This window comes from Nocardia sp. NPDC004340, from assembly GCF_053602575.1.
This window is the reverse complement of record NZ_JBSGDW010000003.1, coordinates 1-54,621: the sequence shown is the minus strand read 5'-3', so window position 1 is coordinate 54,621 and position 54,621 is coordinate 1. Positions and strand designations below refer to the sequence as shown.

Genomic DNA, 54,621 nt, shown 5'->3' with positions numbered 1-54,621 from the left:
GTCCGCGCGGGCGCCGGCACCGGCTCCGCCGGGCCGCTCACGCCGCTGTTCCACGCGCGATACATCAGCACCGGTCAGTTGCCGGGCCGGCTTCCGGAGGCGAAAACGGATCTGGCGCTGGAGAATCTGGTGCACGATGACGACCGATTGCTGCGTGCCGCGGCGATTCTGGAGAACGCCGTGAACAACACCAGTGTCTTCTTCGTCCTCGATGTGTCCGGAACGCGGCTGCTGTTCCCCGGGGACGCGCAGCAAGGTGCGTGGGAGTACGTGTTCTCCGACGCCCGCAATGTCGACCTGCTGACCGACCTGGCGCTGTACAAGGTCGGTCATCACGGCTCGCACAACGCCACTCCTCGCCGATTCGTCGAAAAGGACTGGCAGACATCGGGGTACGCGATGGTCCCGTTCGGGCCGGTGCAGCGATGGGTGAAGACCATACCCAAGAAGTCGCTGGTCGAGTCGCTCGAACAGCACCATCACACGGTGGTCCGCGCGGACCAGCCGCCCGAAGCCGTACCCGGCCACCTGGCCGTGCACGGCGACCTCTGGACCGAGGTCACCCTCACCGCAACGAATCACCATCAGGAGTGAAAGACATGTCCACCGGAGACGTCATCATCGTGTGCACGCCGCGCAGTCTGCCCGGCGACACCCTGTTCGCGGCCGCCAAGACGGCCGTGGAGATCAATCCCGCGAACCGCCCCTACGTGCGTCCGGTCACCGGATTGGTCGCGCCGGGGACGGTGAACAAGGAATTCATCTCCGCCATGACCACCAAGTACTGGCGCAGTGGCGGCGTGCATCTCGCGGTGCGGTTCCTCGACACCGACGACGCCGACCTCAAGAAGCGCATCGTCAGCCACATGAACGCGTGGTCGCCGGGCGCGAACATCAAGTTCTCCGAAAGCCGCAGCAAGGATGCGGAAGTGCGGATCGCGCGCACCCCCGGCGACGGCTACTGGTCGTATCTGGGCACCGACATCCTGCACATCGCCGCCGACCAGCCGACCATGAACCTGGACTCCTTCTCCATGGACACCCCCGAGAGCGAGTACAAGCGGGTCGTGCGCCACGAGACCGGCCACACCTTGGGCTTCCCGCACGAGCATCTGCGCCGCGAGGTCGTCGATGACATCGACCCCAAGAAGGCGATCAAGTACTTCCAGGCGACCGACGGCTGGAGCCCGGACACCACCCGCGCCCAGGTGCTGACCCCGCTCGAGGACGTCAGCCTCATCGCCACACCGGCCGACACCCTGTCGATCATGTGCTACCAGCTGCCGGGCTCGATCATGCGCGACGGCAAGCCCGTTCCCGGCGGCCTCGACATCGACCCCCAGGACCGCAAGTTCGCCCAGACGCTCTACCCGGCGACCCTGGTGGGCACACCCCACCCGGCCGCGAAGGCCACCGCGCACGCACGGTGACCGCTTCGATAAGAGGGGACGGCCGAAGCCGTTGCATCGCAACGGCTTCGGCCGATCGAAGTGGGTGAGCGCTGGGAACGTCACACACTCGTGCGCTCGATCAGCGCCCGCAGTGCGGCGACGTCGCGATCGAGATTCCGCCGCAGCATGCGGGCCAGCAGCGCGCCGAACGGCCGCTGCATGCCGTGCGGAGTGACCCGCAGTTCCAAGCGAATCCGAGATCGATCCGTTGCGAGTGGGGTCACGGTGCGCGCGCCCTCGGCATCGGCTCCCGAGGTGGTGCGCCAGGTCATCCGGGTGCCGGGGTCGACCGCGAGGACTTCGCCATCATTGCGCCAGGTGCGTCCGGCGAATCGGAGTTCCTCGGCGGTGCGGGTGCCGGGTGAGACGAGGCCGGGCGGGTTCGCGGTCATGGCGACGACGCCGGAGCGCCAGGCGGTGTCGTTCGCGTAGTCGGCGAGGATCGCCCAGACCTTCGAGGCCGGGCAATCGACGGTGGTCTCGGCGGACAGGTCGAAGGTGGTCACCGGTTCACCGTCGCCGACGGGTGTTTCAAATCCGCTACAGCGGCTTCCCCGCGGCGTCGTGGACGAGATCGACCATATCCGTCCAGCTCATCCGCTTCCCGGCCTGTTCGGCGGCCGCCGCGTCCGCGGCGGGCAGCAGCCGGTTCATCCGCTCGATCAGCGCCGGATGCGCGAACTGCGCATAGCGGCGCGGGTCGGCTCCGACCCGCTCGGAGTGGTGCAGTGCGGCCGCCCGTAGCTGAAGTGCCGCTCGGGGTTCGGAGGTCAGCACGAGGGCGTGCGCGGCCGCGTAGATCGCGCCGAGAGCATCGGAGATATTCGACTGTTCGGCGAACACGCCCAAGGCCCGATCGAGCGCGGTCAGTGCCTCCGCGGCGGCGTCCCTGTCGTCACCCGGCGAGAGCACCGACCAGGCGACCACCACATCGGCCATGCCCTGGCACCAGAGGTGACCGCAGTCGGCGCTGAGCTGTCGCGCACTGCGCAGCCATCGGAGGGCCTCGGTCCTGTCGCCTTCCAGCAGCAGGGTGATGCCGTGGCCGAACTGGGCGCAGCCGCGGATCCACTCGGGCGTGGGCAGGCGGTCGACCTCCGCGTTCAGGCGGTCGACCGCCGCCCGGGTGGATGTCGGGTCGCCGAGCGCGGTCAGTGCCAATGCCCGGAACATCAACGCGTGCAACATCAGATCGCGCTCGGACTCCGGGGCGGTCAGGAGGTCCAGGGCGGCGTCCGCGTGCGCGAGTGCCTCGGCGGGATCCCCGGCATGGAAGGACACGATGGACAGGGCGGCCAGCCCGCGCGCCCGATCCGTGTGTTCCGCCGGTGCGGCGCGGTCCAGTGCGGTCCGCAGCAGACGGCGACCGTCCGCCAGCACTCCGAGGGTCGTCCACGCGAATTGCAGTGCGGCAGTGGTCCTCAGCGTGCGTACGGGATCGTGATCGAGGTCGTGGTCGATGCCGGTGCGAATGTTGGGCATCTCCCCCGCCAAGGCGCGGTAGGCGGGCCCGGCCCCATGCCCGGTCAGCAGTGCGGTCTGCGCTGCTGCGAAGTCGTGCACCCACGCGGCGTGTGCGGCGCGACTGGCCTGTGGATCGGGATCGACGTCCCGGCAGTAGCGGCGAATGGTCTCGAGCATCCGATACCGGGTCGGGCCGGTGGTGGTGTCCGCGCTGATGACCGACCGATCCAGCAGTGACGCCAAGGTGGCGAGCACCGCGGTTCCGGCCGCCGCGGGCCGGACCGCTTCGGCGGCCTGCCAGGTGAATCCGCCTTCGAACGGCCACAGCCGCAACAGCATCGCGCGATCGGCGTCGGTGAGGTGCTCGACGCTCCATCCGATGGCGGCTTCGAGTCCCGCATGTGGTGAGAGGGATCCCCGTGGTGTCGGTCCGAGCACGTCGAGCCGATCGCGAATGTGGGAGGCGATGTCGCGCAGCCCGAACGCACGCTCCCGGGCGGCGGCCAATTCGATCGCCAGTGGCAGCCCGTCCAGGGTCGCGCAGATCTCCCGCGCGCACGCCCGATCATCCTCGGCCGGTTGCCAATTCGATCGACCGGCCCGAACTCGGTCGATCAGCAGCTGCACCGCGCTGCCATCGTTACCGTCCGGGCCGGTCACGGGCAGGGGTTCGACCGTCAGCACCTGCTCACCGTCGATGCCCAGAGGCTGGCGGCTGGTCGCGAGAATCCGCAATCCAGGACAGCCGGCGAGCAGCAGCACGCTCAGCTCGGCGACGGGCTCGATCAGATGCTCGCAGTTGTCGAGCACCAGCAGCCCCGGCCGTACCGCGAGCGCGCGCCGCACCGAAGCGGCAGGCTCGCCCGTGTGATCGATGAGCCCGAGCGCGGATGCGACCGCCATGGCGACCGCATCGCTCCGGCGGGCATCACCCAGGCGCACGATCCAGCGGTCGACCGTATCCTCCCGCGCCGCACAGTATTCGACCGCCAGCCTGGTCTTGCCGACTCCGGCGGGCCCCACCAGGCTGACCATCCGCTGCTCCCCCATCAGCTCGGTCAGCAGCCGCAGTTCTCGGTCACGACCGACAAAGGAGGTGAGCAGCCTCGAAACAGGCTGCGGCACAGCGCGAACCACGCCGTCGACCGGTGGCCGAGGATGGGCCGTGGTCGCGGCCAGCAGTCCGGGATCGTGCGCGAGCATCCGCTGCTCGAGCAGGCGTAGCGTGGGCCCGGGTTCGACGCCGAGTTCCTCGACCAGTAGTTCCCGCACTCGCCGTAGCTCGGCCAGCGCCTGCGCCTGCCGCCCGCCGCGATACAGCCCCAGCGCCAGCAGCTCCCACCGCCGTTCCCGGAACGGGGCTCGCGCCACCGCCTCGCTCAATTCCGCGACTGCCGCCGCGGTCTGCCCGCAGGCCAGTCGCGCCGCCTGCAACTCTTCGACCGCGACATCGCGCAGCTCGGCGAGACGCGTCCGTTCGGCGGGCAACGCGGGCGCATGATCCAGCTCAGGCCACGGTTCTCCGCGCCACGACGCCAGCCCGTCCGCCAGGAGCCGCTCAGCGCGCGCCGGCTCACCGGCCGCCAGCGCCCGAACTCCTTCGGTGACCGATGCCGCGAAGCGCCCACTGTCGGTCCACTCTGGAGGTACGTCCAGTCGATACCCGGATACGCTGCGCTGCAAGAGATCCCGCGCGGGCGGACCGAACGCCGACCGCAGCCGTGAAGCCACCACCCGCAGTGTGCCGCCCACCTGCTGTGGCCGCTCGGCGCTCCAGATCAGCTCACCGAGCGCTTCGTCGGACATCGCGGAGCCGAGCGTGGTCGACAGGGCCGCGAGGAACCGCCGGGGAACGGGCCCGCCGATGTCGACGAGCCGACCGTCCACCTCGACCTCGATCGGGCCGAGCACCCGGAGGAACAGCACCCGGAAGAGCCTAGTCGCGCCCCGGGGGCCTGGTCACGGGGTCGGGAAGGGGGTGAACTGATCGGGCACGATGGCCATGGGGATGTTCCTTCTTGGCGACTCAGGTGAGCATGCGGGTCAGGACCGCGGTGACGGCCGCGCAGGCGGCGTCGACGGGGAGGGCTTGATGGCGGCGCAGGGTGTCCCAGGTCTCCCAGGAACACATCGCGAAGACGGCCTCGCGGGACGCCGGTTCGAGCGCGTCGATTTCGGGCAGATTGGTGCGCAGGTGGGCGCGTAGCGCCGCGCGGCTCTCGTTCAGACGTTCGGAGAGGACCGCGGATTCGTGTTCGCGCAGCAGCGCGGCCCGGCGGGTGTTGGTGACGTTCTCGAACAGGTCGGAGCGCAGGGTCACGAGGGTGTCCATGCGCTGGTTCAGGTCGCCGGTCACCGGTTCCAGGAGTGCGATCCAATGCCGGGCGATCTGGGTCTGCGCCGCGTCGAGATACAGCGTCTCCAGGTCCTGGAAGTGGTGGTACACCGACCGTGTGGCGACGCCCGCCCGCTCGGCGACCGCCTGCGCGGTCGGTTGCAGATTGCCCTCGTCGATGAGCGCCAGGGCGGCCTCGAGGACCGCCTGGCGGTTCTTCGCCGCTCGTGCTGTACGTCCGTCCATCACGGTCGACCCTACACAGGAAAATTGATTGTTGCACTCCACGTGCAAATAGTTTTAGGGTCGGCAGCATGCACGCACTGCGGACACCGGACGACCGGTTCGCCGATCTGCCGGACTTCGACTTCGAACCCCACTACACCGACGTGGCCGCCGGGGACGGGAGCGCGACCCGGCTACGGCTGCATTATCTCGACGAGGGTCCCCGCGACGGGGACGTCGTCCTGCTGCTGCACGGCGAACCGTCCTGGAGCTTCCTGTACCGGACCATGATCCCCGTGCTGGTGAAAGCCGGATCGCGCTGCATCGCACCGGATCTCATCGGCTTCGGCCGCAGCGACAAACCCGCCGATCGCGCCGACTACACCTACGCCCGCCATGTCGAGTGGATCCGCGAGGTCCTGTTCGACCGCCTGGACCTGACCGGCATCACGCTGGTCTGCCAGGACTGGGGCGGCCTCATCGGCCTGCGGCTGGTCGCCGAACACCCCGACCGGTTCGCCCGCGTGGTGGTCGCCAACACCGGATTGCCCACCGGCGACGCGAAACTCACCGACGCCTTCGCCGCCTGGCAGCGCTTCTCCCAGGAGACGCCGACCTTCCCCGTCGGCGGAATCATCGCGGGCGGCTGCCGCACCACCCTGTCCCCCGAGGTGGTGGCCGCCTACGACGCGCCCTTCCCGGACGAGACCTTCAAGGCGGGCGCGCGAGCGTTCCCGCTCCTGGTCCCCACCCGCCCCGACGATCCGGCCGCCCCGGCCAACCGGGCCGCCTGGGAACAGCTGGCGCGGTTCGAGAAGCCGGTGCTGACCGCCTTCTCCGACGGTGACCCGATCACCTCCGGCGGTCACCGGCCCTTCCAGGAGAAGGTGCCCGGCGCCGCCGGTCAGGCACACACCACCATCACCGACGCCGGTCACTTCCTCCAGGAGGACCGCGGACCCGAACTCGCCGCCGTGGTGAGCGCGTTCATCGCCGCCACCGGCACCACCACAGGAGTGACCGAATGATCAGCAGGAGAGGGTTTTTCGGCACCGGCGCGATGGCCGGCGCCACGGCGGCCGCAGTGGCGGCAGCGGGCCCGGCCACCGCGGAACCCGACCGCCGGGACAACGACCCGGGCAAGCCGAACATCCTGGTCGTCATCGTCGACGAGATGCGGGCCCCGATCTGGTTCCCCGAGCAGTCCGTCCTCGACACGATCCTGCCGAATATCGCCGCGCTGCGGAACAAGTCGGTCTCGTTCGAACAGCACTACACCGCCGCCAACGACTGCACCCCCTCCCGCGGCGCCCTGGTGACGGGCCTGTACGCCCACCAGACCGGCTGCCTGTCGACTTCGCAGTCGGAGCTGGCGGCGGGCTTCCCCACCTGGGGTTCGATGCTGCGCGAACAGGGCTACCGCACCGCCTGGTGGGGCAAATGGCATCTGGGCCACTACGCCGACACCACCCCGGGCGGCCTGGACCGCTACGGCTTCGACGGCGGCACCTACCCCTCCCCCAATGGCGCGCCCGAACAGGGACTGCAGATGGACGGCCGCATCGTCGACGAATTCGTCCAGTGGCTCGACACCGATGCGGCGCAAGGCCCGTGGTGCACGACGGTGTCGCTGGTCAATCCGCACGACATCCAATGGTGGCCGCGCTGGACGCGACGTACGTTGGCCAACAACAACATTCCGCGCTGGATCAACGACCTGCCCGGCAATTTCGAGACCCTCGACCAGCTTTCCCGTAAGCCGCGACTGCAGATGGCGCTGGTCGAGGTGTCGGCGGCGACCTTCGGTCTGGCCCCCTACGGCACGTCGGGCGCCGACCAGGAATGGATCGAGCTGCGCAACCTCTACCTGTGGTTCCAGCAGCAGGTGGACATCCAGATCGGCCGCGTGATCGCCGCGGTCGAGTCCCGGCCCGAGGTCGCCGCGAACACGGTGGTGGTCTTCACCTCCGACCACGGCGACTACGCGGGCTCCCACGGCCTGCACGGCAAGGGCGGCGGGGCGTACGACGAGGCCCTTCGGGTACCGCTCTACATCCACGACCCGCGCGGGCTGCTCACCCCGTCCCCCGGTGTACGCGACCAGCTCACCTCCAGCGTCGACCTGGCAGCCCTGCTGCTGACCATCGGCACCGGCGGCACCGGCTGGCGCTCCGACGACCGCTACGCGCACCTGGCCGGGCGGCACGATATCGCCGCGGTGGCCCGCGATCCCCGCGCGCCCGGACGGCCGTGGATCCTGCACACCACCGACGAGCACTCCATCGAGGAGGCCGCGGTCCGATTCAACGGTGACGCACCGGGACACGTGATCGCGCTGCGCACCGCCGACGCCAAATTCGTCCGCTACTCGCACTGGGCAGCGGGCACGTTACGCATCGACGCCGCGCAGCAGGAGGAGTACGAGCTCTACGACTACTCCACCCCGGATGGTCGGCTCGAACTCGACAACACAGCGGCCATCGGCGGAGCTCTGCGGGACACCATGAGCCGGCTTCACGACGAGGCCGTGCGTACCGAACTGCAGCAGCCGCTACCCTCCTACCTGCAGCAGGCCCAGCAGGACGGATGGAACGATTACTTCACCCAGACCGCGAAACCCTTCGGGGAGCAGCTCGCCGACTTCCTCCGGGACGGCATCGGTGCGAAATAGCTCCCGGGGCGGCGTCATCGGCGGCGCCGCCACCCTGCTCGCCGCGGTCGCCGGAACCGCGGCCGCCCTGCCCATCCCGGCCGTACCCGGCGCACCGCCGGTATTCCTCGGCAATCCGGCTGTCGCGCAACCGGTCACCGGTCTGCCGCCGGTTCCGCAGCACCCCTACCTGGCGCCCAACGGCAGTTCCGGCATCCACGACGACGGCTGGATGAGCAACACCACCACCCGCCCCGGACCGCTCGGCCACGATATTCGCATGGTGTCGGCGGTCATCGGCGGCGAGTGCGGATCGCTCACCTTCGATCACGCCGGTCGGATCATCACGACCTGCATCGGGCCGTCGCCCGCGCTGTACCTGCTCGACCCGGTCACCCTGATTGTGCTGGGCCGCAGCGCACTTCCCGGTGACCCCGGGGCCTTCCTGCGGCCGGGCGCGTTCGGCAACTTCACCGGCGGCGCGTACTTCTACCTCGACGATCAGGATCGCGCCGTCGTCGCCTCCCGCGACGGCCACATCCGCGTCTTCGCGGTGAACAGCGCCGGTGACGGTTTCACCGTCGTGCACGACCACGACCTGACCGGGCTGCTGCGGCCCGGCGAGACCTTCAACTCGGCGCTGCCCGACAGCAACGGGCTGCTGTGGTTCGTGGCCCGCACCAACGGCGTGGTCGGCACCCTGGACCTGAACACCGGTGCGGCACAAGTGCTCCGGCTCGGCGACGGCGCGAACGGCGAGATCGAGAACTCCTTCGCGGTGGGCAATGACGGCGACGTCTACATCGCCACCAACCGCGAACTGCTCCGCTTCGACTCGGGACCCGGCGGTGCGCCCGCCATCACCTGGCGCACCACCTACGCCAATAGCGGACAACGCAAACCGGGCCAGGTCGACGACGGCACCGGCACCACACCGACCATCCTGTCGGGCGGTTATGTCGCCATCACCGACAACGCCGATCCGATGAACGTCGTCGTCTACCGCACCGCGCCCGGGGCGGCACAGCGACAGGTGTGCGCCGTCCCCGTGTTCGGCGCGGGGGCCAGTGATACCGAGAATTCGTTGATCAGCGCGGGCAATTCGCTGATCGTCGAGAACAACTACGGGTACACCGGTCCCGAGGCCACCCTGCTCGGAAAGACCACCACGCCCGGTTTCGCCCGCATCGACATCGACGCTGACGGCGCGGGTTGCCACCAGGTCTGGGCCAACAACACCGAGGCCGCGCCCACCGTCGTCCCCAAGCTCTCACTGGCGACCGGCCTGATCTACAGCTACACCAAAGGCTCCGAACCCAGCGACCCCTGGTACCTCACCGCGCTGGACTTCCGGACCGGGGCCACGGTCTGGAAGCACCTCGCCGGCACCGGTCCCGGCTTCAACAACAACTACGCCGGAATCAGCATCGGCCCTGATGGCACCGCCTATCTGGGTGTCATCCCGGGATTGATCGCCCTGCGCGACAACTGAATCGCCACTACGGTGGTTCGGGCACACGCCAGCCCGAACCACCGTGGGAGTCCGCATGCCCGTTCCGACGAGGGGCGACGCGGCCTCCCTGAATCCAGTCGCACCGCCCGGGCGGTCGGTGCCGTTGCCGGTGGTGTGGCTGATCGGAGCGCTGGGCGTCCTGGCCGCCTACTGGTACCTGCGCCAGGCCCTGCTGCCGCCGCGCGCGATGTTCCCGCTGGACGATCTCGATGTCTACCGGGTCGCGGCCGACCGTGTGGTGCAAGGGGTTTCGGTCTACGACACTCCCTTGCGCGGGCACACGCGCGGCGAATGGGAATTCGTCTACACGCCCTTCGCGGCTCTGCTGTTCGTGCCACTGGTGATGCTGCACGGTGCGTCGCTCACTCTGGCCGGTGCGCTCGGCAACGTGGCACTGCTCGCCGGATCGGTGTGGGCGGCCTTGTCGCTGCTGGGTTTCCGTCGCGACCGGCGCCTGCTGATCGTCATCCCCGCCGCCACCGCGGTGCTGCTGTGGTGTGAGCCGACCCGCCAAACGATCGGCCTCGGCCAGGTCAACCTGCTGCTCCTGCTGCTGGTCCTGGCCGATATGACCCTGCCCGACTCCTCCCGCTGGAAAGGCGCGCTGACCGGTATCGCCGCCGGAATCAAACTCACGCCCGCCTTCTTCATCCTCTACCTGCTGGTGACCGGTCGCTTCCGCGCCGCCGCGGCCGCGGCGGGCGCCTGCGCCGCCACCCTGGCAATCGGTCTGGCCGTCATGCCGAAGGACTCCCTCACCTTCTGGAGTGGCGCCTTCGCCGACCCGGCCCGCGTCGGCGTCCCCGGCAACCCCGACAACGAATCGCTGCGTGGCCTGCTCGCCCGATCCCTCGGCTCCGGCGGCCTGGCCCAATTGCTCTGGCCCGCAGCCGCCCTCGCCACCGCCCTGGCCTGTCTCGTCGTGGCCCGCCGCCTCTCCGCGACCGGCCAGGAACTCGCCGCCCTGACCCTGTGCGGCATGACCGCCGCCGCCATCTCCCCCTACACCTGGATTCACCACTGGGTCTGGCTCGCACCCCTGCTGATCTGCGCGGCCGACCTCACCGTTCGCCACCGCTCGGCGCTGACCGCCGCAGCGCTGATCGCGATCTTCCTCCTCTGCTCGGGCGGTGTCTTCCCGTTCCTCGGCCTGCCCTCCGAAAGCGTTCTGCGCCTGGCGGACCCGGGCCATTTCGCTGTCATCGTTCACAACGCCTACATCTGGCTCACCGTGGCACTCCTGGTCGCCGCCGCGATCGCGACCCGTCGCCGTGCGCGGCCGACGACTCGAGGGCTTGTGAAGACCGGTCCGGTCGCGAGCAACAGCCGGGTGAGTTCGGCCTGACGGTGGGTGCCGGTCTTCTGGAAGATGTGCTGCAGATGCACCCGCACCGTGGGCAGCGTGACCGCCAGCGCATCGGCCACCGCCTGCAGCCCCTCGCCGCGCAGCACGCCTTCGGCGATGGCCGCCTCGCGCGGGGTGAATCCGTAGAGCATCCGCCAGATCTCCACCGGAGAACGCCGCAACGCGTCCTCCGGGTCCACGATGGTGATCAGCGCGAGCCGGGGGCACTGAAACGCACTGTCGCCCAGTCGAATCGGCACCGCGTGCAGGACGTAGTACTGCCCGGGCTCGGATCGGGGGACGCGCAGGCTCCCGGCGGCGGGTACCGCATCGTCCCCGCCGCAGGCCAACGCGATCAGGGCCCGTAAGGCCGTCCGAGTTCCCGGTACGGCCGCGCTGAGCTCGCCGCGTCCGTCCACCGACAGCCCGTCCCGACGCCCCCCCGACCTCCAGGATCGGATCCGCCGGGAGATCGACGAGCGGCTGCCGGCCGCACCGCCCACCAGCGCCGACCTCGCCGCGCTGGACGAGACGACCATGGTGCTGAAGGAGGCCGCCCGTCTCTATCCGCCCGCGCCCTACCTCTCCCGGGTGGCCATGCGTGACAGCGAGATCTGCGGGTACCACATCCCCGCGCACTCCGACGTCACGGTCGCCCCGTGGGTCATCCACCACCGCGCCGACCTGTGGCCGGACCCGTTCCGGTTCGACCCGCACCGCTTCGTCCCCGGCGCGGACGCCGGCCGCCACAAGTTCGCCTGGCTGCCCTTCGGCCACGGCCCGCGCGGCTGTATCGGGGAGCGCTTCGCCATGCTCGAGGCCGGCATCGCGGTCGCGACCCTCATCCGGGACTTCGAATTCACCACTCCCCCGGGCGAAATCCCGCTCACCACCGACCTCGTGCTGCACCCGGTCGGGCCCGTGCCCTGCCGGATCCGGTGCCGGGTGCGGGAACAGCGGTGATCGCCAGTCACTCCCGGTAGCGGGCGACGAAGCGGCGCAGGATCTCCTGGGGCACGGTGATGTGCTCGCGGTGGCCGAGTTCGGTGAGGTAGTCCGCCTCGTCCGGGTCGAAATAGCCGTCGTGGCGGTAGATTTCGATGCGCAGCGCCAGGCCGTGGCCGTCGAGTTCGGGGTGGAACTGGGTGGCGTAGACGTGCTCGCCGACCCGGACCGCCTGGACCGGGCAGCCGGCGGACCTGGCCAGCAGGGTCGCGCCGGGCGGGACGTCCTGGCAGGACTCCTTGTGGCCGACGAAGGCGCGGAAGGCGTCCGGCAGGCCACGCAGCAGTGGATCGTCGTCGGCGTCGCCGGTCAGTTCGATGGTGGTCGCTCCCGGTGATTCGGCGTAGCGGCCGGTCCCGACCTGCCCGCCCAGGGCATCGGCCAGCGCGCCCAACCCGTAGCAGGCGCCCAGGTAGGGGAAGTCCCGGCGCACCACCTCGATGAGCAGCTTCCGCAGTTCTGGTTCGAAGACCCGCTGGTAGTCGTACTTGCGGTCCTCGGGGTAACTGATATTGCTGGGCCCGCCGCCGACGATGACGGCCCAGTAGTCGTCGAGGTCGAGATCGGGCATGCCGCGATTCATCTCGACCCGGGTCACCTCCTGCGGCGCGAGACCGCCTGCGTCGAGGATCGCTTCATACTCCTGGTCGGAGGCCGCTTGCTCGGGTCGCAGCTGCAACAGCAGACAAGGCTTCGCCATCACCACATTGTCGATGGCTCTGATACAGTCGGCGTACCTCATCAGATATTTCTCAAAAAACAAAGTACGTGTAACCGCCGGTTACACGTACTTTGTTTTTCAGGCCCCGCCCGCACGGCCGTACTCCGGATCAGTGATCGCGATGGGCGACCAGCTGAGCCAATGCGGTCAGATCATCCGACACCAGATCACCGGGCAGCGCCGCGAAAGCCGCTTCCAATGCCGTCGATGCCCGCCGCAGCGTGCGCTGCTTGCCACCCGCCCGCTCGACCAGCTCCGCGGCCCGCGCCGCGCGTGCCGCGGTCAACGGATGCCGGGTGCGGTAGAGCCGAGCCAACTCGCGACCCGCGGCCGTGCCCGATTCCAGCGCGCACACCACCGGGAACGACTGCTTGCGATGGATGAGATCGCTGTGCGCGGGTTTCCCGGTGACCTTCGGATCGCCCCAGATGTCGATGTAGTCGTCGACCAGTTGGAAGACCAGGCCCAGTTCCGCGCCGAAGGTGTGCATCGCGGCCACCACGCGCTCGTCGGCGCCGGCGCACAGCGCGCCCAGCGCGCAGGCACAGCCGAGCAACGCGCCGGTCTTGCCCGCGGCCATGCCCAGGTACTCGTCGACGGTGACGGCGGCCCGGGTCTCGAAGTCGCAGTCCGCGTACTGCCCGTGGCACAGGTCGACCGTGGCCCGGGTCAATCGGATGACCGCCTCCGCGGTGACGGTCTCCGGCACGCCGTCGCACAGCGCGCCGAGCGCCACCGCCTGCAGCGCGTCGCCGAGCAGGGTCGCGGTGGTCTCACCCCAGACCCGCCACACCGTGGGACGGCCGTGGCGGAAGGCGTCGGAGTCCATCACGTCGTCGTGGACCAGCGAGAAGTTGTGCAGCAGTTCGACCGCGGCCGCCGCGTGCACCGACTTGCCCGGGTCCCCGCCGCACGCGGTCGCGGCCGCGAAGGTGAGCGCCGGGCGCAGTGCTTTGCCCTGCACGCCGCTGACGGCCGCTCCCTCGGGATCGCACCAGCCGAAGTGGTACCCGGCCATCAGGTCCAGCGGCTCGGTCAGGCCACTGACCGCGGTCCGCAACACCGGGTCTATGGCCGCTCTGGCTTCGCTCAATTGTCTACGGGCTCTTCGCTCCGCGGTCGTGTCGAGTGGGCGCGTTATGGATTCGGCTGCCCGGGCACGGGATTCGTCGTGCCCGGCGTGGGCGGCCACGGCCGGGCGGGACAGCCCCCACCGGCGCTTGCCCTCCCCGTGCGCTCCCACGGTGAAACGGATCGGTTTCGACGCTCGCATAATCGGCCCCGCTCTCTCGGACACGGTTACCGCAGCCACCCGGTGGCAGCTGGGTAGCAATGCTCAGAAGAACCCCATCGTCCCATCGGAAACTGAAACCCGGGGGTTGCCTGCGAATTTCAGTTCGGCAACGGTGCGCTGTTGGGCGTGGTCAGGTCAGCGGCAGCCCGTGTTCGAGCGCCTCGGCGGGTGCGCTGGTGTAGCGGGCGGCCTGGTAGTGGTAGTCGTGGTTGGCGCGCACGTAGACGGTGTAATTCGCGGCGGTGGCGAGGGCGTCGGCGCGTTCGCGGCCGGTGATGCCGGCGTCGTCGAGTTCGGTGGGCAGACGCTCGACCGCGTCGGTCATGCGCGCCACGCACTCGGACAGCATGCCGTTCACCAGTTGCCGGGCCTGAGCTCGATCGTGGCCGTGGTGATACTGCGCCAGCAGCACCGAGTTGTACAGATAGCCGGACGCCTCGTCGGAGGCGACCGACAGCACGTCGTTGAACAGGCCCATGTGCTCGACGGCCGCGGCGCGCAGACTGCGCATGGCGGGCAGGTGCCGGGTCGCGGGGCTCAGGTCGACGCCCTCGGCGCGCTCGCTGATATCGAGGAACACGAACAGCGCCACGCCATCTCGCCGATGCGCGCGGTAGTCCTCGAGGTCGGGGAGGTTGCCGGAGAGCCGGCCCACGCTCTCAGCGTAATAGGTCCACAGCCAGTCCCGGATCTCGCCGCGCACGCTCTCGCGCCACGCCGGGGACCGGCCCTGGCGCAGCCGTTTCCACAGTTCGGCGAACGCGATCGCGAGTACGCCGGACGGCTTGTCGATACCGTCCAGTACGGCTTCGATGGCGAGGATCGCCGCCAAACACCGCGGTGGCTCGGGGATTTCGATATCGAACTGGTCGTCCACGATGAAGGCCCACGCGGTGTACTGGCTCAGCAGCGTGAGCTCCTCGGCGCTCGCGCCCGGGCACCAGAGTGCGTACATACGGGCCGGTCGGGTCCGTTCCATGCGCCGCCGAGTGGGCTCGGTCGGCACCAGCGAGTAGGCTTCCAGCCAGGCCCACATTCCCGCTTCCGCCTGCGGCTCCGCGGGATTGAGCCCCGCCGGGTCGAACGGCATGAAGACTTCGAGAGCTTCCATACGAAACTGCCTACCCCCCAACTAATTACCCGAGGACACCGTAACCATAACGGCATTTCGGACGTTTGCACTCGCATCTGGAATCCCAGTCAGTAGGAATCTGCGGGCCGCCTGACCCCGCGCGGCCCTCCTGTGATCCGTTCGGCTACTCGGGCGCGGTGTCGCGGACCCCGGTGATCCGCCGCAGCCCCTCCGCGAGTTCGCTTCCGCTGGGGGCGGTCTCGCCGTCGATCAGCGATTGCGCGGCGATCCCGATGAGCAGCGCCTGGTACAGCGCGCCGACCGACCGTCCGGCATCGTCCCCCTCATCGCCCTCGAACAATCGGGCCAGTCCCGCCCGGGCGTCCTCCGTCCGCTGCGCCAGCTGGGCCCGGGTCTCCGGATGCGAGAGCGCGTCGAAGGTCGCGGCCCAGAGCCCGCGATCGGCCGTCACCGATTCGCGGATGGCATCCCAGTGGGAGGCGAAGCGCCGCAGGGGATCCGGACTCGGTTCCGTCGCCGTCACCGTCCGTGCCAACCGGTCTCCCCACTCCTCGGTGGCCTCCGTCAGCGCGGCCGTGAGCAGCGCCTCCTTGGATCCGAAGTGGTAGCCGATGGCCGCCATGCTCACCCCCGAGGCGGTGGCGATATCGCGCACGGTGGTGCGGGCATAGCCCTTGTCGAACAGGCACTGTCGTGCGCCGGCGAGCAGATCCTCACGGTTTCCCATGCCCACACTCTAGCGCGAACGCCTGAGACAAATGTCTTGCGCGTTTGCCCAAATCGGATCTATGGTCGAGACATGCGGCAGATGAGCACCAAGAACGTCCTGATCTCCGGCGCGAGCATCGCGGGGCCCGCCCTCGCGTTCTGGCTGCGGCGCTACGGATTCGAACCGACCGTGGTCGAGAAGGCCCCGGCCCTGCGTCCGGGCGGCCAGGCCATCGATGTCCTGGGCAGCGCCACCGAGGTGGTCCGGCGCATGGGTCTGCTCGAGCAGGTGCACGCTCGCAGCACGGGTAAGCGCGGAACCTCGTATGTCGACGCCGAGGGGAAGGCTCGCGCCTCCATCTCCAGCGAGGTGTTCAACGGGGTCGGGGCCAATGGCGACACCGAGATTCAGCGCGGCGATCTGGCCGAGGTTCTCTACGCGGCGACCCGCGAGAATGTGGAATACCTCTTCGGCGACTCGATTGCCGCTTTGCACGAGGATGAATCAGGCGTGCACGTGACGTTCGAGCACTCCCCCGCCCGCACCTTCGATCTGGTCATCGGCGCGGACGGCGTCCATTCCCACACCCGCAAACTGGCTTTCGGCCCGGAATCGGAATTCCTCCGCCACATGGGCTACTACATCGCGATCTTCACGACACCGAATCTGCTGAATCTGGATCACTGGGAACTGGACCACAACACGCCCGGCAAGATCGCGGGCTCCTACAGTGCCCGTGAGAACACCGAGGCCAAAGCGATTTTCGCCTGGGCTTCCGGCCCACTCGACTACGACTACCGCGACGCCGACGCCCAACGGCGCATCCTCACCGAGACCTTCGCCGACCAGGGCTGGGAAGTGCCGCGCCTGCTCGCGGAACTGCCGAACGCCCAGGACTTCTACTTCGACGCCATGGCGCAGATCCGCATGGACCGGTGGTCGAAGGGCCGGATCGCGCTGGTCGGCGACGCCGGATACTGCGCGTCCCCGCTGTCGGGCCAGGGCGCGGACCTGTCGCTGGTCGGGGCGTATGTGCTGGCCGGTGAATTGGCCGCGGCCGCAGTCGATCACCGGGTCGCCTTCGATCGCTACGAGACGGAGATGCGGCCGATGGTGGACGCCTGCCAGACGTTCGCCGAGGGCGTGGGCGGCTGGTACGCCCCGAACAGCAAGGCGATGATCGCCTTCCGCAATCTGAACGTGCGCCTGCTCCCCTACCTGCCCTGGCGCGGACTGATCGGCGGCGCCCCGCAGAAGGTGGCGCGGACCATTGCGGTCAAGGATTACCGGATCGGGGACCCCGTGGCCTGACCTCGGTACGGTGAGTTTCGTGTGGCCCGCGCTGCTCGGGTGGCTGGCGGCGGCCCTGCTGCCGCCGCCACGCACTCCGGCCCGCAATGACGGACCGGTGAACGAGATCAATCGCATCCCCTCGTCTTTCGGAAATGGCAAGATCAACGACGACCCTGGGCATACGGTGGCCCACCGTCACTGAAGAGTTATCGGCCATACCCGGAGGCAGCATGTTGTCCCTGCAGGAGATTTCGGATCGCATGGAAATAGAGGACCTCATGGTCCGCTATTCCCACGCCGTGGACACCCACCAGTGGGACATGCTGGACGAGATCTTCACCCCGGATGCCCACATCGATTACACCGCCATGGGCGGCCCGGCCGGTGACGTGGAATCCACCAAGAAATTCCTCGCCACGGTCATGCCCAACTTCTCGGCGTTCCAACACATGATCAGCAATTCCTCCATCCGCGTCGAAGGCGACAACGCCACCGCGCGGACCATGTGCCACAACCCGATGATGGTCGGCGCCGCCGACGGCGAACGCCGTCTCATGCTGTGTGGCCTCTGGTACCACGACACCTTCGTCCGGGTCGACGGCGAGTGGCGGATCAAGCAGCGCGTCGAGGAGAAGAGCTACATGTTCGTGGCGCCCGACGCACTCCCGGGTAGCTGATCGGACGGCCCGGGAGCCGGCGGCGAAGGCTGCGAAGGGGCCGGGCACGAATTAGCGCAGGTTACTGCGGCGAATGCGGCCCGCGCGGTGCGACCGCGCGCCATCATGGGATATCGCTCGGTCCGAAGGCACCGCGAGGAGTTTGCGCCATGACACAGCTGCCCGCCGCGTCGCATCAGCGTGCGGAGTTGGAGAAGGCCTGGGAGCGGTGGACCACGTCCACCCCCGGCCGTCCGCCCGGCGCCCAGGTGGCGTTGCGCGGCGAGGTGGCCGCGTCGTGGGAGCGGTCGCTGCGCACGGTGGATCCGACGCGGGCGGTGGCCCCGGGAACCGACCGCGACGAATTGGGTTCGCGCTGGGCCGAATCGCCGCTGCGCTCCCCGGTCACCGAGATGGCGGGCGAGCTGCGGGCGCTGACCGAGGACTCGGGCATGATCGCGGTCGTCACCGACGAGGTCGGGACCGTGCTCTTCAGTTGCGGCGACCGGTCGGTGCGGCGGCGGGCCGAATCGGTGAACCTCGCCCCCGGCGGCTGCTGGGACGAGCCCTATATGGGGACCAGCGGCATCGCCCTGTCCCTGCACAGCGGCCGCCCCTCCCAGGTGTGGGCCGCCGAGCATCTGGTCGAGGCATTGCACGGCTGGGTCTGCTACTGCGCGCCGATCCGCGCCGCCGACGGCCGCCAATTGGGCGTGCTCGATCTATCGACGTATTGGGACCGCTCGCATCCGCTGATCCTCACCACCGTCCGAGCCCTGGTGACCGCCATCGAATCCCGAGTGCGCTCCGAACAGCAGCGCCCCCCGGCCACGCCCCGCCTCGAAGCGCTGGGTGTCCCCCGGTTGTACCAGCAGGGCCGCCAGGTCTCGATGCGGCCGCGGCAGCTCGAGATCCTGACCCTGCTGGCGCTCGAGCCCGAGGGCTTCACCCCGGAACGCTTGCACGAGGCCGTCTATGGCGACCGGTCGGTGTCGTCGAGCACCCTCAAATCCGATGTCTCCCGCCTGCGCGCCGCCACCGACGGCCGCATCGCCGACCGCCGCTACATGCTCACCGAACCCCTCGCCTGCGACGCCGTCGAACTGCTGGCCGCACTGGAGGCGGGCGACCTGACCACGGCCGTGCGGCTGTATCGCGGTCCGCTGCTGCCGGATTCGGATGTCCCGGGCATCGTGCAGTGGCGCGAACACCTCGACGTCTGCCTGCGCACGGCCGTGCTGGCCGACCACAATCCCGAGCACGCCCTGCGTTTCGGCCAGCGCTGCCCCGACGACATCGAGATCCACGAGCACGCCCTGCGCCTGCTCCCGCACGGCGACAGCCGCCGCGCGCTCGCGACCGCGCGTCTGCACACCGCGCTACGCTAGCGATACTGCGGGGCGTGCAAGGTTGCACAGCGTGTCCCGCATCCGAAATGTCCGGTACCGCAGCTGATTCCGCAGGTACCGACGCGGCAACGTTCCGCCAACCCGGCGCCAACCTCCCGCCAACCTTCGCGGTTCATAGTGGCCCCCGTCACCGCAGATAATGCGATCAGGAGCCGCGTCATGATCTTCGCCAAACCAGGCACAGAAGGCAGCATCGTCAGCTTCAACCGCCGCTATGACAACTTCATCGGCGGCGAGTGGAAAGCGCCGATCGAGGGCCGATACTTCGAGAATCCCTCCCCGATCGACGGTGAGACCTTTTGTGAAGTAGCGCGTTCCAGCGCGGCGGACATCGACATGGCCCTGGAGGCCGCGCACCGGGCGGCCGAATCCTGGGGTGCCACCTCGGTGACGGATCGTGCCAACATCCTCAACAAGATCGCCGACCGGATCGAGGCGAACCTGGAGCGCCTCGCCGTCGCCGAAACGTGGGAGAACGGCAAGCCGGTCCGCGAAACCCTCGCCGCCGACCTGCCTTTGACGGTCGACCACTTCCGCTACTTCGCCGGCGCCGTCCGCGCGCAGGAGGGTCACCTCTCCCAGATCGACGCCGACACCGTCGCCTATCACTTCCAGGAACCCCTCGGCGTGGTCGGCCAGATCATCCCGTGGAACTTCCCGATCCTGATGGCCGCCTGGAAGCTGGCGCCCGCGCTGGCCGCCGGCAACTGCGTCGTCATCAAGCCCGCCGAGCAGACCCCCGCCTCGCTGCTGCTGGTGATCGAGCTCATCGCGGACCTGCTGCCGCCCGGAGTCGTCAACGTGGTCAACGGTTTCGGCGTGGAGGCGGGCAAGCCGCTGGCGTCGAGCCCGCGCGTGGCCAAGGTCGCCTTCACCGGCGAGACCACCACCGGGCGGCTGATCATGCAGTACGCCAGCGAGAACATCATCCCGGTGACCCTGGAGCTGGGCGGCAAGAGCCCCAATATCTTCTTCCCCGACGTGCTTTCGGCCGACGACGACTTCCTCGACAAGGCCGTCGAGGGTTTCGTGATGTTCGCGCTGAACCAGGGCGAAGTGTGTACCTGCCCGTCCCGGGCGCTCATCCATTCGTCGATCTACGACGAGTTCATGGCCCGCTGCATCGAGCGGACCAAGGCCATCAAGGGCGGCAATCCGCTCGACGACGCGACCATGATCGGCGCGCAGGCCAGCAACGACCAGTACGAGAAGATCCTCTCCTACATCGATATCGGCCGTCAGGAGGGCGCGAAAGTGCTCACCGGCGGTGAGATGCGCAAGGTGGAGGGTTTCCCCAATGGGTACTACATCGAGCCGACGATCTTCGAGGGCCGCAATGACATGCGGATCTTCCAGGAGGAGATCTTCGGGCCGGTGGTAGCGGTGGCCCGCTTCGACAACGAGGTCGAAGCGGTAACCATCGCCAACGACACGCTCTACGGCCTCGGCGCCGGCGTGTGGAGCCGCGACGGCGGCATCGCCTACCGGGTGGGACGGGCGCTGAAAGCCGGTCGGGTGTGGACGAACTGCTACCACGCCTATCCCGCGCACGCGGCCTTCGGCGGCTACAAGAAGTCCGGCATCGGCCGCGAGAACCATCGCATGATGCTCGACCACTACCAGCAGACGAAAAACCTGCTCGTGTCCTATTCCCCGAAGAAACTCGGATTCTTCTGAACCGGGGGGCGATATGACGGCGGGTCCGGTATCCCGGGTGACCATCACCGAGGCCGCGGCGGATGTGCTGCAACGGCTCATCGACCACAACGGCCCGGTGATGTTTCACCAGTCGGGCGGCTGCTGCGACGGCAGCTCCCCGATGTGCTATCCCCTGGGCGAATTCCGGGTGGGCGCGGCCGATGTCCTACTCGGCCGCGTCTTCCCGGACACGTCGTTCTGGATGAGCGCCGACCAGTTCGAATATTGGCGCCACACCCACCTCACCGTCGACGTGGTCCCCGGCCGCGGCGGCGGCTTCTCCCTCGAAGCGCCTGAGGGTGTCCGATTCGTCATCCGGTCACGGTTGTTCACCGATGCCGAGACAGCGGTGCTGGAAGCGGCTCCTGCCCCGCTCCGCGGCAACGAACTGGCCGGATGAAGGAGGGTGGCGCGGCCGGTTTCTCCGGGTCGGCCGCGCCACCGTACAACCTGTTGCAGCCCTACGGTTCCCGGGTCAGCGGCCCGGGAGGAAGCGGAGGCTGCGGGCGATGGTCATCAGGAAGGGCTGCCAGGTGTCCTGGGGGATGAAGGGCGGGGCGTCCAGGTTGAGGAAGCGGGTGACCACGATGGACTGGGGTTCGGTGAACTTCAGGAGGCCGTCGGGGCCGTGGCGGCGGCCGACGCCGGAGATGCCCATGCCGCCCATGGGGGCGCCGGTGGAGCCCCAGGCCGGGGCGTAGCCCTCGTCGACATTGACTGTGCCCGCGTGCAATTGCTCGGCGATGCGCTCGCCCTCGGCCTTGCTGCCCGCCCAGACGCTGGCATTGAGGCCGTACTCGGTGTCGTTGGCCCGGGTGATGGCCTCGTCGACCGAGTCCACCGGGTAGATGGAGACCAGCGGGCCGAAGGTTTCGTTGCGGCCGCACTCCATGGCGTCGGTGACCTCGGACAGCACGGTCGGCTCGAAGAACAGCGGGCCCAGGTCGGGGCGGGGGTTGCCGCCCGTGAGCACCTTCGCGCCCTTGGAGACCGCGTCGGCGACGTGCTTGGTGACCGTCTCCAGCTGCGATTCGGAGATCAGGCTGCCGATGTCCTTCGAGAAGTCGTATGCCGCACCGAGTTTCGCGGCCTTGACCGCGGCGGTGAACTTCTCGGTGAACTGCTCGGCGACCGCGCGCTCGACGTACATGCGCTCGATGGAGATGCACAGCTGGCCCGCGTTGGAGAAGCAGGCGCGCACCGCGGCCTTGGCGGCCTTGTCCAGGTCGGCGCCGCGCGTGATGATCATCGGGTTCTTGCCGCCCAGTTCGGCGGAGAAGCCGATGAGGCGGCGGCCGCACTGCTCGGCCAGGGTGCGGCCGGTGGCGGAGGAGCCGGTGAACATCAGATAGTCGCAGTCGTCGACGATGGCCGTGCCGACCACCGTGCCGGGACCGGTGACCACGGCGAACAGATCCGCGGGCAGCCCGGCCCGGGCGAACAGTTCGGCATTGGCCAGCGCCGAGTACGGGGTCTGGCTGTCGGGCTTGATCACCACCGCGTTCCCGGCCATCAGCGCCGGAATCGAGTCGCCGACCGCGAGCAGCATCGGGTAGTTCCAGGGCGCGATCACCCCGACCACGCCCTTGGGCACCGCGCGCACCGAGGCCCGGTTCAGGACCGGGAACGCGCCCGGCACGCTCTGGGCCGCCAGCAGTTTCGGCGCGACCCGGGAGAAGTAGCGGGCCGCGAGGAACAGGCCCATCACCTCCTCCTGCGCCGCCCAGCGCGCCTTGCCGGTCTCGGCCTGGATGACGTCCATCAGGTATTCGCGGTTCTCGATCACCAGCGCGCGGTAGCGGTCCAGCACCTCGGCCCGCTGCTTGGGGGTGCGCGCGGCCCAGTCCGCCTGGGCGGCGCGGGCTTTGGCGATGGCGGCGGCGACATCGGCGGCGGTGCCGACCGGCACCTCGCCCAGCGTGTCACCGGTGAACACCTCGGTGATCGCTCTGGTCGCGTGGTCCTGCGTGGTATCCACGGCCGCGAACGAGCGCAGCCGTTCGAACACCGCGGCAGCCGGCACCGGCATCATCGCCTCCTACTTGTGAGTAACTTCTGGATACACACAATCTACCCCCTGACCTCGGCGCGGGGCCCGGACTGGGAAATCTGGTGATTGCTACAAAATTGCCAAATCGCCCAGCGATCCGAGAGTAATGTTCTCGGCGGGGTGCCCTTTTCGAAGGAGTGCTCACAATGACCAAGTTCGTTCAGACGATCGAGTTCACGACCACTCACATCGATGAGTTCAACGAGAAACTCGACGCGTGGCTCACCGCGACGGCGGGCAAGCGCACAGCCGTCCGCGGTCTCGAGGCCAAGGATCGCGATCACCCGAACACCTATATGCAGATGGTCGAGTTCCCCTCCTACGAAGAGGCGATGAAGAACTCCGACCTGCCCGAGACCACCCGCTTCGCCCAGGAGCTCGCCGCACTGTGCGATGGCCCGGCGGTCTTCCACAACCTGGATCTGCTGCGCGAGGACAATATGGCCGACGGCCAGGGCCGCAATATGGTCGTGCGCAGCCTCGACGCTCCGGACGAAACCCGCCCCTTCGAGGCGGGAATGGGCCGGATGGACCTGATCGAGACGCCGTTCGGCGCGTTCGGCCGCGCGGTCTTCGAACCGGGCTGGCGCTGGTCCACCCACGTCAAGCCGATCGCGGGCACCGACACCTGTCAGGCCATGCACGTCGGCTACTGCATCTCCGGCCGGCTGCGGATCCGGATGGACGACGGCGTGGAATCCGAGCTCGGCCCCGGTGACTACCTGTTCTGCCCGGCCGGTCACGACGCCTGGGTCCTGGGCGACGAGCCGTGCGTGATGCTCGATTGGGCCGGCGCGGCCCAGTACGCGAAACGCACCTGACGACAAGCGCATCGGCGACCGCCCGGCCGTGGGCGAATGCGGCACTCCGTCTCGGACGGAGTGCCGCATTTATTGTGTCCGTATTGCCGGAATTCCAGGATTTTGCTGCGAATTCTGTAACCGATCGTGATCGGCGAGCGAAGAAACAGCCAGTACTACCCCGGGCAGGGAATCTCCCGCCGGTGAAGGCAGCGCCGGCGGGTCGGGCCCCGATCCCGCGCACGTGCGAGGGGTGCGTGCGCGGGATCACCGAAAGACGTGCGGCCCAGCCCTATTCGTTCACCAGCACCGGAATCGACAGCACCGCCGCCGACACCGGGGCATCGGCCGGAGCCGACACGATGGTGAAGGGAATGCCGTTCACACTGGGCACGTGCGACCCGCCGCCGGTGGGTTCCTCGTCGGCGTGCTGGAACATCCCCGTACCGACCAGTCGGCCATTGGCGTCGTAGAACGCCGCGCTCACCTCCAGCGCCAGCACATCGCTGACATCGGAGGTGATCGCCAGAGTGCCACGCACGGAAGACCCTTCGAGACGGGTGCCGCTGAGCCGGACCCGATCGGTGAACGGCCCGGCCGCCAGGCGCACCTCCCCCGCCGGGATCGCGAGCGTCGCGGCCGGAGGCTCGGTCGTGCGCGGGGCGGCCACCGGAGCGGCCGCGGGCGCCGGACTCGCGGGCTGCGGCGCGGAGGAACATCCCGTGCTCAGGCCCGCCACCGCCAGCAGACCCGCGATCACCGCTCCGGTTCGCCGCGTCACGGCAGCAGCGCCTTGTGCATCTTGGTGTACAGCGAGGTGTTGTCCTGGCTGGTCGCGAAGACCTGCGCACCCGGGCCGTAGGCGTAGATCTGCACGTCGGCGCCGGTGTGGTTGCCCGACAGGTAGGTCAGCCACAGGCTCGCCTCGGGCGTGCCGTCCTTCACCTCGGCCGGATCGTCGGGCGTGCGGAAGGTGGCGGGGGCGAAGTTGCGCGGATCCTGTTGTCCCGCACCGTTGACCAGGCCGGGCGAGCGGACCGGGTCCTTCACGTTGTCCTTGCCGTCACGGCCGGGCTTGCTGTTGTTGGCCGGGTTGGTGGCGTCGACGTTCGTCGGCGGCGCGACGGCCTCGGCGTTGGTGAAGGTGTTCTTCTCGATGATGTTGAAGCCCGCGCACTCGTGGTCGGCGGTCACGATCACCATGGTGTGCCCGTCCTTCTTGGCGAAGTCCATGGCGGCGGCGACGGCGTCGTCGAACGCCTTGACCTCGTCGAGGGTCTGGGCGGCGTCGTTGGCGTGCGAGCGCTTGTCGATGAGCGCGCCCTCGATCTGGAGCAGGAAGCCCTTGCCGTTGCGCGCCGACAGCAGGTCGATCGCCTTGGTGGTCATGTCCTTCAGGGTCGGCTCCTGCTTCTGCGGAGCCGAATCCGGTAGCGCGTTACGCGCATTGGTGACGGTCATGTTCCCGCGGTTGAACAGGCCGATCACCTTCTGTGCGGTCACCGACTGCAGGTCGGCGGCGGTGGCCACCTTCTGGCTCTCGGCGGTCTGCGCCTTCAGCGCGGGATCACCCATGGAGCCCAGCACCTGATAGCCGTTGTCCAGCATGGCCTTCTGGTCGTCGGGCTCGAAGCGGGCCAGGCCGCCACCGAAGATGACGTCGGCGGTGTTGTTGCGCGCGATCTGCTCGGCGATCGGGGTGACCAGCGTCTTGTCCGCCGGCTGCGCCTCGTAGCTGCCGTCGGCCTTCTTGGGCAGGCAGGTCGAGTCGCTGAAGGTGGGGCCCTGGCAGCCGCGCAGCAACGCGTGGCTGAACATGCCCGCCGGGGTGGCGTCGGTGATCTCGGCGGTGCTGACATTGCCGGTCGCGAAGCCCGCGGCCTTGGCCTGCTCCATGAGCGTCGGCACCGACTTGCCGTAGGCGTCCACGCCGATGGCGGCGTTGTAGGTCTTCACACCCGACGACCACGCGGTGGCCGCGGACGCGGAGTCGGTCACCAGCGAAGGCTTGGCGCTGTTCGGCTCCACCGCGTAGGTCGCGACCGCGCCCACATACGGCAGCTTCTCGAGCTGCAACTGCCCGCCCGCGCCCTCGAACCGCTGGCGCGCGGCGGAGACGTGGGTGCGCCCCATGCCGTCACCGAGCAGGTAGATGATGTTGTGGACCTCGTTGTCGGCCTTGCTGTCCGACCCGCATCCGGCGACCAGCGTCGCGGCCGCCATCGCGGCGGTCGCCGTCGCGATCGCGACCGACCACGCGCGTTTCCTGTGCTGCACTTCGTCTCCTCCGTCGTCGCGTCCCCCGAGGTCCGGCGGCGCGGCCCGCGATTCCGGGCGCGGCTGAAGCTAGTGCTGCCGGTTTGCTCGTTTCCGACTCGCAGAAATCTCACAGTTGGCTCGCAGGTTAACGGATGCCCCGCGGCCAGGGCCTACGGGACGCGCCGGAGCGCTGTCAAACACCATCCCGCACAAAAGGACTCGCGCCGACGGCGGATCCGGCGCCCGGCTACGTTGCGGCGATGCATTTCCCGAAGCTCGGCGTCCGGACTCGGATCCTGGCCATCGCCCTGGTCCCGAGCCTGGCGCTGGCGGTCAGTGGCAACAGTGCGGCGGGTGTTCTGGTGGACCGCGCTTCCCGTGCCCGAGCATGGGCGGGTGAGATGCAGGCCGGGATCGCGCCCACTCGCGAGTTGATCGAGGCGGTGCAGGCCGAGCGGCAGCTGACGTTGTGGCGGCTGGCCGGGGTGGATGTCGAGGTGCGGCAGTTGACGACCGCGCGGCAGCGGCTGGATACGGCGGTGCGGCTGCTCGCGCCCGCGCAGTCGGAGTTGTCGCGGCTCGGGCCCGATTCCATGGGGCAGGCCACGACGGCGATGGGGGAAACCAGTAAGCGGCTGGCGGGGATTCGGACCGGGATCGACGCGGGCACCGTGCCCGCGGCCGAGGCCTACGCCTTCTACAACCGCATTCCGCAGTCGGTGATGGCGGGTGTGGAGGTCGCCCAGCGCACCGCGCCGGACTCGGCCACGGCCGTGGAGCTCATGCAGGCGGCGGAGGTGCTGCATTGCCTGGAGGCGATGAGCCGCGCCAACGCGCTCGCGGTGTCGCTGCTCGACGGGAACCATCTTTCCCCCGAGCTCGGGGCCGAATACCTCAGCCTGGTCGGCTATTACCGCACCGGGGTCGCCGCCATCGTGGCCGCGCCCGACGAGCAGCAGGCCGCCGCGGCGCGCGCCCTGGTGTGGAGCGCCGCCTGGCTGCACCTGGGCCAGGTGGAACCGGTGCTGGCCCAGCGCACCCTGGCCGCGCCGGAGGGGACGGCCAAACGGTCCGCGCCGCAACCGCTTCCGGTCCCGGTCGACCAGTGGCAGCGCAGCGCCGCGGAGGTGGCCCACGGGCTGGCCGAACTCTGGCAGGCCGAGAACGACGAGGCCCAGCGGCTGGCGGTGGCCGCCGCCGCCGACACCACCCGCAAATCCGTGTGGGCCGGGGCGGGCATGGTGGGGCTCGGAGCGATCTCGATCCTGGTCGCGCTGGCGCTGGCCAACCAGATCATCCGTCGGCTGCGGCGACTGCGGGACCGCACCCTCGCGCTCGCCGACGACGAACTGCCCGAGACCATGCGACGCCTCGCCGCGAGCGAGCACCTCGAGATCGAGGCCGCCGCACCGGTCCTCGACTTCGGGCACGACGAGATCGGGCAGGTGGCGCGGGCGTTCGGGCACGCGCACACCGCGGCCGTCGGCGCGGCGCTCACCGAGGCCCGCACCCGCGAGGGCGTGAAGTCGGTATTCCTCAATATCGCGCACCGCAGCCAGGTCGTGGTGCACCGCCAGCTGGAGATCCTCGACGCCGCGCAGGCGCGACAGGAGAATCCGGCGCTGCTGGACATCTACTTCCGCCTCGACCACCTGGCCACCCGGGAACGCCGCAATGCCGAGAACCTGATCATCCTGGCGGGCGGCCGCCCCGGCCGCCAGTGGCGCAACCCGGTCCTCCTACTCGAACTGGCGCGTTCCGCCGCCGGGGAGACCGCCGACTACCAGCGGGTTCGAATCGGCCGTCTGCCAGCGGTTTTCCTGGTCGGCGCGGCGGTGGCCGATGTGGTGCACCTGCTGGCCGAACTGGTCGACAACGCCGCCTCCTTCTCCCCGCCGCAGTCCTGGGTGGAGATCACCGGCACGGCGGTGGCCCGCGGCGTGGTCGTGGAGATCAGCGATCAGGGCATGGGCATGCCCGCTGCGGACCTGGAGCGCCGCAACGAGCTGCTGAGCGCCGCACCGGACTTCGCGGTCAACCGGCTGTCCGAGGACTCCCGGCTGGGCCTGTTCGTGGTCTCCAGGCTGGCCGCCCGCCACGGCATCTCGGTGCGTTTGTCCGATTCCGATCATGGCGGCGTGCGCGCGATCGTGTTGCTGCCCACGGTCCTGATCGAGCGCGAACCGCCGGGCGCCACGCCGGATTCGTCCCATGCCGTCGATTCGCGGCGACACGCCTGAGCGGCTCGAATCGTCCTGTGCCGCCGTCTATTAGGGTAGCTATCTAATTGCTGTCCGACGGCTTCGAATGCGATGCACCGGCATGCATGACCCGAACTGTCAAACGCACTCCCGCCCAACGGGATCGATGCGGCATATGTGACCTACGTCCCGTTACCTTTGCCCGATGTTCAGAGCAAGGCTCGGGGTCCGCACCCGCGTGCTTGCCATCGCACTCGTCCCGAGCCTGGCGCTGCTCGCGATCGGCGTGGGTGGCGCGGGATACCTGGTGGTCGAGAGCAAGCAGGCGCGGGAATGGGCGGACGCGTTGTCCGCCGCCGGAGCGCCCACCGGAGAATTGATCGCGGCGGTCGAGCAGGAGCGCCAGCTCTCGCTGGCGCAGATGGCCGGTGGCGACGACGCCAACCCGAAGGCCCTCGCGCAGGCGCGAACCCGGCTCGACAACGCCCTGCTGGGGATGGCGCCGGTATCGGCCTCCATGCGCGAATCCGGTCCGGAAGGGGTCACCGGCGACGTCGGCGGGTTCCTGACCCTCACCCGCCAGCTGGCCGGACTGCGCACCGGGATCGACACCAACGGCGCGTCGGTGTCGGACACCTACTACTTCTACGGCAAGGTGCTCGAGTTCATCTGGATCGGCACCCGCATCGTCGCCGACCGCGCGCCCAACGCCGCGGTCGCCATGGAGATGATCAACGGCCTGCAGATCGTGCAGTCCGCCGAAATGCTGTCCCGCGAGGCCGCGGTGGCCGAGGTGCTGCTCGCGGGCGGTGCGCTGCCGCCCGAGCTGGCCATCGAATTCTCCCGTGTGGCAGGCACCTACCGCGTCAACCTCGGCGTGCTCGCCGGTGGTGACGGCGGCGCCGGCAATGCCGACATGCAGGCCCTCATGAACGATCCCGACTGGACGAAGGTCGTCATGATGGAGAACGTCCTGCTCTCGCGGGCGCTCGATCCCATGACGCTGCCTCCGGTCAAGCCCGGCACTCCCCCGGTGGTCGCGCCGCTGACCTTCACCCCGCAGGAATGGCGGGACACGGTGTCGCGCCTCAACGCCCAGGTCCTGAAGCTGTGGGACAAGAACAGCAAGCACAACGAGCGCGCCGCGGCCGACGTGGCCGACACCGACGCCCGTAACTCCGCGCTCGTCGGTGGCGCCATGGTGGCGGTGTCGGCGCTGGCCTTCCTGGTCTCGCTCATCCTCGCCAACCGGATCATCCGCCGCCTCAAGGGCTTGCGCGACGAGACGCTGGTACTCGCCGACGAGCGGCTGCCCGAGATCATGGCCAAGCTGCGCGAGGGCCGCCCGCTGGACCCGGCCGACGAGAAGGCGATCCTGGACTTCGGCCACGACGAGATCGGCCAGGTGGCCAAGGCGTTCACCCACGCCCACGCCTCCGCCGTGTCGGCCGCCATCACCGAGGCCCGCACCCGTGAGGGCGTCAAGGCGATGTTCCTCAATATCGCCCACCGCAGCCAGGTCATCGTGCACCGCCAGCTGGAGATCCTCGACGCCGCGGAGTCGCAGCAGGAGGATCCGGCGCTGCTGGACATCTACTTCCGTCTCGACCACCTCGCCACCCGCGAACGCCGCAACGCCGAGAACCTGATCATTCTCGCGGGCGGTCAGCCCGGCCGGCAGTGGCGAAACCCGGTGCAGCTGCTCGAGATCGTGCGCTCCAGCGTCGGCGAGACCGCCGACTACACCCGCGTCAAGATCGCCCGACTGCCCGAGGTGTCGATCGTCGGCAGCGCGGTGGCCGACCTCGTGCACCTGCTCGCCGAGCTGGTCGACAACGCCGCCCACTTCTCGCCGCCGCAGTCGCAGGTCGAGGTGCGCGGCAACGTGGTCGGCAAGGGCGTCGCCATCGAGATCATCGACCAGGGCATGGGTATGCCCGAGGAAGAGCTCGCGCGGATCAACGTGGTGCTGCGCGAGGCCCCGGATTTCGGTGTCGCCATGCTGCCCGACGACTTCCGCCTCGGCCGCTTCGTGGTCGCCCAGCTGGCCTCGCGCCACGGAATCACGGTGCGGCTCACCGAATCCGACTACGGCGGCGTGCGCGCCATCGTGCTCGTGCCCACCGTCCTGACCGTGCAGGCCTCCGGCCGCACCGGTGAGATCCCGGTGGCGCCGCGTCAGCTCGAGACGGGCGGGCTGTCCGCCGCCTCGGCCGCGGTGGCCGCGCTGCCGCAGCTGCCCGCCGCCCCGGCGGTCCCGCCGTCGATGACCTCGAGCTACGACCTGCCGCTGCTGAACTACGATGCGCCGCTGACGACTCCGCCCGAGGCGCCGGTCATCCCGGCCGAGCCGGAGCCGGAGCCCTTCGGTCCGTCGACGGGTTCGTTCGCCCCGTCGACCGGCTCCTTCGGCCCGACAACGGGTTCCTTCACCCCACCGACGAGTTCCTTCGCGCCGCCCGCCGGCACCTTCGGCCCCACGACCGACTCGGCCGTGCCGCCGGTCATGTCCTTCGGCGCGGCAACCCCGTTCGACCCGCCCACCTCGCCGCCGCGGCCCGAACCGCCGCAGCAGCCGCGACTGGACCTGCAGAACGGTGCGGTCCCGCCGTCCGAAAACGGCTTCCGTGCTCGCGAACACGATCGGTCCCATTACACTGGCTCCGACGCCCGGCCCGCGCTTCCGCGACGGCACCGGCAGGCAAGTCTCGCACCGGAATTGGCGAAGGAGCAGTCGACCCCCGAGTCGGCGGTCCAGGCCACCCGCACGGCCGAGCAGGCCCGAGACCTTTTCTCCGCCATCGAAAACGGAACCAGGCAGGGCCGGCAGGCCGATCCCGGTTCGTTCGGGCCTGAGTCCCAGGCCTTCTTCGAAGGCACCCAGCAGGAACGACAGGAAGGCGACGGTGACCACCTCAAACGCTGGTGATCTCAACTGGCTACTCGATGATCTGGTCGACCGGCTAGCGGGCGTCCGTCACGCGGTGGTGCACTCCACCGACGGACTGCTGCTGGGCCGCTCATCCGCCATGAGCCGTGAGGACGCGGAGCACTTCGGTGCCATGTCCTCCACCCTCTACGGGCTGGCGCGCAGCGCCGGCGGCCGCTTCGACGGCGGCGGCGTCCGCCAGGCGGTCATCGAACTCGAGCGCGCGGTGCTGTTCGTGACCGCCGCCGGTAGCCACGCCTGCCTCGCGCTGCAGGCCACCGAACAGGCCAACCTCGGCATGGTCGCCTACGAGATGAACCTGACCGTGCAGCGGGTCGGCAACTACCTGTCCACCACACCGCGCCACAACCTGGCCGGACAAGGCAATCCGCGGCTGTCATGAGCGCGGGGCCGGGGGAACAGTGGTTCGATGACGCGGCCGGTCCGCTCGTGCGTCCCTACGCACGGACCGGTGGCCGAACCATGGGCGCGGGGCACGATCTGGACATGCTGACAGTGGTGGTGGTGCCGAACGCGGCCCCACCACTGCGGCGCAGCGAGCCGGAATACACGGAAATCGTGCGGTTGTGCCGGCTTCCGCTGACGGTGGCCGAGGTCTCGGCTGCTCTGCGGTTGCCATTGGCGGTGACGAAAATTCTGGTGGGGGACCTGATTTCCGACAACATCCTCAAGTTCCGGGCCCCGGCCTCCCCCGAAGCCGCGCCCGGTGACCTCAACATTCTGCGAGCGGTACTCGATGGCATCCGAAAACTTTGATTCCGCCGCGCCCATGGCCGCCTCGGTGAAGATTCTCATCGCGGGCGGTTTCGGCGTGGGCAAGACCACGATGGTCGGGGCGATCAGTGAGATCACTCCGCTGCGCACCGAGGAACTCATCACCGAGTTGTCCGCGGGCGTAGACGATCTGCGCGGGGTGGAGGGCAAGACCACCACCACGGTCGCGCTCGACTTCGGCCGTATCACGATCGACCAGAACCTGGTCCTCTACCTGTTCGGCACCCCCGGACAGGATCGCTTCTGGTTCCTGTGGGACGAGCTGGCCCGCGGCGCCCTGGGCGCGGTCGTGCTGGCCGACACCCGCCGGCTCGAGGGCTCGTTCGCGGCGATCGACTTCTTCGAGCGTCGCGGCGTCGCCTTCACGGTGGCCGTGAACTGCTTCGAGGGCGCACCGCTCTACACCCCGGCCGAGGTGCGCGACGCCCTCGACCTGGACGAGCGAATCCCAGTGCTGCTCTGCGACGCTCGTGATCGCGGCTCGGCCAAGAACGTGCTGATGACGCTGGTCGAGTACCTCATCGACCGGGCCGCCACCGCCGGGGTGCGCTGAGCGGTTCTTCGGCGAAGACGAATCGAGCCCGTCCGGCATACGCCGGGCGGGCTCGATCTCTGTCATGGCTTGCGCCAATGCCGTTGCGGCGCCTGTCAGTTGGGGACGACGTCCGCGAAATCGCTGATCCAACGGTGCGGACCGCGCGGGCTGTTCGGCTCGCCCGGGCGGGTCACGCCGACGGCCTGCCAGCCCGCGGCGGCCGCCGCGTCCACCTCGTCCGGGTGATCGGACAGGAACAGGATCTGTTCGGCCGGAACGCCGATGGCGCTCGCGATCTTCTCGTAGGACGCGGCCTCGCGCTTCGGGCCCGCGGTCGACAGGTCGAAATGCCCGCTGATGAGCGGGGACAGATCGCCGCCGCGCGCGAATTCGAACCAATCCTTCTGATTGCGCACCGAACCCGACGAATAGATGTAGAGCTCCAGCCCCGCGGCACGCCAGGCCCGCAGGGCCGGGGCGACGTCGGGGAAGAACTCGCCGTGCAGCGCGCCGTTGCGGAAACCCTCGGCGCAGATGATGCCCTGGGCGGCCTTGAGCGGCTCGGACTTCACATCGGTGTTCAGCCACTCGATGAGAATCCGGGCCACCTCGGCGGCGTCCGCGTCCGGGCGGTCCGCCTGGGCGCGGGTGGCCTCGATGATGGGATCGGCGTCGCCGCCGAAGCGCTGGGAGGTGGAGCGGTTGTCGGCCAGCCAGCCCGGGAGCCGTTCCCGGGTGTAGCCGTAGAGCTCCTCCCGCACCGAACTGGTCGGGCTGGTAGTCCCCTCGATATCGAGCACGACCACCTTGATCATGCCGGGGCCAGCAATTCGTCCAGGGTCGGGAAGCCCGCGGAGATCTTGTCGCCGCTGAAATCGCCGATCCAGCCGTCCTCTTCCTCGAAGAAGCGCACGGCCACGAACTCCGGGCGGGTGCCCATGTCGAACCAGTGCAGCGTGCCCGCGGGCACCGACACCAGATCGCCCGCGGTGCACACCGTCGCCAGCACCTCGTTGCCCAGGTGCAGGTAGAAGCAGCCCGCGCCGGCGGCGAAGAACCGGACCTCGTCCTCGGCGTGGCGGTGCTCGTCGAGGAACTTGGTGCGTGCGGCGACCGCCTTGGCGGGCCACTCCGGGTCGGCGTCATCGGGGTGGATGCGGGCCACGTCGATGAACTTGTAGCGGCCGTCGGCGTTCAATTCGTCGATGCGGCCCTGGTATTCGGCCAGCAGCCGCTCGGTCGTGGTGGCAGCGCTGAAGCCCTCCAGCAGCGGCCAGCGCTCGAAGGTGATGCCGCGCTTGCCCAGTTCGGCGGCGATCACCGCGTCGTCATCGGTGCGCAGGACGACCTCACCGGCGTCGGTGTCGGACATGATCTGCAACAGGGTCATCGGAAGTTCCCTTCTCGGAACGCGGTATTCGTTTCACACATGGTCGCGCACCGGGAGCTCCTGGTGCCCGGTCAGAGTGGTCAGTTCGCACATCGCCTCGAGGCATTCGGCGCGGTCGCGGGCCTGCGCCAGCGACGCGCCCCAGGTGGTGATGCCGTGCCCGGCGATGAACAGCACCGGCGGGGCCTCCGGGTGCTCGGTCAGATACTTCTCGATGTCCGCGCCGATCCGAGGCACATCCGCGTGATTCGGGAACACCGGGATGTCGACGAGATCCGGGCGGGCCGAGCCCAGGCCCTTGATCAGCTCGTATCCGGCGAAACGTGCGGTGGTGACACCGTTTCCGCCGGTCCGGATCGACACGGCCGTGGCGTGCGGCGGGTGCACGTGCACCACGGCGTCCGCGCCGCGGGTGCGGTAGACGGCGGTGTGGATGGTGGTCTCCGCCGACGGCTTCCGGCCGGAGTCGCCCACGGGCTTCGAGTCGACCACGGCGACGGTGACCATGTCCGAGGCGGTGAGCTCGCCCTTGGACAGCCCGCTCGCGGTGATGACGGCCGTATCGCCCCGGCGCACAGAGATATTGCCCGCGGTGCCCGGCATCCAGCCGCTCGCGTACAGGCCGCGCGCGATGTCCGCGATCTCGGTGCCGGCGGTGTCGGCCGATCCCGGCGTGGTCGCCGCACCGGCGGCGGTGCGGGCGGCGGACGGGTCCTCGAGCACCCCGAACTCGGTGACCACGGCGGTGACCAGCTCGGCCGGGGTGACATCGAAGGCCGGGTTGAAGGTGGCCGTGCCCTCGGGAGCCGTTGCGACGCTGCCGAATCCGGTCACCTCGGCGGCCGCGCGCTGCTCCACCACGATGTCGGAGCCGCGGGCCGTGGAGATGTCGCGCGTCGACTCCGGCGCGACCACGATGAACGGAATGCCGTGGTGCGCGGCCGCGATGGCCAGCATGTAGGTGCCGATCTTGTTTGCCACGGCCCCGTCGGCGGTGATCCGGTCCGCGCCCACGACGACCGCGTCCACGCCCTCGGTGGCCATGGCCCAGGCCGCCGCCGAATCGATGGTGAGCCGGTGCGGGATCCCGGCCTCGGCCATCTCCCACGCGGTCAGGCGCGCGCCCTGCAACAGCGGGCGGGTCTCGTCGACGATCACCTCGGCCAGCGCGCCGCGCTGATGCAGTACCCGCAGCGCGCCGATGGCGGTTCCCCACGCGGTGGTGGCCAGGCGGCCGGTATTGCAGTGGGTGAGCAGCCGCAGCGGGCGGTCCCCGCACAGTCGCTGGATCAGATCGGCGGCCTCGGTGGCGGCGGCCAGGTTCACCCGGCCATCCTCGGCCAGCAGCTCCAGCGCCTCCGCCTCGAGCGCCTCGACACCCCCGGCCAGCTCGGACAGCGTCCGCTGCACACCCCACGCCAGGTTCACCGCGGTCGGACGGGCGGCCGCGATGCGGGCGGCCTCGGACTCGACCAGCGCTTCGTCGAGGACGCCGTCGGTGGTGGCGGCCCGGGCCGCGATCACCACACCGAACGCGCCGCACACGCCGATGGCGGGCGCGCCGCGCACGGCCAGCGTCTTGATGGCGTCGATGACCTCGTCGACCGTCGTGAGCCGCAGCTCCCGCACCTGGTGCGGCAGGGCTCGCTGGTCGATGGTGACCACGGCACCGTCGGCCCACACGATCGAACTCTGATCCATCGAGTTATGTCCTCTTGACTGGAGATTTGCGGCGATGCCCACGGCGGTGGGCACACTCCACCGTATCGAACCCGCCCCCGCGCCTGACCGGCAGGTTTCCGATCAGGCCGATCCGAATAGCCCGATTTCGTGCGGGATTGCGCCCCTGCGGTTCCGGCGCACGGCGCGGGTGTCAGCTTTTGCCCGCCGCGCATACCGCTTTACTATCGCGGTATGGCGAGACCGCGTCGCACCCGCAAGATAACCGTGACGATGCCCGAGGAGATCGCCGCCACTCTCGACGACTGGCGCAGCTCCGGACGCATCGCCTCGATCTCCGCGTTCGTCGCCGAGTCCGTGAAGGCGCGCGTCGACCGCGCCGACTCACTGGCCCGCCTGGAGAACGCGCTCGGCGGCCGCCCGCCGCTGGATCTGATCAATCGCGCCCGGGCGGTGCAGGGGTTGCCACCATTATCCGATGACGAGGAGGCCCCCGGCGATCACGCCGGCGCGGCATGAGCCCCGCCGCCCCGACCCTGGGCGGCGTCGTCTTCGACACCGCCGCGCTGACCGCCTGGGCCCACCGCGTGGCCTACGTGCAATCGGTGGTGTGGGCCACCGCGGACGCCGGGCACACCATCATCGTCCCGGCCACCGCGCTGGCCGCCGCCCGCGCCCTGATCCCGCCCGGCCGCTGGGACATCCTCACGGTGCTGCTGGACCTGCCCAACACCGTCATCCAGCCGCTGGACCGCCCCGCCAGCGATCAGCTGGGCGACACCCTGGCCGATCGGCCCGACGCCGACGCCCTAATCCCGGCCGGGCACGCCACTCTCGAAGCGGTAAGCCGGGATTGGCCGTGCCTGACCGACCGGCCCGACACCCTGCGCAAACTGGACCCGCGCGTCCAGACCGACAAACTGCCCTGACCTGACTGAATCGCATTGTGCCGAGCGAATTTCCGCTCAGGCGGGCGCGAGGGCCAGCGTGACGTTGTGGCCGCCGAAGCCGAACGAATTGCTCAGGGCGTACCGCAGTCGCTGCTCGCGCGGCTTGTCGGCGACCATGTCGAGCTCGATCCCCGGGTCCGGATTCTCGAAATTCAGTGTGGGCGGCACGGTCTGCTCGGCCAGGGTGCGCAGCGTGAGGATCGCCTCCAGCGCCCCGACCGCGCCGATCGAATGTCCCAGCGCCGATTTGGGCGCGTACACCGACGCGTGCGGCGTCACCGCCATGACGGCCTTCGCCTCCGAGGCGTCACCGACCGGAGTGCCGGTGGCGTGCGCGTTGACGTGATCGACCTCCGCGCCTGTCAGCCCCGCCGTCGCGAGCGCCTTGCGCATGGCGCGGGCCGCACCGTCGCCGTCGGGCGAGGTGCCGGTGATGTGATAGCCGTCCGAGGTGATGCCCGCGCCCAGTACCCGGCCGAGCACCCGCGCACCCCGCGCCCGCGCGTGCTCGGCCGACTCCAGCACCAGCAGGGCCCCCGCCTCGCCGAAGACGAAGCCGTCCCGGTCCCGGTCGAAAGGCCGTGAGGCGCGCTCGGGTTCGTCATTGCGGGTGCTCATGGCCCGCATCATGGCGAAACTGGCGATCGGCACCGCGTCGATATGACCCTCGACGCCGCCCGCGACCGCCACGTCCGCCTCACCGGTGGCGATCAGCCGCCATGCATGCGCGATGGCCTCCGCGCCCGACGCGCAGGCCGAAACCGGCGCGTACACACCGCCTTTCGCGCCGATCTCCAGGCCGACCGTGGCGGCCGGTCCGTTCGGCATGACCATCGGCACCGTCATGGGCGGCACCTTCCGGTAGCCGCCGGTCTTCATCAGGTCCACGGCATTGATGAGCGCCTCCCCGCCGCCGAGTCCGGTGCCCACGGCGACCGCAAGTCGTTCCGCCTCGACCTCCGGCGTCCCCGCGTCCTGCCACACCTGCCGTCCCAGCACCAGCGCCAGCTGCTGCACGAACGACATCCGCCGCTGTTCGATCCGGGTCAGCCGCTCCCCCGGCTGTGTCACCAGCCGTCCGCCGATCCGCACCGGCAGCTGATTCTCGGTGACGAAATCGTCGGTGAGCGTGCCGATCCCACTGTCCCCCGCCAGCAGCCGTGACCAGGTGGCGTCGAGGTCGGCCCCCAGGCAGGTGGTCGCCGCCATCGCCGTGACCACCACGTCCCGTCGAGTTTCTGTACCAATCGCTACACTCATGGAGACATGAATACCTGTAGCACCCGCTACAGTCAACCGGTGCCCCGCCCACTCGACCACGCCCGCCGCGCCCAGCTCCTCGAAGGCGTCATCGCCTACATCGCCGACCACGGCCTCACCGAACTCTCGCTGCGCCCGCTGGCCGAATACCTGGGCACCAGCTCCCGCATGCTCATCCACTACTTCGGCACCAAGGAGGCGATGCTGGTCGCCGCCTTGGAATCTCACCGCCCCGACATCGGCGCGATGTTCTCCGGCATCGACGACACGGCCACCCTCGCCACCCGCCTGACCAGCTCCTTCGACCTGAACACCGCCGGCGACAGCGCGGTCAGCCTGCGCGCCCTGCTCCAAGTCCTCGGCGCCGCAACGGTTCCCGGCAGCCCCTTCCGGCCCTACGCGACCGACGCGATCACCGCGCTGGTCACCCCGATGGCCGAGTCCCTGCACCGCATCGACCCGAGCTTGCCCGACCCCGAAGCCTCGGCGACGCTGCTCGTTTCGGGTGTCCGCGGCCTGATCATGGATTGGTGGATCACCGGCGACACCGACCGCGTCGAACGCGCTGTCGCCCTCCTCGTAGCCGGGGTGGTGGCGCAGCCGACTGATGCCGGACGCTGAGAAGTTGTCGGTCAGTCGTTGCGGGAGTGGCCCGTTCGACCGAGTCGGTCACGCCGAGCGAGCAAAAAGGTGCGCTCCGACTGGTTCTCGGTGAGCTGCGCCGCGGTCCCGAAGGCCTGACCGGCTTCCGTTGTGCGCCCGAGGCGGGCGAGCAGGTCACCGCGGATCGCGTGAAACAGGTAGTATTTCCCGAGATTCAGATCATCCACCACGGGCAAAGCCGCTGCCGGGCCCTGGACCTCGGCGACCGCGACAGCACGGTGGAGTGCGGCCACCGGGCCGGTGTCGAAGTGCACGAGTTGGTCGTAGAGCGCGAGGATCTGCGTCCAGTCGGTGACGGGGTCGGTGTGCACGGCGTTGATCGCGGCCAGAATCTGGTAGCGGCCCGGCTGATCACGGCGCAAGCAGGCGCGGGTGATCGCGCGACCCTCGGTGACCAGATCGGCGTTCCAGCGGGAGCGGTCCTGCTCGGCCAGCGGGACCAGAGTGCCCGCGGGGTCGGTGCGAGCGTCGCGGCGGGCCTCGATCAACAGCATCAGCGCGAGCAGTCCCGCGGCCTCGGGCTCGTCGGGCATGAGCTCGACCAGCAGCCGCGCCAGGCGGATCGCCTCGGCGCAGAGTTCGGCGCGAGCGAGTTCGGCGCCGGAGGTGGCGACGTAGCCTTCGTTGAAGATCAGGTAGAGCACCGCGAGCACCGCGCCGAGGCGGTCGGGAAGATCGGCGTCGCGGGGTACCCGGTAGGGGATCTTGGCGTCACGGATCTTGGCCTTGGCTCGGACGAGGCGCTGCGCCATCGTCGGTTCGGGCACCAGGAAGGCGTGCGCGATCTCGGTCGTGGTGAGCCCGCCGAGAAGCCGCAAGGTGAGGGCCACCCGCGCGGGGAGAGCCAGGGCCGGGTGACAGCAGGTGAAGATCAGCCGCAGACGGTCGTCGCGCACCGGGCCCTCCTCGGCGGGTTCGTCCGGGCCGTGGAGGCGCTGAGCCTCGGCGTGTTTGTGCGCGCGCACCGATTCGCGGCGCAGCTCGTCGACTGCCCGGTTGCGGGCGGTGGTGATGATCCAGCCGGCCGGGCTGGGCGGCATGCCCTCGACCGGCCAGAGTCGCAGGGCGGTGGTGAACGCGTGGGCGACGGCGTCCTCGGCCGTGCTGAGATCGCCGAGTCCGCGCACGAGTACGGCGACGGCTCTGCCGTATTCGGCGCGGAACACGGCCGCGATCTCCTCCGGTGTCGGACTCAATACGGTTCGACGTCCTGGAACGGGCGGACTTCGATCGGCAGTGTGGTCGCGGCGGCAGCCTTGCGGCCCCACTCCAGTGCGACGTCCAGATCGGGTGCGGTGATCACCCAGATCCCGCCGACGTGTTCCTTGCCCTCGGCGTAGGGACCGTCGGTGAGCATGCCGTCGGGACGCACGACGGTTGCCGTGCCGGGCGCGTGCAGGCCGCCGGTGAACACCCATGAGCCGCTCTCACGCAGTTCCTCGTTGAACCGGTGCAGATCGGCCACGATTCGGACCATGGCCGCGGGATCCGCCTCGCCCTCGGGCTGGTAGATCGACAGCAGGTACTTCTGCATGGTTTCCGACCTCACAGACGGGTGTAGTGGGCGATGATCACGCCCTTGGTGGTGGTGACGCTGCTGGTGAGCTCGAATTCGGTCAGCGGGGCGCTGCCCTCGAACAGTCGCATGCCGGTGCCGAGGGTGAGCGGATGGATCAGCAGCGTGTAGCTGTCGACCAGGCCGGCGGCGTGCAGGTCGCGAACCAGCGAGGCGCTGCCGATGATCGTCAGGTCCCTGCCGTCCTCGGTCACGAGCTTGGCCACCGTCTCGGCGGCATCGCCCGACAACAGGATCGAGTTCTGCCAGGCGTCCGCGTTCACCAGAGTCCTGGAACAGACGTACTTGGTGGCCGCGTTCATGTGCGTGGTGAACGGGTTGTCGTCGGTGCGGGTTGCCCAGGCGGTGATGAAGTCCGTCCAGGTCCGGTGCCCGAACAGCATGTCCGTGGGCTCGGCCATACCCTTGCCCATCTCCGCCGCCATGACCTCGTCGTTGTACTTGCCGCCCCAGCCCCCGTGGGTGAAGCCGCCGCGGGTGTCCTCGTCCGGACGTCCCAGGCCTTGGACGACTCCGTCGAGAGTGACGGACAAAGTGGCGTTGACCTTGCGCATGAGATGCTCCTTCGCTCGAGTTGACCGCTCTTCCGCGACCGTTCACCTCCTACACGAAAAGCCACAGGCGAAATCGACACCGGCGCCGAACTTTTTCCCAGCAAGGTTATTCGGCCGCGGTTCCGTTCAGGCGTTCGGACGCGTGAGCTCCACCGCCAGCTTCAGAAGTTCGGGGAGATAGTGGCCGTCCGTGCGGACTCGGCGCAGGGCTTCCGGGAGAGTGAACAGTCCGACCTCCTGGATCTGTTCGGCGTCCTCGGGATTGGTCGGTGCGCCCGTCAGTCGCACCTCGGCGATGCACCACAGCCAGGCCTTGTGCGGATGGGGCTGCCAGGGGCGATACGGCTCGGGACGGTCCGTCGTCGCGTAGTGCGCACCGATTTGCCGGATGGGCCCGTCCAGTTCGGCGCCCGCCTCTTCCGCGAGTTCCCGGATGACGCAGGACTCGATGGATTCTCCGGCCTCGCGGGTGCCGCCGGGCAGGATCCAGACATCGCGCTCGTCGCGGCACAGGACGATGCGGTCGCCGACGAAACAGACGAGGTGGATATTGGTGACGAGGTCGTCGGGTGGCAGCTCGGTCGAGAACTGGACGTCGAGCCCGCCCCACTCCCAGCGAGCGGGGGCGTGCAGGAGTGGGTAGCGCTCGGCGAGGGTCATGAGTCGACGGTACGGGGGCTGGGGCGTAAGTGGCCGGGGCCGTAGGTGATTGCGCGGAGCAGGTACTCGATCGGGCCGTAGCGGTGCCGCCGGGTCCAATAGGATGCGAGGGCTGATCCGCAGCAGCGTGGCCCCGTACGCCGCGGCCACCAGCGGACCGGCGATCATGGCGGGCCCCGCGAGGGGCGGCCACTGCGTCAGCGCATTCGATGCCGAAATCGGCAGTCCGGCACCGAAACCTACCCACTGCACGCGAGGCAGCCACGGCAGATAGCGCTCGGGCGATTCGAGCAGCCGCGCTGTCCCCGAGCCCGCTCACCCCGGCTCGTTCGGCGGATCGGAACTGCATGGTCAGCGAGTAACCGAAGAGGAACGAGAACAGCACATAGAACTTGTTGTGGAACAGCGCCTCTGACAGGGTCCGCGCGGCGCCGGGCGCGAATCCGCTCGGGTCCGACATGATCTCGATATTGACCAGAAGGATTCCGCCGAGGGCGGATCCGCGCAGCGCGTCGAGTTCCCGCAGTCTGGGCACCACCGGAGGGGCCTGCTCAACCGTCATGCCCGGACCGTAGGGTCACCTGCCGGTCACCGGGATCCCCCGCCGGAGCGAGATGCGGGTGGCTCCGCGGAGTGAGACCCACCCCACCGTCTAGAACTGGTGTCAGTATTGTTCCCCCATGGCCTTCGTCATCGACAAAAGCGTGGAGATCGACGCACCCGCCGAGCTGGTCTGGCAGGTGCTCACCGATGTGGACGCGTACGGGGAATGGAATCCCTTCGTCCTGGAGTGCAAGACCACCCTGGAACCCGGCTCCCCCATCGACATGCGGGTGCAGCTGGTCGGCCCGCCCAAGCAGCAGCGCGAGTTCATCCGCTCCTGCACCCCGGGACGCGAGTTCAGCTACAACATGAAGCCCGCGCCGCTCGGTGTGCTCAGCAGCGAACGCTCGCACCTGATCACCGATCTGGGTGACGGCCGCACCCGCTACGACTCGCACTTCCAGCTCAACGGCCCGCTGTCGGTGGTGGTCGGCGGCCTGCTCGGCGGCGCGCTGCGCAGGGGCTTCACCGGCATGACCGATGCGGTCAAGACGCGGGCCGAGGCCCTGAAAGCCGTGCGCGACTAGCGTTCACGCCTCGAACGGCGTCACATTGCCGGCGGCGTCGCGGCCACCGCTCTCGTGCTCGATAGCGGTGGCCAGGTCCTGCACGCTGGTCCAGCTGCGCGGCTCCTCGTCCTCCAGATTTCCGATGGTGTACCAGGTGGCGGTACCGCGATAGCGGACGAGCCCGTGGCCCGAGTAGTCCAGCGTCACATCGAGATCCCCGGAGACCGTTCCCTCTTCCCGGGTCATGACGGCTGCCTCGCTCTGGATTTCGACGATGGCGACTATGTGAACTCTCCCTTGCTGATGCAGTCCTTCACCGCTGTCTGCAATGCGGACTGTTCCTTGGTGTCGACGTTCAATCCGTACTTTAGTTTCACCTGGATGTAGTGCCCGATATAGGCGCACCGGAAGTTTCCGGGCGGCAGGTAACTGGACGGATCCTGATCGCCCTTGGAACGATTGGCGGTGGGATCGGAAATCACCAGATTCAGCGCGTCATTGGCGATATGGCGGCGGGTGTCGTCATCGAGTTTCGCCGCGCCCGACCGCCATGCCTCGGCCAGCGCCACGATGTGGTCGATGTCCAGGCCCGACGAATCGGTGGTCCACTTGTAGGGCTTGAGGGCATTGGTCTTCTTGTCCATGACCCCGTACTGATCGCGCCAGCCCGCATCGGTGCCGAGACTCAGTTTGCAGCTGCTCGGATCCAGCTTCACCGGTCCGGTCCCGTCGCGCAGTAGCACCACCTCACGGGTGGTGCAGCGGCTGTATTGCGCGAAGCTGTCACCGAATCCGTGCTCGGGCTTCTCACTGTCCCAGTGCGGGAACCGATCGCGCGAATAGCCGGTCATCGGCAGCTCATCGGCCACCTTGAGTTTGCCCAGCAGCGCGTTGATCTCCTTGGCCGATCCGGCCGGTTGCGCGCCGCGATCCGGAATCGGCGGGCCACTCGATTCTGGTTTGTCTGTGCCGCCGCGTTTTTCGAGGACGGTGATCGCGACGGCCAGTGCGACCACGATCAAGAGCGATACGACCGCTTGCAGCAGGCGGCGCTGGGCCGGGGACAGGCGATCCGACAGGCGTAATGGATTTGTGCGCAACATATCCCGCAAACCTTCGCAATCGGCGACCCGAAACGGCAAGTCGCGCGCGAGGTTCGGAGACCTGTGTCACACCCGCCGTGACTCCATGGTGGGTCCCGCGAAGATCGAAAACAATGGCGCCGCAGCCTCTCCCGTGCCGCCACCTGCGGAAATACGACGGCGCGCCGGGTAGTGGCTACCCGGCGCGCCGAATCGTCCTGAGAATCAGGCGGTGTGGATCAGGCGTTGTTCAGCTTGTTCAGTCGCTCGCACGCCTCGAGGTACTCGCTGATGAGGCGCTGCACCACGTCCGCGGAACGCTCCATCTTGTTCATCATGCCGACAACCTGGCCGACCGGGTTGAAGTTCACGTCCTTGGCCTGCTCGGGGTAGCGGTGGCCGCGCTTGACGCCGTCGAGGGCGACCATCATCTGCAGCGGCATGCCGAGCGGGTTCGGGGTGTCCTCGGCCTCCCAGGCCTCGGTCCAGTCGTTCTTGAGCATGCGGCACGGCTTGCCGGTCCACGAGCGCGAACGCACGGTGTCGGAGCTGGTGGCGTCGATGTAGGTCTGCATCTGCGCGGGCGGCACATTGGCCTCCTCGACGGTCAGCCACAGCGAGCCGGTCCACGCGCCCGCGGCGCCCATGGCCAGGGCCGCCGCGACCTGACGGCCGTCGCCGATGCCGCCGGCCGCGAGCGCCGGCATGTCGCCGATCGCGTCGATGACCTGCGGCCACAGCACCACCGAGGAGATCTCGCCGCAGTGGCCGCCGCCCTCGGTGCCCTGCATGACCACGAAGTCCAGTCCGGCGTTCTTGTGGTTCATGGCGTGCTTGACCGAACCGCACAGCGCGCCGATCAGGCGGCCGGAGTCCTGGATCTGCTTGATCACGTCGTCGGGCGGGGTGCCGAGCGCGTTGGCGACCAGCTTGGCCTTGGGGTGGTTGAGGATGACCTCGATCTGCGGGGCGACCGTGGTGGCGGTCCAGCCCAGCAGCTGGTTGTGCTTCTCCTCCGGCGGCAGGTGCGGCACGCCGTGGTCGTTGAGGATCTTCTCCGCGAAGTCGCGGTGGCCCTGCGGAACCAGCTTGGCCAGCTGGGCTTCCAGCTCCTCGGGGCTCAGGCCCTCGACGCCCTTGCCCTCGTACTTGGACGGGATGACCAGGTCGACGCCGTAGACGCCCTGCACGTGCTCGTCCAGCCACTGCAGCTCGACCTCGAGCTGCTCGGCGGTGAACCCGACCGCGCCGAGCACACCGAGACCGCCCGCGTTGCTGACCGCGGCGGCCACGTCCCGGCAGTGGGTGAAGGCGAAGATGGGCACGTCGATGCCGAGGCGATCACAGATCTCGGTACGCATGGTGTGGTGGGCTCCTCTGAACTTTCCGACACTGGAAATGTTGTGCCCACCACACTAGAACATGTTCTACATTCGGACCAGTCTCTCGATGCCCACGCCTAGGCAACTGTCAACAACATGTTCTAGTTGCCGGGAATGTCAGCCGTGCGCGAGCAGCCCGTCGGCATGCAGATCATCGAAAAGGAGCTGGTCCACGGGCGGCACGTGCGGCCGGTCCGCGTAGCTGAACCAGGCGATCTCCTCGATCTCGCTGCTGACCGCGATGTCGCCGGAGTATTCGGCCGTATAGCAGGCCATGCGTACGACGGCGTCGGGAATCAAAGCCTCGTAGGTGCCCACGTGAGCCACTGTCTCCGTGGTGATCTCGACGGTCAGCTCCTCGCGGATCTCGCGCACGAGCGTCTGCAGATCGGTCTCGTCCCCTTCGCGTTTGCCGCCCGGGATATAGAAGACGTCCTTGCCGCTCGGCCGCGCGCACAGAATCCTCCCGCCCTCGATCCGCACCCACGCCACCGTGTCGATCAGCCGCTGCTCCCGCTCCGTCCGCATTCGCGCACCATAGCGCGCGTGGTGCCGACGCCCGAGTGCGCGGCGTCAGCGGAGGTAGGCTGTCGCCATGTCAAAGCCGGGCCAGGAGCCGCCTCGACTCGTGACGGTCGAGGAGTTTCTCGCCGGCCCCGCCGATGCTTTCGGTGAGATCCATGACGGCGTGCTGCTCGAGTGCATGGCGCTGAGCCCGGGGCACGATCGGGTCGTGCATCGGCTCAGGTCCGCACTCGAGTACGCCATCGACCCGGACGGGCCCTGTCGGGAGGTGCACAGCGATACGCCGATGCGACTGGCCGACAACGATCAGGGCGAACCGCGACGTCGGTTGCGGGCACGCTATCCGGATTTGATCCTGCGGGATTGCTCCGACGGACCATACGATGTCGGGCACGTCGCTGACCAGACGCTACTGGTCGTCGAGGTGACATCCGACAGCACTATCGATGACGACATCGGCATCAAGCGTGAATTGTATGCTCGCGCAGGTATTCCGGTGTACCTGATCGTCCATTTCGACAAGGACTGGCAGCAGATCAGCGTGATCGAGGAGCTGCGACTGGACTGGTCGGGCCGACGGTACGTTGGCTGGAACAAGCACACCGAGGCGCTGGTTCTGACCGATCCGGTCAAGCTCGCCGTGATGTTCGAGGACCTGCAGAGCCAACTTCCGCGCCGCTGGTAGCGGGATGTGTTATGCCCATGTCGGGAGCCAGATCTCGTGGTCGGGCGTAACCGTCCGGCGGGAGTCGAGATGGTCGCGGAGTTTGCCGAGGGCGGGATGCGGATTGTCACTACGCCAGATGATGGAGAGCGGGTAGATCAGCGAGGGACGGCTCACGGGTATGCGTCGGAGGTCGAAACGGTCGGGCCACAGGTACCGGGTGCCTTCGCCGACCAGGGTCGCAAGGTTCGACGAGTCGGCGATCTCCTCCAGTAGGGCCTCTTTCGAGAAGACGAGGCCGAGCCGGTCGATCGTGAACCCGAACGTTTCGGTGAGCTCGGCGAAATAGTCGGCGACCTCGCCGTGGGTGGGCAGTCCCGGCATCCAGATGCGATGTCCCGCCAGTTGCATGGGCGTCACCGCGCGAGCATCGGCGAACCGATGGCGGGGGCCGACGAGCAGTTCGTGCGGCTCGTCGACCACGCGTGCCCTGCTGATCGCCGCGGGCAGCTGCTGTCGCGCCGGGACGGCATGGAAGGTGGCGTCGATCATGCCCGCTTCGACTGCCGCGATCGCGGCTTCGGCATCGCCCTCGAGGGTAACGATGTCGAGCGCGATATCGGGGTGTGCGAGGTGGAAGTCCTGCAACAGTGTCGCCATGACGACGCGTCGATTCACCACATCAACGCGCAGCGCGCGCCGACCAGGCCGCACCGAGGCATCGGCGCGGTCGGTGACCCGCAGCAGTTCCCGGGCGTGCGGCAGGAAAGTCCGCCCGTCAATGGTCAGTTCGGCGCCGCGCGCGGTCCGGTGGAACAAGCGCACATCCAGGTATTTCTCCAGCGCCGCAATGCGTTTGGAGACCGCCTGCTGGGTGATCGACAACTCGTAGGCGGCTTCCTGGAATTGGCCCGCGTCCGCGGCCACGACGAAAGTTCGCACACTCGTCAGATCCACCGGCACACCGTACCCCCCACAACGCCTGGTTGTGGCTCGCCGACTGATCGGTTGTTTGATCTCGAATTCCCGGTCTTGCTTGGATCACCGGTGTCAACAGCAGGTTGTTCAGGAGGTGCGGAAGCGTGATGGCCAGACGAGAACTGGGCCGCGAGTTCGGATGGCTGTGGGCGTCCTACGCGGTGAGCGCCTACGGCTCCGGGCTCGGATTCGGCGCACTTCCACTGATCGCCGTCACGGTGTTGCACGCCAGTCCGATTCAGGTGTCCGTGCTCGCGGCGGTCGGGCCCGCGGTGGGCGCGCTGATCGCCCTGCCGCTCGGCCCCTGGGTCGAGTTCCAGCCCAAACGCCCGGTGATGATCGCGATGGACCTGATGCGATTCGCGGTCATGGCGACCATTCCGATCGCCTACGCCTTGGGCCATCTCGGCTTCATCCAGTTGATCATCGTCTCGGCGGTTGTCGCCTCGGCCAAGATCGCCTTCGGCGCGGCGAGTGGCGCGTATCTGAAGGCCCTCGTCCGCCCGGGCGACCTGCTCGTCGCGAATGCGCGCTTCGAGTCGACCAACTGGAGTTCGATCGCGGTCGGTCCGCCGCTGGGCGGCGCGGCGATCGGTCTGTTCGGACCGGTCGTCACCGTCATCGCCGACGCTCTGAGCTACCTGTTCTCGGCGCTGTGCGTCACGGCGATTCGCGGCACCGAGCAACGGCCCCAGCGCACCACCGCTAGCCCCCTCCGAACCGCCGACCTGCTCGAAGGCTGGCGCCATCTGCTGAATCACCCCGGACTGCGGGCCCTCTACCTCAACCAGTTGCTCGTCAGCGGCCTGATCATGGCCACCGAGCCATTACTGGCCGTCGTGTTGCTACGCGAACTCGGGTTCAGTCCTTGGCAATACGGTCTCGCCTTCGCCGCCCCCTGCCTCGGCGGCCTGATCGGCTCGCGCCTGGCGGGCCGCGTGGTGGCCCGCTACAGCCAACTCCGGGTGCTCCGGACCGTCGGCACCCTGCGCGCGATCTGGCTGATCGGCCTCGTCTTCATCCAGCCTGGCGCTCTCGGCCTCATGACCGTGATCGCCGTCGAGCTCGCGATCATCATCAGCATGAGCCTGTACAACCCGGTACTGGCCACATACCGGCTGGAACACACGCCGAAAGATCGTGTCGCCCGAACTCTTTCGGCGTGGTCGATCAGCAGTGGCGCGGCCATCGCGGTGCTCAGCGCCCTGGGCGGATTGCTCGCGAGCCTGACCACGCCGCGCACGGCCATCGCTGCTGCGGGCTTGCTGATCCTGGCCAGCCCGCTCCTACTCCCCCGCCGAACCGATCGCATCACCCCGGTCGACCCGGCCGCGGCTCCTTCCCATGCTGTACCGCAGAAAGGCGCACCCTCATGACTGTCACCGCTTTGGATGTTTCCACCGCACTGGTCATCATCGATGTGCAGCGGGCCCTCGTCGCCGCTCCCGTGGTCCCGCACTCCGGCCCCGAGGTGGTCGCTCGCACAGTCGAATTGGCCCGGGCCTTTCGTGAGCACCACGCCCCGATCGTCCTGGTGCGGGTCACGGCACGTGCGGACGGATCCGATGCGCCGCCGGGGCGCAACGAGATCCCGCGGCAGCCCGGCGCCCTGCCCGAGGGCTGGGACGCGATCGTCGACGAGTTGACCGGTCACCCTGACGACATCGTGGTGACCAAGCGGGCGTGGGGCGCATTCCACGGAACCGACCTCGACCTGCACCTACGCCGCCGTGACATCACCCAGATCGTGCTGGCGGGCCTGACCACCAGCGTCGGTGTGGAGTCGACCGCCCGAGCCGCCTACGAGCACGGCTACCACGTGACGCTCGCGACGGACGCCATGGCCGATCTGGACATGGGCGCCCATCGCAACAGCATCGAACGGATCTTCCCGAAGCTCGGCGAGACGGGACGCACCGCCGAGATCCTCGCCCTACTCGACCATGCCGGGGCTCGGGTCTAGCCGGCCGCAGGCTTGGGCATCCGCACGACCAGACCCAGCGCGCCCGCCACCAAGGAGGCGGCCGCGATCACGTACCACCCGTGTCGGAAGGCGTCCAGGGTCGCCGGTCCCCCGAGCGGGGAACCCAGCACTGCCACCAGAACCGCTACGCCCACGGCCATTCCGATCTGCCGGGCCATAGTCAGCACGGCGGAGCCCGTCGCAAACTGCTGGGGTGGGAGGCCCGAGGTGCCGGCGGCGGTGCCGGTCGGGAGGGTGAGACCGACGCCGAGCCCGGTCAGCAGCATGCCGGCGAGCAGTCCGGTCGCGTAGTTCGGATGCAGGGCGACGGCCTGGGCCCACCAGACGATCCCGGCCGCGAAGGCCAGTCCGCCGAGAGCGAGCACTCGGCCGACGCCCACGCGGGCGATGAAGGGGCCCGCCGCGATGGCCACCACCGGCACCACCAGGGGGCCGGGTGCGATGCCCAGGCCTGTCTTCAGCGCGGACCAGCCCCAGACGTTCTGCATCCAGAGCACCGCGGAGAGCAGCATGCCCGCGAACGCGAAGTTGAACAACAGGGAATTGCCGAGTACGACAGCGAAATTCGGGACCCGCAGCAGACCCGGATCGACGACGGGGCTGTGGTGGCGGCGCGAGGAGACCACGAAGACCGCCGCGAACGCGATGGTCGCCGCGAACGCGCCGAGCACGCCCGCCGAACCCCAGCCCCAGTCCTGGCCCTTCACCACCGCGAGGATCAGCGAGCCCGCCGAGCCGATCAGCGCCAGCGCGCCCACCCCGTCCGGCAGCGGTCCCCCGGTGCCCGCGGGCCGCGGTAGCAGCCGGATGCCGACGATCACCGCGATGATCCCCAGTGGCACGTTCACCAGAAACACCCAGCGCCAGTGCAGTTCGACGAGCAGCCCGCCCGCCACCGGACCCAGGGCCGCGCCCAGGCCGCCGAACGCGACCCACAGCCGCACCGCGGTCGCCCGCTTCTCCGCCGGTGTCGCGGCCAGCAGCAGACCGAGCGAGGACGGGGTGAGCAGTGCCGCGCCGGCCGCCTGCACCACCCGGAACGCGACGAGCGCCGCACTGTTCGGGGCGACCGCGCACAGCGCGGATCCGAGTACGAAGACACCGAGCCCGGTCAGGAAGGCGGTCTTGTGCCCGTTCCGGTCGCCGAGCCGCCCGGCCGGTACCAGCAGCGCCGCGTAGACGATGGCGTACGCGTTGAGCACCCAGGACAGGCCCGAGATCCGCGCGCCGGAGAAGTCCTCCGCGATCCGTGGCAACGCCACATTGACGATGAACAGGTCCAGGCTCGAGAGCAGCACCGCCACCGCGACGATGCCGAGCACCATCCGTGGATCGGTCGCCCGCCGATCCTCCTGCACAACAGCCGTATTCATCGGGTCTCCCCCTGTGCCTCGCGGACGGTCCTGGTGAGTTGCTTCATAAGACGGACCATAGGGCAGTGAGTTCGTTGAAGCAACCGACTATGCTGGAACCATGCGGCGAACCAGCTTCGAGGACATGAACTGCTCCATCGCCCAATGCCTGGAGGTGGTCGGCGAGTGGTGGACGCTGCTGATCGTGCGGGACGCCCTGTTCGGGGTGACCCGCTTCGACGACTTCCGCTCCCGCCTCGGCATCGCCCGCAATGTGCTCACCCAGCGTCTGGAACACCTGGTCGAGCAGGGGGTCCTGGAAAAGACGCCCTACCAGGACAATCCGGTCCGCTACGACTACGTGCTGACCGACAAGGGCCGCTCGCTGTGGACGATCCTGGCTGCCATGCGGCAGTGGGGCGACGAATGGGCCGCCCCCGACGGCCCGCCCATCGAGGCCGTCCACACGGAGTGCGGGCATGTCACGACCGTGCGGCCGGTGTGCTCGGAATGCGGCGAGCACCTCGCTTCCCGGGACCTGCGTCTCCAGCTCGGCCCGGGCGCGCACGATCCGGCATTGCTCCCGGGCCGCTGACGGTCGCCCGATGGGGGCCGCGCGGGGAAAAACCCTCCGGGCCGCGGAACGATGCGTGCCCTAGACTCCGAGGGCGCGATAGAAGTGGGTCGCGCACAACGGATTCGGGGGGATCTCGACATGTCCGACCTGCGCCGGACACGGTGGACCTGGACGTTCCTGGTCGCGCGGACCTTCTCGGCGGGCCTGGTGCTCGCCGGTGGGGTCAGCTTGATCCTGAATATCGGCCACCCGGACAATTCGACCAGGTACCTTGCGCAGGCGGCCCTCGCCTGCACCGCGGTGTTCTGGTTCCTCAGCTGGTTCCCGCGACAGTGGAAGAAAGGTGGTGGCGGTGCGTCCCGCTGAACCGAGTGAATCGACCCGGCCGAGCCCGGAGACCGTCCTGTCGGTCGGCGGCTGGCATCCGCGACATTCGCGGGTGCTGGCGCTGGCGAGCAATGGCGCGTTCGCGTTCGCGCTCGTCGATACCAATGGCGACGGTTCCGAGATCGACCTCGACGAGCTGATCCTCGACGACGGCGAATGGCGTGCCGGGATGAGCGTCGGCGCGGGCGAATTCATCGCCGTGGGCAGTCGCGGCTCGGTCTACGTGCTCGGCTACGGCTCGAACGTGAGCGGCGTGCGATGGGCCTACGGCCGCGCCGACCGCCCCGGCGCCGCCGAGGTCGAGGTGGACGGTCGCGCGATCACCGTCACCATCGCCGACGCCGGGTGGTGGGTGTGGGTCGATCCGGTCGTCGAATCGAACTGAACGACACCAACACCGGAGTCAGGCGGCCCGGACGTCCGTGATCTGCTGCCCGGTCGCCTCGGCGACCGTCGGCAACTGAGCGGTGATCTCGGCGGTCGGCGGCGGCATACGACCGTCGACCGACGCGATCCGCGATCTCACGGGTGCGGGCGTCCCACACGGGTTCCCGTGTCAGGAGCGCCTTTTCAGAGGCGTTCGATGATGGTGGCGTTGGCCAGGCCGCCGGCCTCGCACATGGTCATCAGGCCGTAGCGACCGCCGGTCTGCTCGAGGTGGTTGAGCATGGTGGCCAGGATGCGGCCGCCGGACGCGCCGAGCGGGTGGCCCAGGGCGATCGCGCCGCCGCGCGGGTTGAGCTTGGCCGGGTCGGCGCCGAGTTCCTGCGCCCACACCAGCGGCACCGGCGCGAAGGCCTCGTTCACCTCGTAGACGTCGATGTCGTCGATGGACAGCCCGGCGCGCGCCAGCACCTTGCGGGTGGCGGGGATGACGGCGGTGAGCATGAGCAGCGGGTCGTCGCCGGTGACGGCGAAGGAGTGGAAGCGGGCGCGCGGCTTCAGACCGAGCTGGGCGGCCTTCTCCTCGCTCATGATGAGCGCGGCGGAGGCGCCGTCGGTCAGCGGCGAGGAGTTGCCCGGGGTGATCGACCATTCGATCTCCGGGAAACGGGCCTTGAACTCGGCGTCCACGAAGGCGGGCTTCAGTCCGGCCAGGCCCTCGACGGTGGTGCCGGCGCGAATGGTCTCGTCGGCGCTGATCGTGCCCGCGGGCACCAGTTCGTTGTCGAAGCCGCCGGCCGCGGCGGTGGCGGCGGCCGATCGGTGCGAGCGCGCGGCGAACTCGTCCAGGGCGGTCCGGTCCAGCTTCCAGCGCGCGGCCAGCACCTCGGCCGAGATGCCCTGCTGTACCAGGCCGTTCGGGTAGCGGTGCGCGATCGGGCCGCGGTTGGCGTCCTGGCCCTGGGCATTGGAGAACATCGGCACCCGCGACATGGACTCCACGCCGCACGCGATGGCGATGTCGTACGCCCCGGCGATGACGCCCTGGGCGGCGAAATGGGCGGCCTGTTGTGAGGATCCGCACTGCCGGTCCACCGTAGTGGCGGGCACCGCTTCCGGGAAGCCGGCCGCGAGCACCGCGGTGCGGGAGATATTGAAGGCCTGCTCACCGCTCTGGGTGACGCAACCGCCGATCACATCGTCGACGAGTGCCGGGTCGATTCCGGTGCGCTCGATCAGGCTGCCCAGCACTCCCGCGAGCAGGGTGGCCGGATGGACTTCCGACAGGCCGCCACCGGATTTCCCCTTTCCGGACGGGGTGCGAATGGCGTCGACGATGACGGCGGAAGTCATGACTTCTCCCTGTTCCCAATGGACGATCCGGGTGCGAATTCCGGTTAACATACGCACTGTACCGCACGACTGGCCGCGCCGTCAGTAGCCGGATTTCGGCCTCCCGGCCGCCGTATTTTCGATTGCTAACCTGTTGCTGTGACCACGACCAGCAATCCGACCACCGCCCCCTTCTGGGACCTCGAGATGCGGCTTTCCGCCGTGTTGTCGGTGTTGGCCGGATTCATCGGCGCGGCCGCGTACGCCCATTCCGAGGGCTACTTCGTCACCTTCATGACCGGCAATACCGAACGCGCCATCCTCGGCAACTTCGCCGGCGATCACACCCTGGCCGTGGGTGCGGCCTCGATCATCGCGTGCTTCCTGGCCGGCGTCTTCATCGCCTCGATCTGTCGCCGCTACTGGTGGACCAACCATCCGCACGGCGCGACCATGCTCACCACCGTCGCGCTGGCGGGCGCGGCCATCGTCGACAACATCCTCGACGAGCGCGGCATCGGCCTGGCCCCCATTCTCTTCGTCGCCTTCGGCATGGGCGCGCTGAACACCTCGTTCGTGAAGAACGGCGAGGTGTCGATCCCGGTCAGCTACATCACCGGCACGCTGGTGAAACTCGCGCAGGGCATCGAGCGGCACGCCTTCGGCGGCGGCACCGTCCGCGACTGGCTCGGCTATGCGACGCAATACTTTTCGTTCAGCCTGGGCGCGCTCATCGGCGGCCTGGTCGCGGTGGTCGTGGACGGCGCCTACATGCTCAACGCCGCCGTCGTGGGGTCGCTGCTGGTGGCCTCCTACACCTGGCGAGCCGACGTCCGCTGGGTGCGCCGCACGGTCCGCCGGGCCGTAGACGAGAGCTGAACCGCGCGACACGGGCAGGTCACAGCAACACAACACATGGCTAATTGACCGCAAATGCGGCGAACTGGTCATATTCTGCAAAACATGACAACCAGCAAAGAGGGAGTTTTCGAGGGGCCGGTTCAAACACTGGCCCGCAGCGCGTGGCAGTCGATCCTGGTCACCGGCATTCTCTCGGTGGTGCTGGGCATCCTGATCCTGGTGTGGCCCGGACCGACCCTGGTGGTCGCGGGCGTCCTGTTCGGTATCTATCTGCTCGTGTCCGGCGTCTTCCAGCTGATCGCGGCATTCGGTCTGCATGTCAGCGCCTGGATGCGGGTGCTGTCGTTCATCACCGCCATTCTGTCGTTCATCCTGGGCTTCTTCTGCTTCCGCAACGAGTTCCAGGCGATCGGCCTGCTCGCGTTGTGGATCGGCATCACCTGGATCTTCCGTGGCACCGCGGTACTGGTGGCCGCGATATCGGACTCCGCGCTTCCGGGCCGGGGCTGGCAGATCCTGTTCGGCATCCTGCTGATCGTCGGTGGCGGTCTGCTGATCGTCGAGCCGTTCCGCTCCATCACCACCCTGGTCGTCGTGGTCGGCTGCTGGCTGATCGTGATCGGCATCTTCGAGGTGATCTCGGCGTTCCAGGTCAAGAGCACGGCCAAGCGCGTCGCGGCCAACCTATAACCCTTCGACAGTGAGAATGGCGGGGGGCGCCGCCGGGGGGGGGGGGCCCGGCGGGGTTGCGGGGCGGCGGTGTTTAGGGCGCCGGGGCGGGGGGGGGGGGGGGGTTATACCCGCGCGATATGGGGGGGTTATTTTTTTTTTTGTGGCT

At 68.8% G+C, this 54,621-nt stretch carries 57 protein-coding genes and 2 pseudogenes (1 of these 59 only partly in view); 31 read left to right on the top strand and 28 right to left on the bottom strand.

Going from position 1 to position 54,621, the window contains the following annotated elements; genetic code table 11:
- Nucleotides 1-594, top strand: partial view of a hypothetical protein gene (locus tag ACWEOI_RS12280; protein ID WP_433665767.1) — the end only. It extends 678 nt beyond the left edge of the window; 594 of the gene's 1,272 nt are visible here — the last part of the coding sequence; its start codon lies off the left edge, out of view; its stop codon occupies nt 592-594.
- Nucleotides 595-599: 5 nt separating this feature from the next.
- Nucleotides 600-1,430 (top strand): M12 family metallopeptidase, encoded by an 831-nt coding sequence (locus tag ACWEOI_RS12275; protein ID WP_452359620.1) that lies wholly within the window; start codon nt 600-602, stop codon nt 1,428-1,430.
- A gap of 80 nt (nt 1,431-1,510) precedes the next feature.
- On the opposite strand, the gene ACWEOI_RS12270 is transcribed toward ACWEOI_RS12275, so the two are convergent.
- From ACWEOI_RS12270 to ACWEOI_RS12260, 3 genes are all read right to left on the bottom strand, one after another.
- A complete protein-coding gene (locus ACWEOI_RS12270) occupies nt 1,511-1,957 on the bottom strand; it encodes an SRPBCC family protein (RefSeq protein ID WP_452359619.1) in 447 nt (148 codons plus the stop codon).
- A 34-nt stretch (nt 1,958-1,991) separates the two neighbouring features.
- Nucleotides 1,992-4,841, bottom strand: a complete 2,850-nt coding sequence (locus ACWEOI_RS12265) for an ATP-binding protein (protein ID WP_452359618.1) — start codon at nt 4,839-4,841, stop codon at nt 1,992-1,994.
- A gap of 100 nt (nt 4,842-4,941) precedes the next feature.
- The gene (locus ACWEOI_RS12260) at nt 4,942-5,496 is read right to left on the bottom strand and encodes a TetR/AcrR family transcriptional regulator (RefSeq protein WP_452359617.1); all 555 of its coding nucleotides are present in this window, start codon (nt 5,494-5,496) and stop codon (nt 4,942-4,944) included.
- Nucleotides 5,497-5,564: 68 nt separating this feature from the next.
- Between ACWEOI_RS12260 and ACWEOI_RS12255 the strand changes: the two genes are divergently transcribed.
- The 4 genes from ACWEOI_RS12255 to ACWEOI_RS12240 are packed head-to-tail and all read left to right on the top strand — an operon-like array spanning nt 5,565 to nt 10,983.
- Nucleotides 5,565-6,503 (top strand): haloalkane dehalogenase, encoded by a 939-nt coding sequence (locus tag ACWEOI_RS12255; protein WP_452359616.1) that lies wholly within the window; start codon nt 5,565-5,567, stop codon nt 6,501-6,503.
- Nucleotides 6,500-8,146: a sulfatase-like hydrolase/transferase gene (locus ACWEOI_RS12250; RefSeq protein ID WP_452359615.1), complete on the top strand. Its 1,647-nt coding sequence runs from the start codon at nt 6,500-6,502 to the stop codon at nt 8,144-8,146. Before ACWEOI_RS12255 ends, ACWEOI_RS12250 begins: the two co-directional genes overlap by 4 nt.
- Nucleotides 8,136-9,617, top strand: coding sequence for a hypothetical protein (locus ACWEOI_RS12245; protein ID WP_452359614.1), 1,482 nt, complete (start codon nt 8,136-8,138; stop codon nt 9,615-9,617). Before ACWEOI_RS12250 ends, ACWEOI_RS12245 begins: the two co-directional genes overlap by 11 nt.
- A 55-nt stretch (nt 9,618-9,672) precedes the next feature.
- Nucleotides 9,673-10,983 (top strand): glycosyltransferase 87 family protein, encoded by a 1,311-nt coding sequence (locus ACWEOI_RS12240; RefSeq protein ID WP_452359613.1) that lies wholly within the window; start codon nt 9,673-9,675, stop codon nt 10,981-10,983.
- Nucleotides 10,984-11,021: 38 nt separating this feature from the next.
- On the opposite strand, the pseudogene ACWEOI_RS12235 reads toward ACWEOI_RS12240, so the two are convergent.
- Nucleotides 11,022-11,135: pseudogene (locus ACWEOI_RS12235) on the bottom strand (helix-turn-helix transcriptional regulator); the annotation flags it as partial.
- A 202-nt stretch (nt 11,136-11,337) separates the two neighbouring features.
- Here ACWEOI_RS12235 and ACWEOI_RS12230 point away from each other — a divergent pair.
- Nucleotides 11,338-11,946 (top strand): cytochrome P450, encoded by a 609-nt coding sequence (locus ACWEOI_RS12230; protein WP_452360127.1) that lies wholly within the window; start codon nt 11,338-11,340, stop codon nt 11,944-11,946.
- Nucleotides 11,947-11,953: 7 nt separating this feature from the next.
- On the opposite strand, the gene ACWEOI_RS12225 is transcribed toward ACWEOI_RS12230, so the two are convergent.
- The 4 genes from ACWEOI_RS12225 to ACWEOI_RS12210 all read right to left on the bottom strand — a co-directional run bounded on the left by ACWEOI_RS12225 (nt 11,954) and on the right by ACWEOI_RS12210 (nt 15,823).
- Nucleotides 11,954-12,688, bottom strand: a complete 735-nt coding sequence (locus tag ACWEOI_RS12225) for a glutamine amidotransferase (protein WP_433665757.1) — start codon at nt 12,686-12,688, stop codon at nt 11,954-11,956.
- A gap of 130 nt (nt 12,689-12,818) precedes the next feature.
- Nucleotides 12,819-13,802 carry a polyprenyl synthetase family protein gene (locus tag ACWEOI_RS12220; protein ID WP_452359612.1) on the bottom strand — a complete coding sequence of 328 codons (984 nt, stop codon included), beginning with the start codon at nt 13,800-13,802 and terminating at the stop codon, nt 12,819-12,821.
- Nucleotides 13,803-14,133: 331 nt separating this feature from the next.
- Nucleotides 14,134-15,114 carry a terpene synthase family protein gene (locus tag ACWEOI_RS12215; RefSeq protein WP_452359611.1) on the bottom strand — a complete coding sequence of 327 codons (981 nt, stop codon included), beginning with the start codon at nt 15,112-15,114 and terminating at the stop codon, nt 14,134-14,136.
- Between the two features lie 145 nt (nt 15,115-15,259).
- Nucleotides 15,260-15,823 (bottom strand): TetR/AcrR family transcriptional regulator, encoded by a 564-nt coding sequence (locus ACWEOI_RS12210; protein ID WP_452359610.1) that lies wholly within the window; start codon nt 15,821-15,823, stop codon nt 15,260-15,262.
- 72 nt (nt 15,824-15,895) lie between these two features.
- Between ACWEOI_RS12210 and ACWEOI_RS12205 the strand changes: the two genes are divergently transcribed.
- The 6 genes from ACWEOI_RS12205 (at nt 15,896) to ACWEOI_RS12180 (ending at nt 21,261) form a co-directional block, all read left to right on the top strand.
- On the top strand, nt 15,896-17,116 hold the full coding sequence (locus ACWEOI_RS12205; protein WP_452359609.1) for an FAD-dependent monooxygenase: 1,221 nt from the start codon (nt 15,896-15,898) through the stop codon (nt 17,114-17,116).
- A 10-nt stretch (nt 17,117-17,126) separates the two neighbouring features.
- Nucleotides 17,127-17,300, top strand: a complete 174-nt coding sequence (locus ACWEOI_RS12200; RefSeq protein WP_452359608.1) for a hypothetical protein — start codon at nt 17,127-17,129, stop codon at nt 17,298-17,300.
- A 28-nt stretch (nt 17,301-17,328) separates the two neighbouring features.
- A complete protein-coding gene (locus ACWEOI_RS12195) occupies nt 17,329-17,775 on the top strand; it encodes a nuclear transport factor 2 family protein (protein ID WP_433665751.1) in 447 nt (148 codons plus the stop codon).
- A 149-nt stretch (nt 17,776-17,924) separates the two neighbouring features.
- On the top strand, nt 17,925-19,142 hold the full coding sequence (locus ACWEOI_RS12190) for a transcriptional regulator (RefSeq protein ID WP_433665750.1): 1,218 nt from the start codon (nt 17,925-17,927) through the stop codon (nt 19,140-19,142).
- Nucleotides 19,143-19,322: 180 nt separating this feature from the next.
- Nucleotides 19,323-20,840 carry an acetaldehyde dehydrogenase ExaC gene (gene exaC, locus ACWEOI_RS12185; protein WP_433665749.1) on the top strand — a complete coding sequence of 506 codons (1,518 nt, stop codon included), beginning with the start codon at nt 19,323-19,325 and terminating at the stop codon, nt 20,838-20,840.
- Nucleotides 20,812-21,261, top strand: coding sequence for a DUF779 domain-containing protein (locus ACWEOI_RS12180; RefSeq protein ID WP_433673357.1), 450 nt, complete (start codon nt 20,812-20,814; stop codon nt 21,259-21,261). The genes exaC and ACWEOI_RS12180 overlap by 29 nt, the downstream gene beginning before the upstream one ends.
- A 75-nt stretch (nt 21,262-21,336) precedes the next feature.
- Here ACWEOI_RS12180 and ACWEOI_RS12175 read toward each other — a convergent pair whose 3' ends face one another.
- Complete coding sequence (locus tag ACWEOI_RS12175; protein WP_433665748.1) at nt 21,337-22,890, bottom strand: succinic semialdehyde dehydrogenase; 1,554 nt, start codon at nt 22,888-22,890, stop codon at nt 21,337-21,339.
- 167 nt (nt 22,891-23,057) lie between these two features.
- Here ACWEOI_RS12175 and ACWEOI_RS12170 point away from each other — a divergent pair, with 167 nt between their 5' ends.
- Complete coding sequence (locus ACWEOI_RS12170; RefSeq protein ID WP_433665747.1) at nt 23,058-23,732, top strand: cupin domain-containing protein; 675 nt, start codon at nt 23,058-23,060, stop codon at nt 23,730-23,732.
- Between the two features lie 271 nt (nt 23,733-24,003).
- Here the strand turns inward: ACWEOI_RS12170 and ACWEOI_RS12165 are convergent, their stop codons facing one another.
- Both ACWEOI_RS12165 and ACWEOI_RS12160 read right to left on the bottom strand, forming a co-directional pair.
- Nucleotides 24,004-24,492: a hypothetical protein gene (locus ACWEOI_RS12165; RefSeq protein WP_433665746.1), complete on the bottom strand. Its 489-nt coding sequence runs from the start codon at nt 24,490-24,492 to the stop codon at nt 24,004-24,006.
- A complete protein-coding gene (locus tag ACWEOI_RS12160; protein WP_452359607.1) occupies nt 24,489-25,988 on the bottom strand; it encodes an alkaline phosphatase in 1,500 nt (499 codons plus the stop codon). The genes ACWEOI_RS12165 and ACWEOI_RS12160 overlap by 4 nt, the downstream gene beginning before the upstream one ends.
- A gap of 242 nt (nt 25,989-26,230) precedes the next feature.
- On the opposite strand from ACWEOI_RS12160, the gene ACWEOI_RS12155 reads away from it, so the two are divergent.
- The 5 genes from ACWEOI_RS12155 (at nt 26,231) to ACWEOI_RS12135 (ending at nt 32,448) form a co-directional block, all read left to right on the top strand.
- Nucleotides 26,231-28,210: a sensor histidine kinase gene (locus ACWEOI_RS12155; RefSeq protein WP_452359606.1), complete on the top strand. Its 1,980-nt coding sequence runs from the start codon at nt 26,231-26,233 to the stop codon at nt 28,208-28,210.
- 166 nt (nt 28,211-28,376) lie between these two features.
- Nucleotides 28,377-31,100, top strand: coding sequence for a nitrate- and nitrite sensing domain-containing protein (locus tag ACWEOI_RS12150; protein WP_452359605.1), 2,724 nt, complete (start codon nt 28,377-28,379; stop codon nt 31,098-31,100).
- The gene (locus ACWEOI_RS12145; RefSeq protein WP_040857697.1) at nt 31,078-31,503 is read left to right on the top strand and encodes a roadblock/LC7 domain-containing protein; all 426 of its coding nucleotides are present in this window, start codon (nt 31,078-31,080) and stop codon (nt 31,501-31,503) included. Before ACWEOI_RS12150 ends, ACWEOI_RS12145 begins: the two co-directional genes overlap by 23 nt.
- Entirely contained in the window at nt 31,500-31,877 is a 378-nt protein-coding gene (locus tag ACWEOI_RS12140) for a DUF742 domain-containing protein (protein WP_433665742.1), read from the top strand. The genes ACWEOI_RS12145 and ACWEOI_RS12140 overlap by 4 nt, the downstream gene beginning before the upstream one ends.
- Nucleotides 31,858-32,448, top strand: coding sequence for a GTP-binding protein (locus ACWEOI_RS12135; RefSeq protein WP_379278596.1), 591 nt, complete (start codon nt 31,858-31,860; stop codon nt 32,446-32,448). Before ACWEOI_RS12140 ends, ACWEOI_RS12135 begins: the two co-directional genes overlap by 20 nt.
- 95 nt (nt 32,449-32,543) lie before the next feature.
- On the opposite strand, the gene mtnC is transcribed toward ACWEOI_RS12135, so the two are convergent.
- Genes mtnC through mtnA form a run of 3 tightly spaced genes read right to left on the bottom strand, consistent with a single transcriptional unit; the run spans nt 32,544 to nt 35,521 of the window.
- Nucleotides 32,544-33,245, bottom strand: a complete 702-nt coding sequence (mtnC, locus tag ACWEOI_RS12130) for an acireductone synthase (RefSeq protein ID WP_452359604.1) — start codon at nt 33,243-33,245, stop codon at nt 32,544-32,546.
- Nucleotides 33,242-33,820 carry a 1,2-dihydroxy-3-keto-5-methylthiopentene dioxygenase gene (locus ACWEOI_RS12125; protein ID WP_433665740.1) on the bottom strand — a complete coding sequence of 193 codons (579 nt, stop codon included), beginning with the start codon at nt 33,818-33,820 and terminating at the stop codon, nt 33,242-33,244. The genes mtnC and ACWEOI_RS12125 overlap by 4 nt, the downstream gene beginning before the upstream one ends.
- A 33-nt stretch (nt 33,821-33,853) precedes the next feature.
- The gene (gene mtnA, locus ACWEOI_RS12120; protein ID WP_452359603.1) at nt 33,854-35,521 is read right to left on the bottom strand and encodes an S-methyl-5-thioribose-1-phosphate isomerase; all 1,668 of its coding nucleotides are present in this window, start codon (nt 35,519-35,521) and stop codon (nt 33,854-33,856) included.
- Nucleotides 35,522-35,734: 213 nt separating this feature from the next.
- Here mtnA and ACWEOI_RS12115 point away from each other — a divergent pair, with 213 nt between their 5' ends.
- The gene (locus tag ACWEOI_RS12115; protein WP_357081744.1) at nt 35,735-36,019 is read left to right on the top strand and encodes a ribbon-helix-helix domain-containing protein; all 285 of its coding nucleotides are present in this window, start codon (nt 35,735-35,737) and stop codon (nt 36,017-36,019) included.
- Nucleotides 36,016-36,429 carry a hypothetical protein gene (locus ACWEOI_RS12110; RefSeq protein ID WP_357081746.1) on the top strand — a complete coding sequence of 138 codons (414 nt, stop codon included), beginning with the start codon at nt 36,016-36,018 and terminating at the stop codon, nt 36,427-36,429. Before ACWEOI_RS12115 ends, ACWEOI_RS12110 begins: the two co-directional genes overlap by 4 nt.
- Nucleotides 36,430-36,465: 36 nt before the next feature.
- Here the strand turns inward: ACWEOI_RS12110 and ACWEOI_RS12105 are convergent, their stop codons facing one another.
- Nucleotides 36,466-37,710, bottom strand: a complete 1,245-nt coding sequence (locus ACWEOI_RS12105) for a KasA/KasB family beta-ketoacyl-ACP synthase (protein WP_452359602.1) — start codon at nt 37,708-37,710, stop codon at nt 36,466-36,468.
- Nucleotides 37,711-37,749: 39 nt separating this feature from the next.
- On the opposite strand from ACWEOI_RS12105, the gene ACWEOI_RS12100 reads away from it, so the two are divergent.
- Nucleotides 37,750-38,331, top strand: coding sequence for a TetR/AcrR family transcriptional regulator (locus ACWEOI_RS12100; RefSeq protein WP_379278602.1), 582 nt, complete (start codon nt 37,750-37,752; stop codon nt 38,329-38,331).
- Nucleotides 38,332-38,342: 11 nt separating this feature from the next.
- Here the strand turns inward: ACWEOI_RS12100 and ACWEOI_RS12095 are convergent, their stop codons facing one another.
- The 5 genes and pseudogenes from ACWEOI_RS12095 to ACWEOI_RS12075 all read right to left on the bottom strand — a co-directional run.
- Nucleotides 38,343-39,569, bottom strand: a complete 1,227-nt coding sequence (locus ACWEOI_RS12095) for an RNA polymerase sigma factor (RefSeq protein WP_452359601.1) — start codon at nt 39,567-39,569, stop codon at nt 38,343-38,345.
- Nucleotides 39,566-39,907, bottom strand: a complete 342-nt coding sequence (locus ACWEOI_RS12090) for a YciI family protein (RefSeq protein ID WP_433665735.1) — start codon at nt 39,905-39,907, stop codon at nt 39,566-39,568. The genes ACWEOI_RS12095 and ACWEOI_RS12090 overlap by 4 nt, the downstream gene beginning before the upstream one ends.
- 11 nt (nt 39,908-39,918) lie before the next feature.
- The gene (locus ACWEOI_RS12085) at nt 39,919-40,503 is read right to left on the bottom strand and encodes a dihydrofolate reductase family protein (protein WP_452359600.1); all 585 of its coding nucleotides are present in this window, start codon (nt 40,501-40,503) and stop codon (nt 39,919-39,921) included.
- Between the two features lie 126 nt (nt 40,504-40,629).
- Nucleotides 40,630-41,163, bottom strand: a complete 534-nt coding sequence (locus ACWEOI_RS12080; RefSeq protein WP_452359599.1) for an NUDIX domain-containing protein — start codon at nt 41,161-41,163, stop codon at nt 40,630-40,632.
- Nucleotides 41,160-41,267, bottom strand: a pseudogene (locus ACWEOI_RS12075) (DUF418 domain-containing protein); the annotation flags it as partial. The pseudogene ACWEOI_RS12075 and the gene ACWEOI_RS12080, both read right to left, overlap by 4 nt.
- 576 nt (nt 41,268-41,843) lie before the next feature.
- Between ACWEOI_RS12075 and ACWEOI_RS12070 the strand changes: the two are divergent.
- Nucleotides 41,844-42,293, top strand: a complete 450-nt coding sequence (locus ACWEOI_RS12070) for an SRPBCC family protein (RefSeq protein ID WP_452359598.1) — start codon at nt 41,844-41,846, stop codon at nt 42,291-42,293.
- A gap of 3 nt (nt 42,294-42,296) precedes the next feature.
- Here ACWEOI_RS12070 and ACWEOI_RS12065 read toward each other — a convergent pair whose 3' ends face one another.
- From ACWEOI_RS12065 to ACWEOI_RS12050, 4 genes are all read right to left on the bottom strand, one after another.
- Complete coding sequence (locus ACWEOI_RS12065; RefSeq protein ID WP_357081764.1) at nt 42,297-42,521, bottom strand: hypothetical protein; 225 nt, start codon at nt 42,519-42,521, stop codon at nt 42,297-42,299.
- A gap of 35 nt (nt 42,522-42,556) precedes the next feature.
- The gene (locus tag ACWEOI_RS12060; protein WP_433665729.1) at nt 42,557-43,378 is read right to left on the bottom strand and encodes an HNH endonuclease family protein; all 822 of its coding nucleotides are present in this window, start codon (nt 43,376-43,378) and stop codon (nt 42,557-42,559) included.
- Between the two features lie 218 nt (nt 43,379-43,596).
- Nucleotides 43,597-44,718, bottom strand: a complete 1,122-nt coding sequence (locus ACWEOI_RS12055; RefSeq protein ID WP_357081768.1) for an NAD(P)H-dependent flavin oxidoreductase — start codon at nt 44,716-44,718, stop codon at nt 43,597-43,599.
- 138 nt (nt 44,719-44,856) lie between these two features.
- Nucleotides 44,857-45,267 (bottom strand): NUDIX hydrolase, encoded by a 411-nt coding sequence (locus ACWEOI_RS12050; RefSeq protein ID WP_452359597.1) that lies wholly within the window; start codon nt 45,265-45,267, stop codon nt 44,857-44,859.
- Nucleotides 45,268-45,367: 100 nt separating this feature from the next.
- Here ACWEOI_RS12050 and ACWEOI_RS12045 point away from each other — a divergent pair, with 100 nt between their 5' ends.
- Entirely contained in the window at nt 45,368-45,949 is a 582-nt protein-coding gene (locus ACWEOI_RS12045; RefSeq protein ID WP_433665727.1) for a Uma2 family endonuclease, read from the top strand.
- Nucleotides 45,950-45,958: 9 nt separating this feature from the next.
- Here ACWEOI_RS12045 and ACWEOI_RS12040 read toward each other — a convergent pair whose 3' ends face one another.
- On the bottom strand, nt 45,959-46,885 hold the full coding sequence (locus ACWEOI_RS12040; protein ID WP_452359596.1) for a LysR family transcriptional regulator: 927 nt from the start codon (nt 46,883-46,885) through the stop codon (nt 45,959-45,961).
- 128 nt (nt 46,886-47,013) lie between these two features.
- On the opposite strand from ACWEOI_RS12040, the gene ACWEOI_RS12035 reads away from it, so the two are divergent.
- Nucleotides 47,014-48,282, top strand: coding sequence for an MFS transporter (locus ACWEOI_RS12035; RefSeq protein WP_452359595.1), 1,269 nt, complete (start codon nt 47,014-47,016; stop codon nt 48,280-48,282).
- On the top strand, nt 48,279-48,869 hold the full coding sequence (locus ACWEOI_RS12030; protein WP_452359594.1) for an isochorismatase family protein: 591 nt from the start codon (nt 48,279-48,281) through the stop codon (nt 48,867-48,869). Before ACWEOI_RS12035 ends, ACWEOI_RS12030 begins: the two co-directional genes overlap by 4 nt.
- Here the strand turns inward: ACWEOI_RS12030 and ACWEOI_RS12025 are convergent.
- Nucleotides 48,866-50,263, bottom strand: a complete 1,398-nt coding sequence (locus ACWEOI_RS12025) for an MFS transporter (protein ID WP_433665724.1) — start codon at nt 50,261-50,263, stop codon at nt 48,866-48,868. The genes ACWEOI_RS12030 and ACWEOI_RS12025 overlap by 4 nt on opposite strands.
- 100 nt (nt 50,264-50,363) lie before the next feature.
- Between ACWEOI_RS12025 and ACWEOI_RS12020 the strand changes: the two genes are divergently transcribed.
- From ACWEOI_RS12020 to ACWEOI_RS12010, 3 genes are all read left to right on the top strand, one after another.
- A complete protein-coding gene (locus tag ACWEOI_RS12020; RefSeq protein WP_433665723.1) occupies nt 50,364-50,837 on the top strand; it encodes a winged helix-turn-helix transcriptional regulator in 474 nt (157 codons plus the stop codon).
- Between the two features lie 120 nt (nt 50,838-50,957).
- Nucleotides 50,958-51,185 (top strand): hypothetical protein, encoded by a 228-nt coding sequence (locus ACWEOI_RS12015; protein ID WP_452359593.1) that lies wholly within the window; start codon nt 50,958-50,960, stop codon nt 51,183-51,185.
- Nucleotides 51,172-51,591: a hypothetical protein gene (locus tag ACWEOI_RS12010; protein WP_452359592.1), complete on the top strand. Its 420-nt coding sequence runs from the start codon at nt 51,172-51,174 to the stop codon at nt 51,589-51,591. Before ACWEOI_RS12015 ends, ACWEOI_RS12010 begins: the two co-directional genes overlap by 14 nt.
- Before the next feature lie 18 nt (nt 51,592-51,609).
- Here ACWEOI_RS12010 and ACWEOI_RS12005 read toward each other — a convergent pair whose 3' ends face one another.
- Entirely contained in the window at nt 51,610-51,732 is a 123-nt protein-coding gene (locus tag ACWEOI_RS12005; RefSeq protein WP_452359591.1) for a hypothetical protein, read from the bottom strand.
- A 44-nt stretch (nt 51,733-51,776) separates the two neighbouring features.
- A complete protein-coding gene (locus ACWEOI_RS12000; RefSeq protein WP_452359590.1) occupies nt 51,777-52,943 on the bottom strand; it encodes a thiolase family protein in 1,167 nt (388 codons plus the stop codon).
- 186 nt (nt 52,944-53,129) lie between these two features.
- On the opposite strand from ACWEOI_RS12000, the gene ACWEOI_RS11995 reads away from it, so the two are divergent.
- Both ACWEOI_RS11995 and ACWEOI_RS11990 read left to right on the top strand, forming a co-directional pair.
- Nucleotides 53,130-53,801: a DUF1275 family protein gene (locus tag ACWEOI_RS11995; protein WP_433673355.1), complete on the top strand. Its 672-nt coding sequence runs from the start codon at nt 53,130-53,132 to the stop codon at nt 53,799-53,801.
- An 84-nt stretch (nt 53,802-53,885) separates the two neighbouring features.
- Nucleotides 53,886-54,473 carry a DUF308 domain-containing protein gene (locus ACWEOI_RS11990; RefSeq protein ID WP_433665719.1) on the top strand — a complete coding sequence of 196 codons (588 nt, stop codon included), beginning with the start codon at nt 53,886-53,888 and terminating at the stop codon, nt 54,471-54,473.
- The last annotated feature ends 148 nt before the right edge of the window (nt 54,474-54,621 follow it).

What these genes read in the sequence shown, in the direction of transcription:
- ACWEOI_RS12275 (WP_452359620.1), top strand. Translation starts at nt 600, where the DNA reads ATGTCCACCGGAGACGTCATCATCGTGTGCACGCCGCGCAGTCTGCCC.
- ACWEOI_RS12260 (WP_452359617.1), bottom strand. Translation starts at nt 5,496, where the DNA reads ATGGACGGACGTACAGCACGAGCGGCGAAGAACCGCCAGGCGGTCCTC.
- ACWEOI_RS12255 (WP_452359616.1), top strand. Translation starts at nt 5,565, where the DNA reads ATGCACGCACTGCGGACACCGGACGACCGGTTCGCCGATCTGCCGGAC.
- ACWEOI_RS12250 (WP_452359615.1), top strand. Translation starts at nt 6,500, where the DNA reads ATGATCAGCAGGAGAGGGTTTTTCGGCACCGGCGCGATGGCCGGCGCC.
- ACWEOI_RS12240 (WP_452359613.1), top strand. Translation starts at nt 9,673, where the DNA reads ATGCCCGTTCCGACGAGGGGCGACGCGGCCTCCCTGAATCCAGTCGCA.
- ACWEOI_RS12225 (WP_433665757.1), bottom strand. Translation starts at nt 12,688, where the DNA reads ATGGCGAAGCCTTGTCTGCTGTTGCAGCTGCGACCCGAGCAAGCGGCC.
- ACWEOI_RS12215 (WP_452359611.1), bottom strand. Translation starts at nt 15,114, where the DNA reads ATGGAAGCTCTCGAAGTCTTCATGCCGTTCGACCCGGCGGGGCTCAAT.
- ACWEOI_RS12210 (WP_452359610.1), bottom strand. Translation starts at nt 15,823, where the DNA reads ATGGGAAACCGTGAGGATCTGCTCGCCGGCGCACGACAGTGCCTGTTC.
- ACWEOI_RS12205 (WP_452359609.1), top strand. Translation starts at nt 15,896, where the DNA reads ATGCGGCAGATGAGCACCAAGAACGTCCTGATCTCCGGCGCGAGCATC.
- ACWEOI_RS12195 (WP_433665751.1), top strand. Translation starts at nt 17,329, where the DNA reads ATGTTGTCCCTGCAGGAGATTTCGGATCGCATGGAAATAGAGGACCTC.
- ACWEOI_RS12190 (WP_433665750.1), top strand. Translation starts at nt 17,925, where the DNA reads ATGACACAGCTGCCCGCCGCGTCGCATCAGCGTGCGGAGTTGGAGAAG.
- exaC (WP_433665749.1), top strand. Translation starts at nt 19,323, where the DNA reads ATGATCTTCGCCAAACCAGGCACAGAAGGCAGCATCGTCAGCTTCAAC.
- ACWEOI_RS12175 (WP_433665748.1), bottom strand. Translation starts at nt 22,890, where the DNA reads ATGCCGGTGCCGGCTGCCGCGGTGTTCGAACGGCTGCGCTCGTTCGCG.
- ACWEOI_RS12170 (WP_433665747.1), top strand. Translation starts at nt 23,058, where the DNA reads ATGACCAAGTTCGTTCAGACGATCGAGTTCACGACCACTCACATCGAT.
- ACWEOI_RS12155 (WP_452359606.1), top strand. Translation starts at nt 26,231, where the DNA reads ATGCATTTCCCGAAGCTCGGCGTCCGGACTCGGATCCTGGCCATCGCC.
- ACWEOI_RS12150 (WP_452359605.1), top strand. Translation starts at nt 28,377, where the DNA reads ATGTTCAGAGCAAGGCTCGGGGTCCGCACCCGCGTGCTTGCCATCGCA.
- ACWEOI_RS12140 (WP_433665742.1), top strand. Translation starts at nt 31,500, where the DNA reads ATGAGCGCGGGGCCGGGGGAACAGTGGTTCGATGACGCGGCCGGTCCG.
- ACWEOI_RS12135 (WP_379278596.1), top strand. Translation starts at nt 31,858, where the DNA reads ATGGCATCCGAAAACTTTGATTCCGCCGCGCCCATGGCCGCCTCGGTG.
- mtnC (WP_452359604.1), bottom strand. Translation starts at nt 33,245, where the DNA reads ATGATCAAGGTGGTCGTGCTCGATATCGAGGGGACTACCAGCCCGACC.
- ACWEOI_RS12125 (WP_433665740.1), bottom strand. Translation starts at nt 33,820, where the DNA reads ATGACCCTGTTGCAGATCATGTCCGACACCGACGCCGGTGAGGTCGTC.
- mtnA (WP_452359603.1), bottom strand. Translation starts at nt 35,521, where the DNA reads ATGGATCAGAGTTCGATCGTGTGGGCCGACGGTGCCGTGGTCACCATC.
- ACWEOI_RS12115 (WP_357081744.1), top strand. Translation starts at nt 35,735, where the DNA reads ATGGCGAGACCGCGTCGCACCCGCAAGATAACCGTGACGATGCCCGAG.
- ACWEOI_RS12110 (WP_357081746.1), top strand. Translation starts at nt 36,016, where the DNA reads ATGAGCCCCGCCGCCCCGACCCTGGGCGGCGTCGTCTTCGACACCGCC.
- ACWEOI_RS12105 (WP_452359602.1), bottom strand. Translation starts at nt 37,710, where the DNA reads ATGAGTGTAGCGATTGGTACAGAAACTCGACGGGACGTGGTGGTCACG.
- ACWEOI_RS12090 (WP_433665735.1), bottom strand. Translation starts at nt 39,907, where the DNA reads ATGCAGAAGTACCTGCTGTCGATCTACCAGCCCGAGGGCGAGGCGGAT.
- ACWEOI_RS12085 (WP_452359600.1), bottom strand. Translation starts at nt 40,503, where the DNA reads ATGCGCAAGGTCAACGCCACTTTGTCCGTCACTCTCGACGGAGTCGTC.
- ACWEOI_RS12080 (WP_452359599.1), bottom strand. Translation starts at nt 41,163, where the DNA reads ATGACCCTCGCCGAGCGCTACCCACTCCTGCACGCCCCCGCTCGCTGG.
- ACWEOI_RS12070 (WP_452359598.1), top strand. Translation starts at nt 41,844, where the DNA reads ATGGCCTTCGTCATCGACAAAAGCGTGGAGATCGACGCACCCGCCGAG.
- ACWEOI_RS12065 (WP_357081764.1), bottom strand. Translation starts at nt 42,521, where the DNA reads ATGACCCGGGAAGAGGGAACGGTCTCCGGGGATCTCGATGTGACGCTG.
- ACWEOI_RS12060 (WP_433665729.1), bottom strand. Translation starts at nt 43,378, where the DNA reads ATGTTGCGCACAAATCCATTACGCCTGTCGGATCGCCTGTCCCCGGCC.
- ACWEOI_RS12055 (WP_357081768.1), bottom strand. Translation starts at nt 44,718, where the DNA reads ATGCGTACCGAGATCTGTGATCGCCTCGGCATCGACGTGCCCATCTTC.
- ACWEOI_RS12050 (WP_452359597.1), bottom strand. Translation starts at nt 45,267, where the DNA reads ATGCGGACGGAGCGGGAGCAGCGGCTGATCGACACGGTGGCGTGGGTG.
- ACWEOI_RS12035 (WP_452359595.1), top strand. Translation starts at nt 47,014, where the DNA reads ATGGCCAGACGAGAACTGGGCCGCGAGTTCGGATGGCTGTGGGCGTCC.
- ACWEOI_RS12030 (WP_452359594.1), top strand. Translation starts at nt 48,279, where the DNA reads ATGACTGTCACCGCTTTGGATGTTTCCACCGCACTGGTCATCATCGAT.
- ACWEOI_RS12025 (WP_433665724.1), bottom strand. Translation starts at nt 50,263, where the DNA reads ATGAATACGGCTGTTGTGCAGGAGGATCGGCGGGCGACCGATCCACGG.
- ACWEOI_RS12020 (WP_433665723.1), top strand. Translation starts at nt 50,364, where the DNA reads ATGCGGCGAACCAGCTTCGAGGACATGAACTGCTCCATCGCCCAATGC.
- ACWEOI_RS12015 (WP_452359593.1), top strand. Translation starts at nt 50,958, where the DNA reads ATGTCCGACCTGCGCCGGACACGGTGGACCTGGACGTTCCTGGTCGCG.
- ACWEOI_RS12000 (WP_452359590.1), bottom strand. Translation starts at nt 52,943, where the DNA reads ATGACTTCCGCCGTCATCGTCGACGCCATTCGCACCCCGTCCGGAAAG.
- ACWEOI_RS11995 (WP_433673355.1), top strand. Translation starts at nt 53,130, where the DNA reads ATGCGGCTTTCCGCCGTGTTGTCGGTGTTGGCCGGATTCATCGGCGCG.
- ACWEOI_RS11990 (WP_433665719.1), top strand. Translation starts at nt 53,886, where the DNA reads ATGACAACCAGCAAAGAGGGAGTTTTCGAGGGGCCGGTTCAAACACTG.